This is a genomic window from Shinella sp. CPCC 101442, from assembly GCF_024704725.1.
Taxonomy (GTDB): Bacteria; Pseudomonadota; Alphaproteobacteria; order Rhizobiales; family Rhizobiaceae; genus Shinella.
Map to the genome: position 1 here is coordinate 906664 of NZ_JALIQS010000003.1, position 56533 is coordinate 963196.

The window sequence follows — 56533 nt, forward strand, 5'->3', positions numbered from 1 at the left end:
TCGAGCGGCCGACGACGAAGGACGCGCCCGTATCGGCGAAGTAACCGTCGAGTACGGCGGAGACATCGATATTGACGAGATCGCCGTCCCGAATCACCCGGTCGCCCGGAATGCCATGCGCGACTTCCTCGTTGACGGAAATGCAGGTCGCGCCCGGAAACCTGTAGCAGCTTTCCGGCGCCGACTGGGCGCCCGCGGCTTCCAGCATGCGCCGGCCGATCAGGTCGAGTTCGGCCGTCGTCATACCGGGGCGCACCGCCGTCTGCATGTGCTGCAGTACATTGGCGCAAATCCGGCCGATGGCCTTCAGCCCGTTGAGGTCGTCGTCGTTCTCTAAAGTCATCGCATCTCTCTTTCGCGGGGCGTCCTATCACGCCCGCGCGCCGCTGTCAGGCGGAAGCAGGTTCGGCCTTGACCGATTGCTCCGCCAGCATCTCGCGCACGAGCGGCGCGACCCGGGTGCCGTACAACTCGATTCCGCGCAAAATTTGATCATGCGGCATAAGCCCGATCGCCATCTGCAGCAGGAAGCGATCGTTCCTGAAGATCTTCTGGTGCGCGACGATCTTCTTCGCCACCGTCTCGGGGTCGCCGAGGAACAGATGGCCGTTCGGCCCGGTTGCCTGATCGAACTGCGCCCGGCTCGTCGGTCCCCAGCCGCGCTCGCCGCCGATGCGGTTCATCACCGCGGCCTGCGGGCCGTAGAAGGCATCGGCCGCCGCTTCCGTGGTGTCAGCGATGAAGCCATGCACGTTGATGCTGGTCTTCAGCTTCGCCTCGTCCTGACCGGCGCGACGCGCGGCCTCGCGGTAGAGATCGAAGAGCGGCGCATAACGCGACGGCGTGCCGCCGATGATGGCGAGCGCCAGCGGCAGGCCATAGGCGCCGGCCCGCGCGACCGATTGCGGCGTACCGCCGACGGCGATCCAGATCGGCATCCTGCCCTGCGCCGGACGCGGATAGACGCCGAGCCCCGACAGCGGCGCGCGCATCGTGCCGTTCCAGGAAACCTTTTCCTGGTCGTTGATAGCGAGCAGCAGATCGAGTTTCTCTTCGAAAAGCGTATCGTAATCGTCCAGCGCATAGCCGAAGAGCGGGAAGGATTCGATGAAAGAGCCACGCCCCGCCATGATCTCCGCCCGGCCGCCCGAGATGAGGTCGACCGTCGAGAATTGCTGGAAGACGCGCACCGGATCATCCGACGAGAGCACGGTCACCGCGCTCGAAAGCCGGATGTTCTTCGTTCGCGCGGCGGCGGCGGCAAGCACGACGGCGGGCGCGGAAGCCGCATAGTCGGGCCGGTGATGCTCGCCGAGCCCGAAGACGTCGAGCCCCACCTGATCGGCGAGCTCGATCTCTTCGAGCAGGTTCTTCAACCGCTTCTCCCCTTCCCGCCCCTTGTCGGCAGCGTTGGGATCGACATCGGCGAATGTATAGAGACCAAGTTCCATGGGATGTTCCGGATGAGAGGATTTTCCCTCACATATGGCCGGGCTAGGCGGCTTGAAAGGCCCCCTCGGGAAACAGTGTGTTCACAGGGGCGTCTGCGCGGAACAAAACGGGGCGGTTTCCCGCCCCACAATTCGTCTAGAGTTTCGAAGCCACCTCTTCAAGCTGGCTGGCCACCTGCCCCCATCCCTCATGGAACCCCATCTTCTCATGCGCTTCGCAATCCTCCACGCTCCAGTGGCGTGCGATCGCGGTGTAGCGGGTCTTACCGTCTCCAAGGTCGTCGAAGAGGATTTCGGCGCTGAAGAAGGCCTTTTCCGTCGGCTTCCAGTCGGGGCCGAAGGCATCTGTCGTGATGATGCGCTTGTCCTTCTCCACCTTCAGGAAGACGCCGGTGGAATCCATGTGGAAACCCTCGGGACCGGTCATGACCGTGCGAAACTTGCCGCCATCGCGCGGGTCCATGTCGACGAGTTCAAGCGCATAGGGCTTGGGCATGAACCACTCCTTCAGGATTTCCGGCGTCGTCCAGGCCTTGAAGAGCTGAGCGGGCGTGGCGTTCAAGACGCGGGTCAGCACCAGTTCACGATTGTTGGCGGGCTTGATTTCGGCGGTCTCGGTCATGGTGTTCCTCCTCGTTGGAACATGGGTCGGTTCGTGGCAAGGACGGCCGGCGGGTAGACGATCCGACATCGAAACCGATTATTTTTCGGCCGCCGCCATCTCCCGCTGCATGCTGTCGAGATGCTGGCGGATATGGGCGGCCTCGGCCGGCGTGGTGGCGAGCGCAATGGCGCGGTCGAAGGCCTCATGCGCCTCGCGATAGCGGCCGAGCTGCTTGAGAAGTCCGCCGCGCAACCCATGAAAATAGAAATAGCCGGAGAGTTTTTCCGCCAGTGGCTCCACGAGCGCCAGTGCCGCCTCCGGCCCTTCCCGTTTGGCAACGGCGACCGCCCGGTTGAGCCGCACCACGGGCGACGGCTGCAGACGCTCCAGCGTCTGATAGAGCAGGTCGATCTGCAACCAGTCCGCCTCCGCGGCCGTCGTGGCACGGGCATGCAAGGCGGCTATCGCCGCCTGGATCTGGAAGGCGCCGGGCGTGCGGTGACGGATCGCCTTGTCGATCAGCACCAGTGCCTCGTCGATCAGGGCGCGATCCCACAACGAACGGTTCTGATCATCCAACAACACGATCTGGCCCTCCGCATCGAAACGGGCATCGAGGCGTGAATGCTGGAGCAAAAGCAGCGCCGTCAGCCCCATGATTTCCGATTCTGATGGAAACAGCGTCAAGAGCAGCCGCGCCAGCCGGATCGCCTCCGCGCAGAAGGGCGTATCGGCTCGATCCGGCGCGCCGGCCGAATACCCCTCGTTGAAGACGAGATAGAGCATCGCGGCAACAACCCCGAGCCGTTCGGCACGCGCCACGGCATCCGGCGTCTCGAAGGCAATGCCCGCGGCTCCCACCTTCGCCTTGGCGCGCGTGATGCGCTGCTCCATCGCCGCTTCCGAAACGAGGAAGGCTTTCGCGATCTGCTTCACCGACAGGCCGGACACGATGCGCAATGCCAGCGCGATCTGCTGTGTCGCCGGCAGGTCCGGATGGCAGCAGACGAAGAGCAGCCGCAGGATGTCGTCGCGGTAATGCGCGCCGTCCAGCCGGTCCGCCAGGTCGCTTTCCGTATCCTCCAGATCGGAGAGCACCTCCTCGGGCGGAAGCGGCTGGTGTTTTGCGCGCTTGCGCACCTGGTCTATGCCGCTGTTGCGGCCGACGAAGATGAGCCAGGCTGCCGGATCGCGCGGCGGGCCCTTTTCGGGCCAGGTCTTCAGCGCGCGAAGGCAGGCCTCCTGAAAAGCCTCCTCCGCAAGGTCGAGGTTGCGGAAGTAGCGCAGGAGCGCGCCCATGGCCTGCGGCCGCGCCGATGTCAGCGCCAGATCGATCCAGGCAAGCTCCGTCATTTTATGGGTACTCCCGGATTGAAGAACTGCAGCGGCCGGATTTCATAGGTGCCGTTCGCCGGATTGGCGGCGGAAAGCTCGCGCGCGAAGGTGATCGCCTCGTCCAGCGTTTCCGCCTCGAGCACGAAGAAGCCGAGGAATTGCTCCTTGGTTTCAGCAAACGGACCATCCATGACGATATCGTCCGTCGCGCCCTTGCGCACCGTGACTGCCGCCGTCGTGGGCATCAGCCGCGCGACGGGACCGAGCTTGCCGGCTTCGGCATAACGCTGGTTGACGGCGCCAAGATCGGCCATGACCTTGTCGTCCATCTCCTTGCTCCAGGCAGAGACTTCGCTTTCGCTATCGTAACAAAGAACGGCATACAGCATGGTGAACTCCCGTTGGCTGAAAGACGTAGGAGTAGCGTCTCAACCGACAGGGCGCACCGGATTATTTTTGGATTTTGAGTGAGAGGCGCGGGTTAGGTCGAATTCGACTTACGCCCTTTGCGATTTTTTAAACCGGAACGTGAAATGAAACAACACCAGAAGTTGTTTCTATAATTTACGTAAGTAGCCGAAATGCCGTGGTGGATGCATGTCATTGGTTTTTTGTTGGGCGTTGCTGGCATAATCGCTGGCATCGTGTTTCGCCCATTCTGGCTATCCGATTGGGGAATGCCCACGCTTCTTCTGATCTTGTTCGTCGGAACAGCGGTGATCTGTGGATATGGTGGGCCTGGAAAGCCGCTCGACCCGCTCTTCGGGCTTGCATGCGGATGCCTGATGATGATCGGGACTGGGGTCGCGTTGTATTCCCATCCAATCATCGGCCTAGCAACCATTTTTGGACTAGGCTACCTCGGATCAAAAACGAAATTTGTCAAAAACAGACATAAAGAATGAAGCTGTAACGTCTGTGTGTCGCAGCAGATGAGAACACGGAAGGTGGTCACGAATGGCTCAGATCTTGAACACGTCGTCCTGCCAGAACACAATCACGTAACCACCATTGGGCTCGGCCTCATCCGCCCAGGCGCGTAATTGCGCATGATACGGCTCGCGCCGCCAGATATCGGGATGGTCGGGATCGACGAGAACGGTGATCTGCGGCCCCTGCCGGTAGATCATCATATGCGAGCGGGATGGCTCCCACTCCTGCCCGAGCGATTCATCGACCATCCAGAGACAGAGAAAATCCCGACAGACCGATGGCCGGTCCGCATAGATCGAACAGCCCTCGCCTTCGATGCAATGCCGGCACCAGGCATTGGCCGGCTTGTCGAACAGATCGATATCCGGCAGCCGGCAACAGAGGGTGCAGGTACCGCAGGATCGGCCGGCGACGATGGTCGGGGATGGGTGCATGGGCGACGCATAGCATCCGCAGGCGCTGCCTTGAAGGGGTAGGAAGCTACCCCGCGCTCAGCGTGCGCCGCACCGCATCCTTCCAGCCCTTGATCTTCACCGTGCGGGTCTTCTCGTCCATCTTCGGTTCGAAGCGCGTGTCGCGTGCCCAGGATTTGGCGAACCCCTTGCGATCCGGCCACACGCCCGCGCGCTGGCCGGCGAGCCAGGCGGCGCCCAGCGCCGTCGTCTCCAGAATGGTCGGGCGATCGACGGGCGCGTCCAAAATGTCGGAGAGGCGCTGCATGGTCCAGTCGGAAGCGACCATGCCGCCATCGACGCGCAACACCGTTTCCTTGCCGTTGGCCTTCCAGTCCCTGTGCATGGCGTCGAGCAGGTCGCGCGTCTGATAGCAGACGGCCTCAAGAGCAGCGCGGGCGAATTCCGCCGGTCCTGTGTTGCGCGTCATGCCGTAGATGGCAGCGCGGGCTTCCGGGTCCCAATGCGGCGCGCCAAGTCCGGTGAAGGCGGGCACGAGATAGACGTTCTGCGTCGGATCGGCCTTGGCTGCGAGATCGCCGGTATCGGGTGCCGCCTTGATGACCTTCAGCCCGTCGCGCAGCCACTGCACGGCCGCCCCCGCGATGAAGATCGATCCCTCCAGCGCATAGGTCGTCTCGCCGTCGAGACGGTAGGCGATGGTGGTGAGCAGGCGGTTCTTCGAACGCACCATGTCGGCGCCGGTGTTGAGCAGCGCAAAACAGCCGGTGCCGTAGGTGGATTTCATCATGCCCGGCTCGAAGCAGGCCTGGCCGATGGTCGCCGCCTGCTGGTCGCCGGCAACGCCGAGGATCGGGATTTCCGCACCGAACAGGCTTTTTTCCGTCACGCCGAAATCGGCCGCGCAATCGAGAACCTCGGGCAGCATGGTTTTCGGCACGCGCAGGATGTCGAGCAGTTCATCGTCCCAGTCATTCGTCGCGATGTTGTACATCAGCGTGCGGCTGGCATTGGTGGCATCCGTCACATGCGACTTACCGCCCGTCAGGCGCCAGATCAGGAACGTGTCGATCGTGCCAAAGCACAGGTCGGCCTTCGCGCCCCGTGCGCGTGCGCCCTTCACATTGGAGAGCATCCAGGAGAGCTTGGTGCCGGAGAAATAGGGGTCGAGCAGCAGACCCGTCTTCTTCGTGAAGGTCTTTTCGAGATCCTGCTTCTTCAGCTTGTCGCAGTAGGAGGCCGTGCGGCGGTCCTGCCAGACGATGGCGTTGTGGATCGCCTTGCCGCTCTCGCGTTCCCAGACGACGACCGTCTCGCGCTGGTTGGTGATGCCGATGGCGGAAATGTCGGCGGCCTTGACGTCGGCCTTCTTCAAAGCGGCCTTGACCGACCAGACAACGCTTTCCCAGATCTCTTCCGGATCATGTTCGACCCAGCCGGACTGCGGAAAGATCTGCGTGAATTCCTTCTGCCCGGATCCGACGACCTTCTGGTTGCCGTCGAAGACGATCGCCCGGCTCGATGTCGTGCCCTGATCGATCGCGAGAACATATCCGCTCATGCAGTCCTCCCATTGAGGGCCTCTCCCGGGCCCTTCGAAATCTTCAATACGATAGAAAAACGAATGTCAAAGGAAAATAAAACGCAACTCCGTTTCGCGCCCAGCGGGACTGTAACGCGTGGAAAACGCAATTGTCATCGCTTGAGTTTTAGGCGTAGGCTACCGCAAAGCAGCATGAACTGGAGATTGCAAGCATGAAAAGCGTCGTCGTCACCGGCTCCACCAGCGGCATCGGTCTCGCCATTGCCAGCGCCTTTGCGGAAACCGGCGCCAATGTCGTCATCAACGGCTTCGGCGATGCCGCTGAAATCGAGGCTATCAGGACAAAACTCGACGGCCTCGGCAAGGGCCGCGTCCTCTATCATCCCGCCGACATGACAAAGCCGCACGAAATCTCCGACCTCATCCAGACGGCGGTGGAGGAGTTCGATGGCGTCGACATCCTCGTCAACAATGCCGGCATCCAGCATGTGGAAAAGATCGAAGACTTTCCGCCGGAAAAGTGGGACCAGATCATCGCAATCAACCTGTCCAGTTCCTTTCACACCATCCGCGCCGCCGTGCCGCACATGAAGCGCAAGGGCTGGGGCCGCATCATCAACGTCGCCTCCGCGCACGGCCTCGTCGCCTCGCCCTTCAAGTCGGCCTATGTGGCGGCAAAGCACGGCGTCATGGGCCTGACGAAGACCGTGGCGCTGGAAGTGGCCGAAGACCGCATCACCGCCAATACGATCTGCCCCGGCTACGTGCTGACGCCGCTCGTCGAAAAGCAGATCCCCGATACGGCGAAGGCGCGCGGTATCAGCGAGGCGCAGGTGAAGTCCGACGTCATGCTGAAATTCCAGCCGACCAAGGAATTCGTCGGCACGGACGAGGTGGCGGCGATCGCACTTTTCCTCGCCTCGGATGCGGCAAAGTCGATCAACGGCACCCATATATCCGTCGATGGCGGCTGGACCGCCCAGTAAGGCACGCACATGAGCACGGACACCGGCAGCATCCGCTTCATCCTCAACGGCGAGGACATTTCGCTGCGCCATGTCCCGCCGACAGGCACCCTGCTCGACTGGCTGCGCCTACGCCGCCGCCTCACCGGCACCAAGGAGGGTTGCGCGGAGGGCGACTGCGGCGCCTGTACCGTGCTCGTCGGCCGCGTGGTCGAGGGGCGGCTTGCCTATGAGAGCGTCAATGCCTGCATCCGCCTGCTGGGCTCGATGAATGCCACCCACATCGTGACCGTCGAGTATCTGGCAGGCAGCGACGGTGTGTTGCATCCCGTGCAGCAGGCGATGGTCGACTATCACGGCTCGCAATGCGGCTTCTGTACGCCCGGCTTCGTCATGTCGCTCTACGGGCTCTGGCTTTCCGATCCGGCGCCGAACCGCGCCCGGATCGAAAAGGCGCTGCAAGGCAATCTCTGTCGCTGCACCGGCTACGAACCCATCATCCGCGCCGCTGAAGCGGTTGCCGAGGCGCGGCCGAGTGCCGTCTTCGATCCCATCGAGCGAACGCGAGCGGAAGTTCTCGCCAAGCTGACATCCATGGCCCCGCAGGACACCATCCGCGTCAGCGACGGCGATGGCCGCGTGATCGTGCCGGCCTCGCTTGACGACCTCGCCGCCGTGCTGGCGGAAGAGCCGAAAGCCACCGTCGTCGCCGGTAGCACCGATGTCGGCCTCTGGGTGACGAAACAGTTCCGCGATCTCAATCCGGTCGTCTTCATCAACCACCTCACCGAGTTGCAATCCCTCGAGGAAACGACGGAAGGTATCCGCATCGGTGCCGGCGTCACATATTCGCAGGCCTTCGCCACGCTCTGTCGCCGCTTCCCGGCGCTCAGCCCGCTGATCGACCGCATCGGCGGCGAGCAGGTGCGCAACATGGGCACGATAGGCGGCAACATCGCCAACGGTTCGCCCATCGGCGACACCCCGCCGGCCCTGATCGCGCTCGGCGCCACCCTCACCCTGCGCTCCAGGGAGGGCCCGCGCGAACTGCCGCTCGAACGCTACTTCATCGAGTACGGCAAGCAGGATCGCCGCCCGGGCGAATTCGTCGAAAGCCTCTTCGTGCCGGACCTGCCGGCCGACACCCACTTCGCCGTCTACAAGATTTCCAAGCGTCGCGACGAGGACATCTCCGCCCTTTGCGCCGCCTTCCGCGTCACGCTTGCGCCTGACGGCACCGTCGCCGACGTCCGCCTCTGCTTCGGCGGCATGGCCGGCACGCCGAAGCGCGCGGCAACCGTCGAGGCCGCCCTCCTCGGCAAACCGTGGACGGAAGCCACAATCGAGGCAGCCCGTCCGGCCTTCGAAACGGACTACAAGCCGCTCACCGACTGGCGCGCCACGGCGGAGTACCGCCTGCTGGCGGCAAAGAACCTGCTGATCCGCTTCTTCCTCGAAACGTCAGGCGAAATCGTACAGGTCCGCCGCTTCGAAGACGTGGCGTAAGGCGCGAAGGAGACCTGTGATGGACCAATCCACCTTCGAAGACCGCAAGGCGATTTCCGCGCCGATGCATGCATCGCTGCGCCACGATTCGGCGCACAAACACGTCTCCGGCACCGCCGACTACATCGATGACATGCCGGAGCCCGACGGTACGCTGCATGCCGCGCTCGGCATGGGCGACCGGGCGCATGCGGAAATTCTCTCCGTCGATCTCTCGGCCGTGAAGGCCTTTCCGGGCGTCGTTCTGGTCCTGACCGCAAAGGACATGCCGGGCGAAAACGACATCAGTCCCTCCCACCGTCATGACGAGCCGGTGCTGGCCGAAGACAAGGTGGAATTCCATGGCCAGGCGATCTTCTGCGTCATCGCCGAGACCCGCGACATCGCGCGCCGCGCCGCGCGCCTGGCAAAAATAGAATACCGCGACCTGCCGCACTGGACCGACGTTACCGATACGCTCGAAAACGGCGGCACGCTCGTCACCGAGCCGCTGACGCTGAAACGCGGCGATGCGGAAGGCGCGCTGGAAACAGCACCGAACCGCGTGAAAGGCCAGATGCGCGTCGGCGGGCAGGATCACTTCTATCTCGAAGGCCATATCGCGCTTGCCATTCCCGGTGAGGACGACGAGATCACCGTCTGGTCCTCCACGCAGCACCCAAGCGAGGTGCAGCACATGGTCGCCCATGTGTTGGGCGTGCCCTCCAATGCCGTCACCGTGCAGGTGCGCCGCATGGGCGGCGGTTTTGGCGGCAAGGAGACGCAGGGCAACCAGTTTGCGGCACTCGCCGCCGTCGCTGCCAAGCGGTTGAACCGCGCCGTCAAATTCCGCCTCGACCGCGACGAGGACATGACGGCGACCGGCAAGCGCCACGACTTCCTCGTCGATTACGAGGTCGGCTTCGATGGCGACGGCCGCATCGAGGCGGTGAAGGCGAACTATGCCGCCCGCTGCGGCTATTCCTCCGACCTCTCCGGTCCCGTCACCGACCGTGCGCTCTTTCATGCGGACAACGCCTATTTCTACCCGCATGTCCTGCTGACTTCGCAACCCTTGAAGACGCACACCGTCTCCAATACCGCCTTCCGCGGCTTCGGCGGGCCGCAGGGCCTTGTCGGTGGCGAGCGCATGATCGAGGAGATCGCCTACACGCTCGGCAAGGATCCGCTGGAGATCCGCAAGGCCAATTTCTACGGCCTGCCCGGTTCAGAGCGCGTGCTGACGCCCTATCACCAGACCGTCGAGGACAACATCATCCACCGTATCGTGGATGAGCTGGAGGCCTCATCCGACTATCAGGCCCGCCGCAAGGCCGTCCTCGCGTTCAATGAGACGAGCCGCGTCATCCGCAAGGGTATCGCGCTGACGCCGGTAAAATTCGGCATCTCCTTTACGGCCACCTGGTACAATCAGGCCGGTGCGCTGGTGCATGTCTATCAGGACGGCTCGATCCATCTGAACCATGGTGGAACGGAGATGGGCCAGGGCCTGTTCACCAAGGTGGCGCAGGTGCTGGCCGATGCCTTCCAGGTCGATGTTTCCCGCGTAAAAATCACCGCGACGACGACGGCGAAAGTGCCGAACACCTCGGCGACCGCCGCCTCCTCGGGTTCCGACCTGAACGGCATGGCGGCCTACGACGCCGCGCGCCAGATCAAGCAGCGCCTGGTCGCCTTCGCCGCGGAAAAGTGGGGCGTGAGCCCGGATGAGGTCGCCTTCGTGCCGCACCATGTGCGCGTTGGCGAGGCGCTGATCCCCTTCCCCGATTTCATCAGGCAGGCCTATATGGCCCGCGTGCAACTCTCCGCCGCCGGCTTCTACAAGACGCCGAAGATCCATTGGGACCGGGCGAAGGGCATGGGCACACCCTTCTACTACTTCGCCTACGGCGCCTCCGTCTCGGAAGTCTCGATCGATACGCTGACCGGCGAATATCATGTCGACCGCGTGGATATCCTGCATGATGTCGGCCACTCGCTGAACCCGGCCATCGACAGGGGCCAGGTCGAAGGCGCCTTCGTGCAGGGCATGGGCTGGCTGACGACGGAGGAACTATGGTGGGACGACAGGGGACGGCTTCGCACACACGCCCCTTCCACCTACAAGATCCCGCTCGCCTCTGACCGCCCGAAGATCTTCAACGTCGAGCTCGCCGAATGGGCTGAGGCCGCCGAACCCACGATCGGCCGCTCCAAGGCGGTCGGCGAACCGCCCTTCATGCTCGCGGTCTCCGTTCTGGAGGCCCTCTCCATGGCCGTCGCCAGCACGGCCGATTATCGCCTCTGCCCCAAACTCGATGCTCCCGCCACGCCCGAGCGCGTGCTGATGACCATCGAACGGCTGAAGGCACAAAAAGAAGAGTGAAATGAACTTTCTACAGGACAGTATCGAGGGCTTTCTCGCCCGCGAACATCGCGTCATCATCATCGAAATCACCACCACCAAAGGCTCGGCGCCGCGCGACGAAGGCACCTTCATGCTGGTCGCGCCGACCGAAATCCACGGCACCATCGGCGGCGGACAACTCGAATATATCGCCATCGAAAACGCGCGAAAGCTGCTGGCCGATGCCGGCGGCGAGGTGAAACTCGACATTCCCCTCGGCCCCGAGATCGGCCAATGCTGCGGCGGCCGCGTCGAGATGACCTTCATTGTCGCCGATGAAGAAGCCCGCCGCGCGCTCGAAAGGCGCCTCGCGGAAGAGGAGCGGCAGAAGCCGCAGGTCTGGATATTCGGCGCCGGCCATGTCGGCCGGGCGCTCGCGGAAACGCTGACCCTGCTGCCCCTCAAGGCCTTCGTCGTCGAAGCGCGCGAGACGGAACTCGCTCAATTGACCTCGGAGGTGCACCATCGCCTGGCCGCCATGCCGGAGGCGCTGATCGCGGATATACCGGCAGGCTCCGCCGTCGTGATCGTCACGCATGATCACGCACTCGATTTCCTGATCGGCAGGCAGGCGCTCGGCCGGAGCGATCTGGCCTATATCGGCATGGTCGGCTCGAAATCGAAACGCGGCACGTTCCTGCACTATCTCGAAGAACAGGGCGTCGAACGTGGCGAAGCCGACCGGCTGGTGTTGCCGATCGGCGGAAGCGCCGTCGACGACAAGCGCCCCGAGGTCATCGCCGCGATGACGGCCTCGGAAATGCTTCTCGCCTTCGCGCAATGGCGCAAGGCCACCTAGCCACGGCCATCGAGAAAACCGAGGTCCCGTTTCAGGTGGTCGGACAGTTCGTCCGCCGCCAGCCACGGCAGGCGGCGGCTGCGTCGGCGAAATGAAAAGGCGAGAGAGAGCTTATGCCACAAGCCGGCCAGCCGGTTGCGTTCGCGTCGCACCGGTACTGTCTCTACGATGCATGTCATGGTAAAACCTCGTAAATTCCATCTATTGCTTGCAGGATGCGCCCAGAAATGATGGAACTCCAATCGAACCTTCGTCTGCATTCATAAAGAGAACTTGGCCTTGAAGATGTCGCGCAATTTCCCGCTGAACGCGCTTCGTGTCTTCGAGGCGGCTGCGCGGCATGCCAGTTTTACCCGCGCGGGCGACGAACTCGGCATGACGCAGACGGCCGTCAGCTACCAGATCAAGCTTCTGGAGGAGACGCTGGGCGAAACGCTGTTCCTGCGCCAGCCGCGGCAGGTTCTGCTGAGCGAGGCGGGCGAACGTCTGGCGCCGAAAGTCGGGGAAGGCCTAGCGAAACTCGCCGAGGCCGTGGCGGACCTCAAGGGGGCGACGGAACACAAGCTGCACATCCACTCGACGCCGACCTTCGCCACGCAATGGTTAAGCCGGACGCTGGGCGATTTCCAGCTCAAGCATCCGAACATCGCCGTGCGGCTTTCCACGTCGCAGGACATCATCGACTTTTCCAAGGAAGAGGCGGATGTCTCGATCCGCTGGGGCAAGGGCGACTGGTCGGGCCTGACCAGCCACCGCATCATGCGCATGGACTTCACGCCCATGCTGAACCCGGCGCTGGCCGAATCGATCGGCGGTATCCGGGAGCCTTCCGACCTCCTGAAGTTGCCGATCATCAGCCCGCCGGATATCTGGTGGCGCACGTGGTTTTCCGCCGCCGGCATCGACAATCCGGGGCTCGAACGCTTCCCCCCGAACGAACTCGGCATCCAGACCATCGATGCGCAGGTGGCCATGAACGGTCAGGGCGTCGCAATCCTCAATCCCGGTCATTTCCGCATGGAGATCGCCGCCGGCCTGCTCTACCAGCCCTTCGATCTCACCTGCAACGACGGCCGCGACTACTGGCTCGCCTATCCGGAAAACCGTCGCAACATTTTGAAAATCCGCGCATTTCGCGATTGGATTCTGGCAACGATGCCGGAGGAGGCGTAAAGTGTTGCGGACTAAACCGGAGTTCAGATCTTGAGCGTTGCCTTCATGAAGGAAGAAAGTGCCGAAACAGCAGCGGAAACCCTGCTGCCCGAACGGCCGATTTCTCCCCATCCCAACCTTGTCACCGAGACAGGCCTGAAGGCGCTGGAAACGCAGCTCGCCGAGGCGCGCGCAGCCTTCGAAGCGGCAAACGCGATCGAGGACATCAATGAGAAACGTCGCCAGCTCGCCGGCCCCTCACGCGACCTGCGCTATCTGGTCGAGCGGCTGCGCACCGCGCAGGTAATGGCCGATCCGGTATCGACCGAAAACGTGGCCTTTGGCAGCACGGTGAAATTCAGCCGCGATGACGGGCGGGTGCAGACCTATCGCATCGTCGGCGAGGACGAGGCCGATCCCAAGGCTGGCACGATCTCCTATGTCTCGCCGGTGGCCCGCCTGCTCCTCGGCAAAGGCATCGGCGACGTCGTGACGCTGAATGGACAGGAACTGGAGATCGTCGCGATTTCCTGAGAGGACCGTGCGCCAGGCGCTATCGCCTGCCGTCCAGTTCGGGATAGTGACGGAACAGGTCGTGCTCGTTGCCGGGAAGACGGCGCTCGCTTGCGAGATAGGCGCTGACCTTCGGATGCTCGGCGACCGCCAAGCACAGAGCCCTGGCCTTGGGGTAGCGCTCATCCAGGCTGTTCATGAGCTTCGGGAAGGCATAGGTCAGGCCGTCCATGACCTGGAACAGCGAAAGATCCGCATAGCTAAGCCGGTTGCCGACGAGATACGCCGGGCCTTCGGGGTTGCGCGTCAGGATGCCCTCGAACCAATCGAGGAATTTCGGAACGCGCTCGTCGCGGAACTCGCGGGCGCGGCGCTGTGATTCGGGCTTCTGGTTCTCGTAATATTCGCCCGCGCCGATCGGATGGTGCACGTCATGACCTTCGAGAACGAAGTCGGCGATGGTCAATTGGATCTGGTGCGTCCAGAGTTTCTGCTGCGGCGCTTTTGGCGCAAGATCGAGCCTGTCGCCGAGATAGAGCAGAATGGCGGCAACCTGCCCGACCACCACCTCGCCGTCCCTCAGGAAGGGCGGTGCGAAGGATGGCGTGGCCACCTCGCCGCTCACCCGCGCGATGACGCCGTCGCCCTCCTCCCGCGCAACGTCGCGGTAGGGCGCGCCAGCCGCTTCCAGCGCAAGACGGATAAATTCGCCGCGCCCCTGAATACCTGTCCAGTAGTAGAGTTCGTAGGCCATGCCCCAGAATACACCTGACCGGGCAGAGGTTCCATCCCGCATTGCCGTCGCGGCGCGATCCGCCCTTCCCTCGCCCGCGAATCTTGCGCAATGTGCGTGGGCAAAGACGAGAGAAGGGAACGCCGCGCATGTATGAATATGCCATCGCCTGGGAATGGATGACCTTTGCCGTCCGCTGGCTGCATGTCATCACCGCCATCGCCTGGATCGGCTCGTCCTTCTATTTCATCGCGCTGGACCTCGGCCTCATGAAGCGTCCGCATCTGCCGGCGGGAGCCTATGGCGAGGAATGGCAGGTGCACGGCGGCGGCTTCTACCATATCCAGAAATACCTGGTGGCGCCGGCCTCCATGCCCGAGCACCTGACCTGGTTCAAATGGGAAAGCTACATGACCTGGCTTTCCGGCTTCGCGCTGCTCTGTCTGGTCTATTACGGCGGCGCCGATCTTTTCCTGATAGACCGCAGCGTGCTCGACGTATCGACGCCGGCTGCGATCGGGATCTCGCTCGCCTCGCTGGCGCTTGGCTGGATCCTCTACGACCTTCTCTGCAAATCGCCGCTCGGAAAAAACACCTGGGGACTGATGATCGTCCTCTATTTCATTCTCGTCGCCATGGCCTGGGGCTATACGCAGGTCTTCACCGGCCGCGCTGCCTTCCTGCATCTCGGCGCCTTTACCGCGACGATTATGTCGGCCAACGTGTTCTTCATCATCATGCCGAACCAGCGGGTGGTGGTGGCGGACCTCATTGCCGGCCGCACGCCCGATCCGAAATACGGCGTCATCGCCAAGCAGCGCTCGACCCACAACAACTACCTGACGCTGCCCGTCATCTTCTTCATGCTGTCGAACCACTATCCGCTCGCCTTTGCGACGGCCTTCAACTGGATCATCGCCGCCCTCGTCTTCCTGATGGGCGTGACGATCCGGCACTGGTTCAACACGACCCATGCCCGCAAGGGCAAGCCGACCTGGACCTGGCTCGTCACGGCCCTGCTCTTCCTCCTCATCATGTGGCTTTCCACCGTGCCGAAGGTGCTGAGCGGCGAGACGGCGGATGCCGGCCTTGCCCCTTCCGCGGAACGCTTTGCCGCCAACAGCCATTTCCCCGCCGTGCGCGATCTCGTCTCCACCCGCTGTTCGATGTGCCATGCGGCCGAACCCGCCTGGGAGGGCTTGCGCGCGGCACCGAAAGACGTCGTGTTCGAAAGCGAAACGGCAATTGCCCTGCACGCCCGCGAAATCTACCTGCAGGCGGGGCGCAGCCATGCCATGCCGCCGGGTAACGTCACCGGAATGACGAAGGAAGAACGCGCCCTCATCACCGCCTGGTTCGAAACGTCGGTAGAAGGAAGCTGAGCGCCATGACCAAGACCCTCATCCGCGGACGCCTTCTCTCCTTTCTCCGCCGCCCCGAGGCAATCGACGACACGGCAAGCTATCGCTACGAGGAGGACGGCGGCCTGCTGGTCGAGGACGGCAGGATCGTTACCGCCGGCGCCTACGAGACAGTGCGCCTTGAAGCACCCGAGGACGTGGAGGAGATCGACCATCGCCCGCATCTCATCCTGCCGGGCCTCATCGATACGCACGTGCATTTCCCGCAGATGCAGGTCATCGGCTCCTATGCCGCAAACCTGCTCGAATGGCTGAACACCTACACCTTCCCGGAGGAATGCCGCTTCGTCGAAAGCGAGCACGCCGCCCGCATCGCCCGGCATTTCTACGACGAGATGATCCGCCAGGGCACGACGACCGCCGTTGCCTACTGCTCCGTGCACAAGACCTCGGCCGACGCCTATTTCGCCGAGGCGCTGAAGCGCGGCATGCGCATGATCGGCGGCAAGGTGATGATGGACCGCAACGCCCCGCAGGGTCTGCTCGACACCCCGGAAATGGGGTACGACGAGACCCGCGCCGTCATCGCCGAATGGCATGGCAAGGGCCGCAACCACGTCGCCATCACGCCGCGCTTCGCCATCACCTCCACGCCGGCGCAGATGGAGATGGCTGCGGCGCTCGCCCGCGAATTCCCCGACCTGCACATCCAGACGCATCTGTCGGAAAACCACGACGAGATCCGCTTCACTAGCGAACTCTATCCCGAGGCCATCGACTACACGGATGTCTATGCGAAATACGGCCTGCTCGGCCCCAAAAGCCTGTTCGGCCATTGCATCCACCTGTCGGAGCGCGAGGCGGATGCGATGAGCGAGGCCGGTGCGGTGGCGGTGCACTGCCCCACCTCCAACCTCTTCCTCGGCTCCGGCCTCTTTCCGCTGAAGACGCTGTCACGGCGCGAAAAGCCGGTGCGCATCGCCGTCGCGACCGATGTCGGCGGCGGCACGAGCTATTCCATGCTGAAGACCATGGACGAGGCCTACAAGATCCAGCAATTGCTCGGCGAGCGGCTGAACCCCTTCGAGAGTTTCTACCACATGACGCTCGGCAATGCCGAGGCGCTCTCCCTTTCGGATCGCATCGGCACGCTGGAGGCCGGCACGGATGCCGACTTCGTGGTGTTCGATGCGGCCGCAACGCCCGCCATGGCACTGAAGATGGAAGTGGTGCGTTCGCTCGCGGACGAACTCTTCCTGCTCCAGACGCTCGGCGACGACCGCGCGGTGCGCGAGACCTACGTGGCCGGCAAGGCGATGAAGGCGCTGCTTTAAGCCGTTCCAGCAAAAGCGCGAAGCGGTTTTGCCTGCGCAATTGCGAAGAAACTAGCTGCCGCGATAGGTCGAATAGCTGTAGGCCGAGAGCAGCAGCGGCACGTGATAGTGGCTCGTCGGATCGGCAACGCCGAAGCGCAGCGGGATGCGGTCGAGGAAGGCGGGCTCGGTAACAGCCGCACCGCTCTCGCGCAGATAGTCGCCGGCATGGAAGACGAGTTCATAGGTGCCGGCCATGAAGCCGACACCTTCGACGAGCGGAGAATCGACGCGACCGTCCGCGTTCGTGATGGTGCTCACGATATGTTGGTGCTCACCGTTCTCGATCCAGTAGAGATCGACCTTCAGGCCCGCGGCGGGCCTGCCGAGCGCGGTGTCGAGAACATGGGTCGTGAGGCGGCCGATCTTGCTCATGCGTCCTCTCAGGGTTTCTCGATGACGAAGGGTTCCTCAAGGAAGAACTCTTCCAGGTTGACGCCGCCGCCGAGGCGGTCGACGACGAGGAAATCGCTGACGGCGCCGACCGCGATCAGCGGATGGTGCCAGACATTGCGGCGGTAGTTCACCCCCTGCCGCCCGCCGGCGCGAAACACCTGCGGCTTGCCGGGCCTGCCGTCCACGTCTTCCGCCACCACCACCAGCCACGGCCGGTCATCGAGCGGCGAAAAGCTCTGGCTGCCGAAGGGATGGCGCTCCATCATATCCACGGCATAGGGGAAGGATCGGGGCGCGCCGCGAAACAGGTTGATGATCACCTTCGCATCCTCGCCCACCGCCTCGGCCTCGGCAAGCGCGTGATAGCGCTCGGTCGTGCCGCCGTTGATATAGCGCATCGACGCGGGATCGGCCTCGATGACGGTGCCGAAGGGCGCAAACGCCTCTCGCGTCAGGGGTTGGATTTCGAGCTTCTCAGCCATCGGACAGCCCTCCCGGGGAGAGGAAGGGCAGTCGTAGGTCATCGGGCATTGTCAATCTCCGGGGAGCAGAGCAGTCAATCTCAGGAGCGCGATGCGCTCCACCTGGGTTTTCGCGGTTTCGAACTCGACCTCGGCCGAATTGCCGACGCGGGCTTCGAAGGCCTCGAGAATATCATCCTTGGTAAGCCCCTTCACGGCAATGATGAAGGGGAAACCGTACTTCTCCGTATAGGCCGTGTTGAGTTCCGTAAAGCGGGCATGTTCGGCCGGCGTCAAACGGTCGAGGCCCGCACCGGCCTGTTCCTTGCGGCTGTCCTCGGTGAGGCCGCCGGCAATCGCCAGCTTGCCGGCAAGGTCCGGGTGGGCAACGAGCACGCCGAGCTGCTCGGAATGGCTCGCCTTGCGGAAGGCATCGGTGAGTGCCGCATGCACGCCGCTTGCCGTCAGCGGCTCGGCGACGGCATCGGCGTCTAGCGCACGCTCGGCGATGAACGGGGAATGCTCGAAGACGCCGCCGAAGCGGTCGAGGAAGTCGGCCCGGTCGATCATGCGCCTTTCACCTTCGACGGATGATGGTTCTCGATCCAGTGGCGCGCGATATCGATGCGGCGCGGAATCCAGACCTTCTCATGACCGAGCACGTAGTCGACGAAGCGAGCGAGCGCTGCCGCGCGACCCGGACGACCGACGAGGCGGCAATGCAGACCGATGCTCAGCATCTTCGGACTGCCTTCCGCGCCCTCCTGGTAGAGCACGTCGAAGGCGTCCTTCAGATAGGTGAAGAACTGGTCGCCCGTGTTGAAGCCCTGCGGGGTCGCAAAACGCATGTCATTGGTTTCGAGCGTATAGGGGATGATGAGGAAGGGCTCGCCATCGAGGCCCGGCACCCAGAACGGCAGGTCGTCTGCGTAGGAATCCGAGGAATAGACGAAGCCGCCCTCTTCCATGACGAGGCGCAGCGTGTTGTCCGAAGGCTTGCCCTGATACATGCCGAGCGGGTGCGAACCGGTCAGCTCCTTGTGCAGGCGCACGGCCTCGCGAATATGCTCGCGTTCCTTCTCCTCGGAAAAGTCCTTGTATTCCAGCCAGCGGTAACCGTGGCTGGCGATTTCCCAGCCGGCTTCCTTCATGGCGGCGACGGCCTCCGGATTGCGCGCCATGGCAAGCGTCACGCCATAGACGGTCGTGGTGACGTTGCGGCTGGTGAACAGCCGGTGCAGGCGCCAGAAACCGGCGCGCGAACCGTATTCGTAGATCGATTCCATGTTGAGGTTGCGCTGGCCCGGCCAGGGCTGCGCACCGACGATCTCCGACAGAAGGTTTTCCGACGCCGCATCGCCATCGAGGATGCAGCTCTCAGCGCCCTCTTCGTAGTTCACGACGAACTGGACGGCGATGTTGGCGTCGCCAGGCCAGCGAACTTGCGGCGGATTGCGGCCGTAGCCGATCAGGTCGCGCGGATAGGTCTTTTCTGTCATTCGGTCACCTTCGCAAGGGGGACGGTCGAAACGGAATCTGATGTTCACCCCCGTAAAGAGGAACCATTACCGCCTTGCGCCGTTTTCTGTCCATTACATGCAAGGAGAAACACCTATGGTCATGCAGGATGCAAACATTCGCGAAACCCAGGATCTCATCGCCAGCGACAAGGTGGAGGGCACAAGCGTCTACGGCGCCGATGGCAAACACATTGGCTCGGTGGAACGCCTGATCCTCGACAAGCGCAGCGGCCATGTCTCCTACGCGGTCTTGAGCTTCGGCGGCTTCCTCGGCATCGGTCACGATCATTATCCGCTGCCGTGGGGCAAGCTCGCCTATGACGAAGGTCTTGGCGGCTACCGTGTCGATCTGACGAAGGAACAGGTCGAAGCCGCACCGCACTATGAAAGCGATGCGGAATACGACTGGAACCGCCGCAACGGCAAGGTGATCCACGATTATTACGGCGTTCCGCCCTACTGGATGTAAGGCGGCGTCAGATCCGGCCCGCTTGCTCGATATGAGCAGTCACGGTGAATGAGGGTGGTACGTCAAGCGTGCCGCCCTCGATCTCATCAAGCACAGTGCGGGCAAGCGCGTGCGCAAGACCGAAACTCACCTTGAAGCCACCCGTCATCAGGCTGAGATTGGCGTGATCCGGATGCCGCCCCACCATCGGCTCGCGGCCGATTGCCTTGGGGCGCAGGCCCGCCCAGCGCTGTACTACCGGTGCATTCGCCAGAACAGGTGCCATGTGCCGCGCGTTCTCGACAAGCGCTTCGAGCATGTGATCCGTGCTTTCCGCATCTTCAAAACTGTTTTCGCTCGTGCTGCCGATGGCGACGAGACCATTTTCGTGCGGCACGATGTAAAGCCCGTCGGCGAAGATGACCGGCTGGGCAGGGTCGACGGATGCCTTCAGGAGCGCCGCCTGCCCTTTGACGCCCATTCCGGCCGGCTTGGCGAGCGGGGTCAGGAGCTGAAGAAGCGGGAACGTTTCCACCCCGGCGGCGAGTACGCAATGGCCGAACGAGAGAACCGTGCCGTCATCGAGGCGGCCAAGGCCCGCGGCAGGATCGAGCGCCGCCAGACCCGTGCCTTCCGTAATCTCCACATTCGCGCGGTGCCTGAGCGCAGCCTTCAGGGCCGCGACGAGGCCGCGCGGGGAAAGACGGGCGGCGAGATGGTCGTGGACGAGGCCGTAGGGCATGGCGTCACGCGCCGGCCAGCCGGCAATGGGCGCGGTGTCCAGGAGCTCGAACGCGAAGGCGCGATCGGGTGTCGTCCAGACGGCGCGCGCATCACGCACCTGGCCGATGGCGTTGTCACGGTTCTGTGGCTTTGCCAGCGGAATGAAGCGCCCCGAGCGGCGGTAGCCGGTGGAAAGACCCGTCTCGGCCTCGAGGGCTGCGATTTCCCCTTCCAGAGACACCAACGCAGCGAATTGGAACGCCTTCTTGGCGTTCCACCGATCCGGCAGGTGCGGCATCAATGCACCGAGCACGCCGCCGCTGGCGCCGGATCCTATATACCTGCGATCGACGAGGCGGATGGAAAGGCCTTTTTGCGCGGCGAAAAGCGCCGTCCACAGGCCCATGACCCCGCCGCCGGCCACGAGCAGGTCCACGGGCGATTGACCGGAGGCCTTCACGGGACTATCGGCATTCGGCATGGCAGACCACGATCCCTACAACGCGCCGGAAACCCAAGCGGTCCTCGACTGGCACGAGGGCGATATGCCCTATTCCCGCGCCTTTGACGACCACTTTTATTGCCGCAGCGACGGCCGGCTCGAATGCGGGCACGTCTTCCTCGCCGGCAACGGCCTGCCGCAGCGCTGGCAGCGGGAAGAGACCTTCCGCATCGCCGAACTCGGTTTCGGCACCGGCCTCAATCTCTGCGAAACGTGGCGGCAGTGGCAGGACACCGCCCCGGAGGGCGCACGCCTTCACTTCACATCCTTCGAACGCTTTCCGATGGCACGCGCCGATATCGACCGGGCGCTTGCCCACTGGCCGGAGATCGACCGGCAGCGCGCGGCCCTCACCGAAAACTGGCCGGACGCACCCGAGGGGCGCGTCGAGATCGACCTTGCCCCCCGCGTCCGCCTCACCGTCGTGTGCGGCGCAGCGCTCGAAAGCCTTGCCCGGGAAAAAATACCCTTCGACGCCTGGTATCTCGACGGGTTTGCCCCGTCACGCAATCCGGACATGTGGTCGGTGGAATTGATGGTCGAGGTTTTCCGCCTGACGGTTCCCGGCGGGCGCTTCGGCACCTATGCCGCTGCCGGTTTCGTGCGGCGCAACCTTGCTTCGTCCGGCTTCGCCGTGGAGCGGCGGCCGGGATTTGCGGGCAAGCGCGAAATGCTCTGCGGGGAAAAACCTTCGGCCTGAGGGTCAGCGCAGCATGCCGTTGGCCGCATGTTGCTTGCCACGCTTCAGCCAGCGGTCGATCTGCTCTTCCAGTTTTTCGATACTGATCGGCTTCGCCAGATAATCGTCCATACCGGCGGAAAGGCATTCCTCGCGGTCGCCGTCCAGCACATGGGCGGTCACGGCAACGATCGGCACGCGGTGCCCGGTGCCGCTTTCGAGTTCGCGGATCGCCCGGCTTGCCTGCAGGCCGTTCATCACCGGCATGGAGATATCCATCAGGATCATGCCCGGTCGACTGGCGCGGAACACGTCCACCGCTTCCTCGCCATTGCCGACAAGGCGGAAGCGCAGGCCCGCCGCCATCAGCATCTGGGTGAAGAGGATCTGGTTGACCTCGTTGTCCTCGGCAACCAGCACGTCCAGCACCTCCCCTTCCGCCACGGCAGCACCCGCCGCGTGCGGGCGCAGCGCCAGGATCTTGCCCTCGGCCGTGGGGACAGCGGCGGGCATTGGTCTACCAGCACGTGTCGCCCGCAGAACCTCACCGACCGTTTCGCGCAGGAGATCGGCCCGCACGGGTTTCATCAGATGCGCCTGGATGTCCTGCGAGGAGAGCAGCTTGTCTTCGGACGGAAGGTTCATGGAGGTGAGCACGATGAGCGCGCTTCCGGCCGTCGCCGCGCTGTCGCGCAATGTGCGCACGAAGGCCGGCGAACGATCCGGCTGGTAGTCGAGAAGGATCGCATCGACACGCACACCCATGTCGGCCGCGGCCGTCAGCACCGCGAGCGCTTCGCCTTCCGAGCCGACCGCCGTCGTGTCTAAACCCCAGCCGAGCAGCATATCGTGCGAGGCCTTGCGCGAGAGATCATGGGCATCGACGACCAGGATGCGCGCGCCTGATGTCTTGGCCGGCATGATGCGCGCCGGCAGAGCGGCAACAGCTGGCATCATCGGCAGGCGCACGGTGAAGACCGACCCCCTGCCCACCGCGCTGTCGGCGACAAGCGTACCGCCGAAAAGGCGGGTCAGTCCGTCGGTTATGGCAAGACCGAGACCCGTACCCTCGTGGCGACGTGTCGAGGAGGCATCGACCTGCGAGAATTTCTCGAAGATCGAGGCCATCTTCTCGGTCGGAATACCCGTGCCGGTATCCTCGACGCGAATTTCGATTTCCACCGCGCCGTCCGGTCGCGGACTGGAGGCAAGATCGATCAGCACATGGCCACGGTCGGTGAATTTGACGGCATTGCCGACCAAATTGGTGACGATCTGGCGGAAGCGCCCCGCATCGCCCATCACCGCCGCCGGCATGTGCGCGGCACCGCGTACGACAAGCTCGATATCCTTCTCGGCAGCCTTGGCGGAAAGCAGCGTCGCGACGTCCTCGATCGCCTCCACCGGATTGAAGGCCGTGTCGCGCAGCGTCATCTGGCCGGCGTCGATCTTCGAGAAGTCGAGGATATCGTTGATGATCGTCAACAGCGCATTGCCCGACTTCACCATGATGTCGATGAAGGTCTTCTGCCGCGTATCGAGGTTCGACTTGGCGAGCAGTTCCGCCATGCCGAGCACGCCGTTCATCGGCGTGCGGATCTCGTGGCTCATGTTGGCGAGGAATTCCGACTTCGCCTTGTCGGCCGTCTCGGCGCGCAGCACGAGCCGGCGCAACTCGTCCTCGCGGCCCTTGAGGTCGGTGATGTCGGAGAAGACGATGACGCTGCGGCCACGGCTCGTCGGCGTCACATCGAGCCGCAGCCAGCGCTCGTAGCCGCTCAACACCGTCAACGAGGCCGGCTTGCCGGTGAAGAGAATGGCGCCGAACCGGCTGGCATCCACGGGGTCCTCGCCGACGAAACCGGGGATCTTACGGTCGATGCAGCTCTGCAGCACGTCCTTGACCAGCGCGCCGGGCTGTAGCAGCCGAGGCGGCATCGCGATCATGGTCGAAAGCGCCTCATTGGACAGCACCACCTTCTCGCCCTCGACGATGAGCAGGCCCTGGCTCATGGAGGAGACCGCATCCTCCATCAAGGTGCCGACCTCTTCGAGCGCGCTGCGCGTCTCCAGCACCTCGCGCTCGCGCTCGCGACGCTCGGTGATGTCGATATAGGTGAGAAGGCAGCGCCCGCCCGAAATGGAACGGCCCGCCTCGATCAGCGTGCGGCCGTTCGCATAGGCGACTTCGCGTGCGGCGAAGGTGTCGGAGCGAATGCTGTGCAACGCCTGCTCGTGGCTTTCCGGCGCAGTCGCGCAACCGTCCTCGCATGTCCCGCCCTGCGCCTCCTGGAAGCGCAGCAGCAGGCCGAGCGGCTTGCCCCTGAGATCCGGCAGCGCGTCGTCCCACAGCGTCTCGAAGGCACCGTTGATCAGCTCGATATCGCCGGTCTCGTCGACGACGACGATGCCGACGGGAAGCGACTCCACCACGCTCGCAAGGTCCGCGCGTGCCGCCTCGGCCTCACGCTGCGCTTCGATCAACTGTCCTTCGCGCTTTTTCAGAACCATCGTGTCGGTGATCGAACCGATCAGATAACTCTTTTCGTCAAGCGTCGTGACGCGGTAGAGCCGGGTAATCGTCGGCAGCACGAAACCGTCGGAACGGACATAGTCGATCTCGGTCTCGAACAGTTCGCCGGTGTCCAGCACGAACTGGTTCTGCGCGTGAAACGCCTCGCCCTGCTCCGGATACATGTCGAGCGTGGTGAGACCAAGCAGCTCCTCCGGCTGCTTGCCCGTCAGCTCCACATAGGCCCGGTTGGCGAAGATCATGCGCTGGCTCTCGTCACGCATGAAGCTTGCCACGGGGAGCTCGTCGAGCAGCGCGCGATAGAGACTGATTTCCTGTGAATGCTGGTTGAGCCGTGCCTCGCTCTCTTTCAGCGCCGTCACGTCCAGCCGGAAGGCGATGAGCCTTCCATCCGGGCGGCGCTGGGTGACGAGGCGCATCCAGCCGCCGGCAAGCCGGGCGACCGTCTCGTAGAGCGGCAGGCCGTAGTTTGCCAGGCGCGCGGCAACCCATTGCTCCCGCTCGGCCGGCGTCGTGCGCCCGACCTCCATGTCATGCAGGGCCTCGGTAATGGAGGCCAGGCTGATCGGGCCGTCTGCGAGGTCGCCGACAAGCGTGCGATAGAATTCCCGCATGCAGCGATTGGCGTAACTCAACCGGTTGTCGGCGCCGAAGATCGCAATGCCGGCACCAAAAGCGTCCAACGCGCTTTCGACAGGATCGGCCTCGTCTGCCGGGGTCCCCGCCGCAGACGTCCCTGTCGGCTTGATATCCGTGTTGGCAACAGCGCGAACGGCCGAGGCCAGCGCCTCGATGGAGGGCGTGAAGAGGCCGACGAGGATGGAAAGCGCCGGTGACACGCGTTCGCGCTTCAGCGCGATATCGAAACTTCCACGGCCGAAAGGATGCGCGAAGCGGGCCCTTTCGGGATTGCCGAAGATCAGGCAGCGGCGTTCGGGATCGTCCCGTTCGCCATGCCCGGGCAATTCGCCGATTTCATCGCTGCGCAGGCCGATCATATCGGCGGGGCTATGGCCGAAAAGGGCTGCGTAAGGCTCGTTCACCGCGAGATAACGCAGTTCGCTGCTCTTGACGTAGGCCGGATACGGATGCGCGCGAACGCGCGCCATGGCCGCTACCAGCAATTCGTCTTGAGATTCAGTCACGCATGCGCTCCCCGAAGCGGGACGGAAGAGAAATTTATACCTCTTGGGGAGTATCACCAATCCTTGAACGGATGGTTAACCGATCGTTGCCAAAGCCGCCCTTATCCATGGCGGCATTTCCCTGTCGCAAATGACGGGCCATCGCGTCGCAGGATATGCGATACCGAAAAAAGGCAAACCAGACCGGGGCTGTGCTGCATGGGTGACGTGATCAAACTCGAAAATCACCTCGAACAACCGGAGGCCGAAGATGCCCCCGTCGAGCGTCGCCGACGGGGCGGCGGGCGCGGTGCCGAACGCACGCGGCGCGCACCGGCCACCTCGAAATATCTCAATCTCGTCAACACCACGGCAAAGTCCACGGTGCTTTCGGAAGACGCGCTGGAGGCCATCCATCAGGCCTCGCTGACGATCCTCGAAGAGATCGGCATGGACGTCATCCTGCCGGAAGCCCGCGAACGCATGAAGGCGGCCGGCGCCGACGTGACGCCGGGCACGGACCGCGTGCGGTTCGACCGCGGCCTCATCCTGGACATGCTGGCCTCGGTGCCGTCAGGTTTCACCCTGCATGCCCGCAATCCAATACGCAACGTGGAGATCGGCGGCAACAACCTCGTCTTTGCGCAGATCGCCTCCGCCCCCTTCGTGGCCGACCGCGACGGCGGCCGGCGTGCGGGCAACCAGGACGATTTCCGCAAGCTGGTAAAGCTTGCCCAGTCCTATGACATCATTCATACGACAGGCGGATATCCGGTCGAACCGATCGATATCCACGCTTCCATCCGCCATCTCGATTGCCTGTCGGACATGGTGAAGCTGACGGACAAGGTCTTTCACGTCTATTCCCTCGGAAAGCAGCGCAATCTCGACGGTATCGAGATCGCCCGCATCGGCCGTGGCATTTCCATGGAGCAGATGGAGCGGGAGCCCTCGCTCTTCACCATCATCAACACATCCTCGCCGCTGCGCCTGGACGGACCGATGCTGCAGGGCATCATCGAAATGTCCTCGCGCAATCAGGTCGTCGTCGTGACACCTTTCACGCTGGCGGGTGCCATGGCGCCGGTGACGATCGCCGGCGCCGTCGTGCAGCAGAATGCCGAGGCGCTTGCCGGCATCGCCTTCACGCAAATGGTGCGCAAGGGCGCTCCAGTCATGTATGGCGGCTTCACCTCCAATGTCGACATGAAGACGGGCGCGCCCGCCTTCGGCACGCCGGAATACATGAAGGCGGTGGTCGCGGGCGGCCAGCTCGCCCGCAAATACAACATCCCTTACCGCACCTCCAACACCAACGCCTCCAACACGCTGGACGCGCAGGCGGCCTATGAATCGGCTTTTTCGCTCTGGGCGCTGACGCAGGGCGGCGGCAATTTCATCATGCATTCGGCCGGCTGGAGCGAAGGCGGCCTGACGGCGTCCTTCGAAAAATTCATCCTCGATGTCGACATGCTGCAGATGGTGGCGGAATACCTGACGCCGCTCGATGTCAGCACCGATGCACTCGGCCTCGATGCCGTGCGCGACGTCGGCCCGGGCGGCCATTTCTTCGGCACGCCGCACACGCTGGCGCGCTATGAAACCGCGTTCTATTCGCCGATCCTGTCGGATTGGCGCAACTTCGAGACGTGGACGGAAGCCGGCCGGCCGACGACCTACGATCACGCCAACCGGGTCTTCAAGGAAAAGCTCAATACTTATGAGAAGCCGCCGCTCGACCCGGCTATCGAGGACGAACTGGATGCGTTCGTCGCCAGGCGCAAGGAAGAGGGCGGCGTTCCCACGGATTTCTAAAAGGCGTTACGCATCGAACATGATCGAGCGGACGGACGAGATCAGCTTGTCCGTCGGCAGGTTGGAAAAATTCTTGTCGATTTCAGCCATGGTCAGAGTGCGGGACCTGTTCGAAAGCTTGTTGCGCAGGTCGCCGAGCGTCTGAGGTGCCGCGCAGACGACGAGCCGGTCGAAGGCGCCTTCGGCCGCGTAGCCGTCGATCAGGCCGGCGACTTCGGCGGTGAATTTCTGCTGCTCCTCCCGAACCGGATCGCTCGAATATTCCATGGCGGAACGACCATGCCCGACGGAGGAATGACTGCGGCCGGGCTTGTCGGCCATGATGTCCTGCGCCTTTTTCGGCTCCCAGCGAAAGACCTCCTGCTCCGGGCTCTGCTGGCCGTCCTTCAACAGGTTCACCCCCTTGAGCAGGCGGGCCTGATTGCCGTCGGCGGCGAGAATCCAAGTCGTAGCGGTCATGTTTCACTCCCGTAGCGAGATTTGCGGACTGGCAGCGGATCTGCCTCGAAACGCATCCTGCCCGATTGCGGCAGGGTACGCGCTTACTCAAACGCCCCGCCCCGGCGCATGTTCCGGGTGGTTTTGAAAATGAAGCTGTTGGAAAGCGTGCCGCACCCTATCCCCGCGCCGAAGCGGCCCGTTAGGGTGCCACCGACGACAGGAGCCCCCATGGCAGAACCGCTGAAAAACCTGCTGCATCCCGGACTGGTGACGGACATGGCCAGCCACGTCTCCCGCGTCGCGCCCGGTTTCGACGCTGAGCGCTTCAGCGCATTGGCGACTGACGGCATGGACACGCTGGAACTGATGCAGCGCGCCGAGCGCATCAAGGACGCGCTGGCGCAAACGCTGCCCGCCGACTTTGCCGCGGCAGCAGACATCCTGCGCAAGGCCCTGCCTGATGACACCAGGCCGGGCCTCTCCGGTTGGGCGCTGCTGCCGGTCAACCAGTTCGTCTCCGAATACGGCCTCGGCCATTTCGACCTGTCGCTGGCACTCCTCAAGGCGCTGACGCCGCATTTCACCGCCGAGTTCGGCATCCGCCGCTTCATCCACGCCGAGCAGGACCGCGCGCTCGCCGAAATCTCCGGCTGGGTCACGGACATCAACCATCACGTCCGCCGTCTTGCCTCCGAAGGCACCCGTCCCCGCCTGCCCTGGGCGATGCGTCTTCCGGCGCTGGTAAAACAGCCCGCCCCCATCCTGCCGATCCTTGTCGCCCTCATCGACGATCCCGAGGATTATGTGCGCCGTTCCGTTGCCAACAGTCTCAACGACATCGCCAAGGACCACCCTGCCCTTGTCGCCGATTTCGTGGAACGCCACATCGACGATGCCTCGATCGCGCGGCGACAGTTGCTGCGCCATGCCTCGCGCACGCTGCTGAAGAAGGGCAATGCCAAGGCGCTCGCCAATTTCGGTTTTGCGGCCGCGCGCGGCATCGACACAAGCCTGACGCTCGCAACGCCCGTCGTCGTCTTCGGCGACACGCTTGGCTTTTCCATCACTGTCGGCAATGAAGACACAATGCCGCAACGGCTGATGATCGACTATGCCATCCACCACGTGAAGGCGAATGGCACGCTGGCGCCGAAGGTGTTCAAGTGGAAGACGCTCGACCTTCCCGCCGGCGGCCGGCAGTCGATCGACAAGGCCCACGCCATCCGCGCGATCACCACGCGCGTCTACTACCCCGGCAGGCACCGTATCGAAATTCTCATCAACGGCACGGTTTCCGCCGCTGCGGACTTCGATCTGCGCATGGATTGAGCGACTGCTTTCTCGCAACTGCGAAAGTAGCACTTGACTTTTTGCCGCAAAACAACGACATGAGCCGCAGCGTCGCCCTTCGGCCGCCGCGTGAGCGAGCCTGCGATTTCCCGTTACGGGATGCTAAGAAGGACAAGCGCAAGAGAACGATCCGCCTCCCATTTGCGGATGACTGCGCAGACGATAGCCAACCAACCCACAAGTTCCCAATTCACGCGGGGTTCTTGACGCTGAACGAAACCGGAAACGCATGGTGCGTTCCGGCGATTTGCGTTTGGCGCCCCGAAAGGTATTCAATTGACCACTTTCCACGACCTCGGCCTCTCGCAGACCATCGTCGCCACCCTCACCACGCTCGGCTTTGAAAAAGCGACGCCGATCCAGGAAAAGGCCATCCCGCTCGTCATGGAAGGCTCCGACCTGATCGGCCTGGCCCAGACCGGCACCGGCAAGACGGCCGCTTTCGGCCTGCCGATGATCGAAAAGCTCCTTGCGGACGCCCGCCGTCCCGACCCGCGCAATATCCGCGCCCTCATCCTCGCGCCGACCCGCGAACTGGTGAACCAGATCGCCGATAACCTGCGCGACTTCGTCAAGAAGACGCCGCTGCGCGTCGTGACCGTCGTTGGCGGCGCCTCCATCAACAAGCAGTCTGAAATGCTCTCGCGCGGCACCGACATTCTCGTCGCCACGCCCGGCCGCCTGCTCGATCTCGTCGCCCGCAAGGCCGTGACGCTGACGCAGGCCCGCTATCTCGTGCTCGACGAAGCCGACCAGATGCTCGACCTCGGCTTCATCCACGATCTGCGCAAGATCTCCAAGATGGTGCCGAAAAACCGCCAGACGCTGCTCTTCTCGGCCACCATGCCGAAGCTGATCGGCGAACTTGCCGGCGAATATCTCGTCAACCCGAAGAAGGTTGAAGTGACGCCTCCCGGCAAGGCTGCCGACAAGGTGGAGCAGTATGTCCACCACGTTCCCGGCAAGGACCAGAAGGCGCAGATCCTGCGCAAGACGCTGACCGACAACCCGGATGGCCTGTCGCTCGTCTTTTCGCGCACCAAGCATGGCGCCGAGAAGCTGATGAAGCATCTCGAGCATATCGGCTTCAAGGCCGCCTCCATCCACGGCAACAAGAGCCAGGGCCAGCGCGAGCGCGCCCTCAAGGCCTTCCGTGACGGCGAGATCCGCGTGCTGGTCGCCACCGACGTCGCCGCCCGCGGCATCGACATTCCCGGTGTCACGCACGTCTACAACTACGACCTGCCCGAAGTGGCGGACGCCTATGTCCACCGCATCGGCCGCACGGCCCGCAACGGCCGCGACGGCATCGCGATTGCTTTCTGCACGCCGGACGAAGCGCATCTGCTGCGCGACATCGAGAAGCTGATGGGCATCCAGATCACCGTCGCCAGCGGTGAAGCGCCGGCATTCGTTTCCGCCGGCCCCGGCGGCAAGTCGCGCAAGCCGCGCAGCGGTAGCGGCCATCGCGCCAGCCAGGGTCGCGCAGGTCAGCGCCCGCCGCGCAAGCCATTCAGCGAGGGCGGCCAGGCAGCCGCCGACGGTGGCGCACCCGCAGCCGGCAAGCGCGCCCATGGCGGCCGCCCGCCGCAGAAGCAGGGCGAGCGCCAGAACCGCAACCACGGCGGCGGCAACGGCCAGGGCCGCCCGCAGAACCACGGCAAGCCGCGCCGGCCGGAAGGCCAGCGCCGCGAACAGGCATAAGCGGGTAAACACCGAATAGAAAAACGGCGGGCTTCGGCCCGCCGTTTTTGTTTGCTCAATCCGCCGGCGCCGGCGTCTTGCGGTTCGTGAGGTAGACCCCGACCACCACGATCAGCGTTCCGACGATCATCGGGATCGTCAGTTCCTCGCCGAAGGCGACCGCCGCCTGCAGGGCGGCAATGGGCGGCACGAGATAGATGAGCGAGGCTGCGCGGGAAACCTGGCCGCGGCGCAGCAGATAGAGCAGCAGCAGGATCGCGCCCATCGAAATGCCAAGCACGGACCAGGCGAGAAGCGCGACGAAGGCGAAGCCGAAATCGACATGCAGGCTTTCCAGCCCCAAGGCGAACGGGAAGGTGACGACGAGCGCACCGGCATATTGCAGGGTGGCGATAGTGCGGATGTCGCCGGTCTGCAGATATTGCTTCTGGTAGATCGTGCCATGGGTGACGGCGATCATGCCAAGCATGTTGACGATGATGGCAAAGGCCGGGATTTCCGCCGCGCCATGTCCGAAGAATTTCGGCAGGACAGCGAGCAGCACGCCGAGAAAGCCAAGGCCGAGCCCCATCTTCTGCGTTCCGCTGAGCCGTTCGCCGATGAAGAAGGGTGCGGCCAGCGCCGTCATCAGCGGCTGGAGGGCGGCGATGATCGAGGACAGCGCCGCGGGCACGCCCTCGCCGATCGCCCACCAGACCGCACCCAGATAGAGGCCATGCAGGAAAGCACCGGAGACGACGGCATGCACGATGGTGCGCGTATCACGCGGCCAGGAGGCGCGGGTAACGAGACAGAAGCCGGTGAACAGGATCGCAGCCGTCGCGTAGCGGATGCTGAGAAAGGTCAGCGGCTCGGAAACGAAGGTGGCGTATTTGGCGACGACCCAGCCGGTCGACCAGAGCAGGACGAAAACGGCTGGCGCCAGGCGATCGAGGGACATGGGACTTCCGGCGGGATGACAAGGAATGCGCGAGCGATAGGCGCTGCCCCTGTGATGGTCAAAGGAATTTCCTTGATGCTTAGGTTCAGCGAAAGGTGCAGGTCGCGTATTCGGCATCTGCCCATCTTTTCGGCACAGGCTGGTCCGGCGGTCGACCGACCGATGCATGCCTGCCCCAAAAAACCGTCGCGACGGCCGGTTTGATCGCGCTCAAAGCGGTATGAGAATTCTTTCCCGCTAATTGAGCATGGTTCTTGCATTGCCCCGGATGTTGTACTCAAATGGCGAAAAATGGGGAACACGCCTTTGGCATTTGATGAAATGATAAACGCGGACTCAAACCCGCGGCAGCCCTATGACAACTACCATGACTGGTATGAAGGACAGGATCGGGCCCGCCTGATCGCCAAATCGAGAGACGCGGAAAACCTCTTTCGAAAGACCGGCATCACCTTCGCGGTCTACGGACACGAAGACAGTTCAGAAAAGCTCATTCCCTTCGACATCATCCCCCGCATCATTTCAGGCCGAGAGTGGCGCAAGCTCGCCCAGGGCATTGAACAGCGGGTCATCGCCCTCAACGCCTTCCTCGACGACATCTACCACAAGCAGGAAATCATCAAGGCCGGCCGCGTGCCGCGCGAGCTGATCGAGCGCAACGTCGCCTTCCTGCCGCAGATGATCGGCTTCAAGCCGCCGGGCGGCGTCTATACCCACATCGTCGGCACGGATATCGTGCGCACCGGCGAAGACCAGTTCTACGTGCTGGAAGACAATGCCCGCACCCCGTCCGGTGTCAGCTACATGCTGGAAAACCGGGAAACCATGATGCAGATGTTCCCGGAGCTGTTCCACCTGAACAAGGTGCGCCCGGTCGAGGACTATCCGAAGCTGCTGCGCCAGAGCCTCGCTTCGCTCGCCCCGCCCGGCTGTTCCGGCAAACCACGTGTCGCGGTGCTGACCCCCGGCATCTTCAACTCCGCCTATTACGAACACTCGTTCCTGGCCGACATGATGGGCGTGGAACTGGTCGAGGGCTCGGACCTGCGCGTCGTCGACGGCAAGGTCAAGATGCGCACGACCCGCGGCTATGAGGCGATCGACGTGCTCTACCGCCGCGTCGATGACGATTTCCTCGATCCGCTGACCTTCCGGCCCGATTCAGCGCTCGGCATTCCCGGTATCATGGACGTCTACAAGGCCGGCAACATCACTATCGCCAATGCGCCGGGCACCGGCATTTCCGACGACAAGGCGATCTATTCCTACATGCCCGAGATCGTCGAATTCTACACCGGCCGCAAGGCGCTTCTCGAAAACGTCCCGACATGGCGCTGCTCGGAGGAGGACAGCCTGAAATACGTGCTCGAACATCTCGACGAGCTGGTGGTGAAGGAAGTGCATGGCTCGGGGGGCTACGGCATGCTGGTCGGCCCGACCGCCTCGAAGAAGGAATGCGCGGCTTTTGCCGAAAAGCTCAAGGCCCGGCCGTCGAACTACATCGCGCAGCCGACGCTGTCGCTCTCCACAGTCCCCATTCTCGTCAACAAGGGCATCGCGCCCCGGCACGTCGACCTTCGGCCCTACGTGCTCGTTTCCGACAAGGTGCAGATCATTCCGGGCGGGTTGACCCGCGTGGCGCTCAAGGAAGGCTCGCTGGTGGTGAACTCCAGCCAGGGCGGCGGCACGAAGGACACCTGGGTACTGGAGGACTGATGCCGATGCTCGGAAGAACCGCAAACGGCCTATATTGGATGTTCCGCTATATCGAGCGGGCAGAAAACATCGCCCGCCTCATCGATGCGGGCCTGCGCATGGCGCTGACGCGCAGCGGCTCCACCGACGAGGACTGGGACGGCGTGCTGCAAAGCGCCGGCGTGCGCGAGGACTTCGACACCGTGCACGGCAAGCTGACGAGCGCCGATGCCATCGACTACCTGCTGCGCGACCGGGCCAACCCGTCGAGCGTGATGTCCTGCATCGACGCCGCCCGCAACAATGCCCGCATGGTGCGCACCGCGCTGACACGGGAGACCTGGGAAGCGACGAACGAATGCTGGATCGAATTCAAGGAGATGCTTTCCAAGCGCGTCCGCCCGGCGGAAATGCCTGAGGTGATCGATGCGATCAAGCGGCGCACCGGCCTCATCCGCGGCGCCTTCCACGGAACCATGCTGCGCGACGATATCTACAACTTCTCACGCATCGGCACCTTCATCGAGCGCGCGGACAACACGACGCGCATCCTCGACGTAAAGTACTACGTGCTGCTGCCGGCAATCGCCACGGTGGGCTCGTCACTCGACAACAAGCAGTGGGAATCGATCCTGCGTTCGGTCTCGGCGCACCGCTCCTACAGCTGGGTCTATGACGGCGACTACTCGCCCGCCAACATCGCGGATTTCCTGATCCTCAACGACCGCATGCCACGCTCGCTTGCCTACAGCTACGACAAGATCGTCAGCAATCTAGGTTATCTCGCAAAGCTCTATGGCGACAACCACGCGGCGCACGAGACGGCCTCCGCCACGCTGATGCTGCTCAGGAGCCGTACCATGGACGATATCATGGAACAGGGTCTTCACGAGTTCATCGAGGAGTTCATCTCGCACAACAACCGCCTCGGAGAGGAAATCTCCGAGGGCTACCGCTTCTATCGCTAGGGCTGAGGACGTGCAATGCGACTGAAAATCAGCCACACGACCGAGTACCACTACGACGACCCGGTGCAGTATTCGCTGCAAAGGCTGCGGCTGACGCCGAAAAACCAGCCGGGCCAGATCGTGCGCGAGTGGAAGACCACCGTACACGGCGCCCGCCTGGAAGCGGGTTACACGGACCATTTCGGCAACCATGTCGATCTCGTCAGCACCAATGCCGAACAGGTGACGATCCGTATCGTCGCCGAGGGCGAGGTGGAAACGCAGGATCGGGCTGGTGTCTTCGGCCCGCATCAGGGGTTCGTGCCGCTCTGGCTCTATCTGCGCGAGACGCCGCTGACCACGCCCGGCACGCTTGTCCGCGGCCTCGCCAAAGCCGCGACCGGCGACAATGAGCTGGCACGCATGCACGCCCTGATGGCCGCCATTCACGAAGGCGTCGAATACAAGCCGGGCGAAACGGCCTCCGACACCACCGCCGAACAGGCGCTGGAAAAGAAGCAGGGCGTCTGCCAGGACCACGCCCATATCTTCCTTTCGGTTGCCCGCCATCTCGGCATCCCCGCCCGCTACGTCTCCGGCTATCTTCTGATGGACGCACCGGACCAGACGGCGAGCCATGCCTGGGCGGAGGTGCACCTGCAGGGCCTCGGCTGGGTCGGCTTCGATGCCGCCAACAAGATCTGCCCCGATGCGCGCTATGTCCGTCTCTCGACCGGCCTCGACTACACCGACGCCGCTCCCATCTCCGGCATGGTCATGGGCAGCGCCTCGGAAACGATGAGCGTCGCCATCAAGGTGGAAGCGGCCGGCCAGAGCCAATCGCAAAGCCAGAGCTGACGGTCGAATTCGACCAGCGCCGCATCATAGTCGCCGAAGTCACGGATCGCATCACGGTCTGGGCGCGAGCCTGTGTCTCCACCACCGGAATTGTTGCCACCATCGACATCGGCCAGGCCTCGCGATCCGCCGACATCGGCATTTGCGAGACCCTTGCCGGCACGTCCGCGCTGGACAGGCACGGCAAGAACGACCGCGGCCAGAAGGGCCGCAGAAGCTTCGGGATCGATACATCCGCGTGATGCGACGGTCGGCAACAGGGAAAAAGGAAAAGTTGCGCTCGCCCTTGAGAACGCCGCGATCTGTTTCGCGACGATACAAATCGGGCGCGGTTTTCAAGACCGCGCCCGAAAAACCTCAGTGGCTGTCCTTACCGACGGCACTGCCGCGACATCCCTTGAGGAAGTCGAGATCGGCGCCGGTATCGGCCCCCTGAACGTGCTGCTGGTGCAGCCAGGCGTAACCCGACGCGGGCAGTTCGTGGTTGGGCTGCCATGCGGCAAGCCGGCTTGCCAGTTCCTCGTCGGAAATGTCGAGATGCAGGCGACGGTTCGGCACGTCGAGCTCGATCATGTCACCGTTCTTGACGACCGCCAGCGGGCCGCCGACGGCGGCTTCCGGCGAGGTGTGCAGGACGACGGTGCCATAGGCCGTGCCGGACATGCGGGCATCCGAGATGCGAACCATGTCGGTGATGCCCTTCTTGAGCACTTTCGGAGGAAGCCCCATATTGCCGACCTCGGCCATGCCGGGATAACCCTTGGGACCACAGTTCTTCATGACCATGATGCAGGTCTCGTCGATATCGAGAGCATCGTCGTTGATCTTCGCCTTGTAGTCGTCGATATCCTCGAACACCACGGCGCGGCCGCGATGCGTCAAGAGATGCGGCGAGGCTGCCGACGGCTTCAGCACGGCACCCTTCGGCGCCAGATTGCCGCGCACGACGACGATGCCGCCCGACTGCGTCAGCGCCTTTTCGGCTGGCAGGATGACGTCCTCGTTCCAGTTGACAACGTCCTTGACCTCGTCCCAGACGGTTTCGCCCGAGACAGTGATCGCATCCTTGTGCAGAAGTCCGGCTTCGCCGAGGCGCTTTAGCACGACCGGCAGACCACCGGCATAGAAGAACTCTTCCATCAGGTACTTGCCCGACGGCATCAGGTTGACGATGGTCGGAACGTCGCGGCCACAGCGGTCCCAATCGTCCAGCGTCAGGTCGATGCCGACACGGCCGGCCATGGCGAGCAGGTGGATGACGGCATTGGTCGAGCCGCCGATGGCCGCATTGGTGCGGATGGCGTTCTCGAAGGCCTGCTTGGTCATGATGTCTGACGGCTTCAGGTCGTCCTTGACCATCTGCACGATGCGGCGGCCGGTAAGCTGCGCCATGACCTTGCGGCGCGAATCGACGCCGGGGATGGCGGCATTGCCGGACAGCGCCATGCCGAGCGCTTCGGCCATGGAGGCCATGGTAGAGGCCGTGCCCATCGTGTTGCAGGTGCCCGACGAGCGGCTCATCGAGGCTTCCGCCTCGAGGAATTCCTCCTGCGTCATCTCGCCGGCCTTCACCATCTCGGAGAACTTCCAGAGGTGCGTGCCGGAGCCAACGCGCTCACCGCGGAAATAGCCGTTCAGCATCGGGCCGCCGGTGACGACGATCGACGGCAGGTCGACGGAGGCCGCCGCCATGATCAGCGACGGCGTGGTCTTGTCGCAGCCGACCATCAACACGCAACCGTCCATCGGCTGGCCGCGGATGGTTTCCTCGATCGCGAGGGCCGCAAGGTTGCGGTACATCATCGCTGTCGGGCGGAAGGTGTTTTCCGAAGCCGAGAAGACCGGCACTTCCATCGGGAAGCCGCCGGCCTCCCAGATACCCGCCTTCACCTTTTCGGCAAGCTCGCGCAGATGGCCGTTGCACGGGGTCATGTCCGACCAGGTGTTGAGAATGCCGATAACAGGGCGTCCGTCGAACAGGTCGTGCGGATATCCCTGGTTCTTCATCCAGCCACGGTGATAGATCACGTCACGGCTGGTGCCGCCGTACCATTCCTGTGAGCGCAGCCTGCGCGGCCATTCCGCTTTCTTCGTCATCTTTCCAGTCCTCGAAGGGGCCACCCGCAAGACCGGGCGGCCTTTGTCTCACGCCAGGGTGTAGGCGGTCTTGACGGTTGTGTAGAATTCGTTGGCGTATTTGCCCTGCTCGCGCGAGCCGTGCGACGAGCCCTTGCGCCCGCCGAAGGGCACATGGAAATCGACGCCCGCCGTCGGCAGGTTGACCATCACCATGCCGGCTTCGGCATTGCGCTTGAAATGCGTCGCGTGCTTGAGGCTGGTCGTCGCGATGCCCGAGGAAAGGCCGAAGGGCGTGTCGTTGGCGACAGCCAGCGCTTCCTCGTAGTCCTTGACGCGGATGACCGCCGCGACGGGGCCAAAAATTTCCTCGCGCGAGATGCGCATGTCGTTCGTCGCTTCGGTGAAGAGTGCCGGCGCCAGATAAAAACCGGGTGTGTCGCGCTTCAGAATCTCGCCACCGAAGGCGAGCTTGGCGCCCTCTTGTCTGCCGATCTCGATATAGTCCGTATCCTGCTTCAACTGGCTCTGATCGACGACAGGGCCGATATGCGTGCCGGCCTTCAGCGCATCGTCAACGACGACGCTCTTCAGGCGCTCGCCGACGGCCGCGACGAACCGATCGTGAATGCCTTCCGTCACGATGACGCGCGAGGAGGCCGTGCAGCGCTGGCCGGTCGAGAAGAAGGCCGAATTGACGGCGGCTTCCACGGCGACGGTGAGGTCCGCATCGTCGAGCACGACGAAGGGGTTCTTGCCGCCCATTTCGAGCTGGTATTTTCTGTTATGCTCGACCGAGGCCAAAGCAACGCGCTTACCGGTGCCAGTGGAGCCCGTAAACGTGACGGCGTTGACATCGGGGCTGTCGAGCATGGTCTGGCCGACGACGGAGCCCTTACCCATGACAAGATTCAAGACGCCCTTCGGCAGGCCGGCGCGCACCAGGATATCGACGATGGCCCAGGAACAGCCGGGCACCAGTTCGGCAGGCTTGAAGACGACCGTGTTGCCATAGCAGAGCGCCGGCGCGATCTTCCAGGCGGGAATGGCGATCGGGAAATTCCACGGCGTGATGATGCCGACGACGCCGGCCGGTTCGCGGGTGATCTCGACACCGATATTCGGCCGCACCGACGGCAGCGTCTCGCCGGCAAGGCGCAAACACTCGCCCGCGAAGAAATCGAAGATCTGTCCGGCGCGCACGGTCTCGCCGATGCCTTCGGCCAGCGTCTTGCCCTCTTCGCGCGACAACAGGCGGCCGAGTTCGTCCTTGCGGGCAAGGATCTCGTCGGCGGTCTTGCGCAGAATGGCGTGGCGCTCGAGGATGCCGGAACGCGACCAGGCCGGGAATGCGGCCTTCGCCGCAGCGATCGCCGTCCTGGTGTCCTCGACGGAGGCGCGCGCATAGATGCCGACGACATCGCCCGTGTTCGACGGGTTGATGTTCTCGATGGCATCGGAGCCGACCCATTCGCCGGCGATCAGGTTCTGGTGGATGGTCATGGCCTCAGCCTCCTGTCCGTCGCCTACAATTGGCGGATTTCGATTTCTTCTTCCTTGGCAATCGCCAGGGGATTGCGCAGCGGCAGACCGAAACCGTCTGCGCCGATCTCGAACACGTCGCCTTCCTCGGTGCGGATGCCGTCGCCGAAGGACAACGTCGCCGTGCCGAACATGTGGACGTGGATATCGCCCGGCGCGCGGAACAGACCGTATTTGAAATGATGGTATTCCAGGTTGGCGAAGGTATGGGACATGTTCGCTTCACCGGAGACGAACGGCTTTTCCCAGAGAACCTCGCCGCCACGCACGATGCGCGAGAAGCCTCGGATATCATCGGGGGCCGCACCCACGCGGATTTCCGGGCCGAAGCTCGCCTGGCGCAGCTTGGAATGCGCGAGATAGAGATAGTTGATGCGCTCCGTCACATGGTCGGAGAACTCGTTCGACACGGCAAAGCCGATGCGAAACGGCGAACCATCGGCGGCGATGATATAGATGCCCGCCATTTCGGGCTCCTCGCCGCCATCGAGCGCGAAGGAGGGAGACGTCAGCGCGGAACCCGGTGCGACGGCCTGGCTGCCATTGCCCTTGTAGAACCATTCCGGCTGCACGCCTTTTTCACCGGCCTTCGGCTTGCCGTTCTCGAGACCCATGCGGAACATCTTCATGGAGTCCGTCAGCGTCTCTTCGGCGGCTTCAGAGGTCTTCTTGTGCATGGAATCGCGTGTGGCGGCTGAGCCGAGATGCGTCAGGCCCGTGCCGGTCAGGTGCAGATGCGCAGCGTCCGGATGGGTGATCGGCGACAGCAGCCGGCCATCGGCATAGGCCTCTTCCAGATCGACCTCGTCGCCAAGACCCTTGGCATCGATGACGGCCTTCAGCGACTGGCCGTTATTGGCGGCTTCCAGCGCCAGCGCATAGACGCTAACGGCATCCTTGACGGCACGACCCGCGCCGCCCTCTTCCCGCACCACCACGGTGATGGAACCGTCGGCATTTGCTACCTGCGAAATCAGCATTTCCGTTTCCTTCCTAAGGCCCATTCCGGCCAAAGCTCCGCACCTGCGGCGGACAAATGTCACCACACTGGCCGCACCGGCGGCCGGTCGAAGTATCCAGCAATCGGGTGGGCGACCGGTTCTCCGGTCAACCCTTGTTCTTGTTGTAGACGTCGAAGAACACGGCGGCGAGCAGCACCAGGCCCTTGATGAGCTGCTGGTAATCGATGCCGATGCCCATGATCGACATGCCGTTGTTCATGACGCCCATGATGAACGCGCCAATGACCGCGCCGGTGATCTTGCCGACGCCGCCCGAAGCCGATGCGCCGCCGATGAAGCAGGCCGCGATGACGTCGAGCTCGAAGCCGACGCCGGCCTTCGGCGTCGCCGAATTGAGACGGGCCGCGATGATCATGCCGGCGAGCGCCGCAAGCGCACCCATGTTGACGAAGGTATAGAAGGTCAGCCGCTCGGTATTGATGCCCGAAAGCTTCGCCGCCTTCTCGTTGCCGCCCATCGCATAGATGCGGCGACCGATTGTCGTGCGGGTCGTCACGAAAGCGTAGAGCGCGATCAGGATGCCCATGATGACGAGAACGTTCGGCAGGCCGCGATAGGTCGAAAGCTGGAAACCGATGAAGATCGCGACGACACCGATGATCGCCATCTGCACGGCAAAGAAGCCGAAGGGCTCGTTTTCCGTCTCGTTGACGGCATTGAGGCGACGCTCACGCAGGCCGGCATAGAAGGCGTAACCAACGAGCAGCAGCACGGCGACGAGCGCGACATAGTTCTTGATGAGGCTGGTCGAGGGATCGGTGATGGACAGGAAGTCCGGCACGAAGCCCGTGGAGAGGACCTGGAATTCCTTCGGGAACGGACCGACCGGACGACCCGACAGCACGACATAGGTCATGCCGCGGAAGACCAGCATGCCGGCAAGCGTCACGATGAAGGACGGGATCTTCTGATAGGCGACCCAATAGCCCTGTGCCGCACCCATGATGGCACCCATGAGGATCGCGAGTGGCACGACGGCAATGGCCGGAAGGCCCCATTTCACCAGCATGATCGCCGACATGGCGCCCGTGAAGGCGACGATGGAGCCGACCGACAGGTCGATATGCCCCGCCACGATGATCAGCAGCATGCCCAGCGCCATGATGACGATGAACGAGTTCTGCAACACCAGGTTGGTGATGTTGACCGGGCGGAACAGCACACCGTTGGTCAGGATCTGGAAGAAGATCATGATCACGACGAGCGCGACCAGGAGGCCGTATTCGCGGATGTTCTTCTTGAGATATTCCCCCACCGAAGGCTGGGTCGTCTTGGTCGCGGTATCGGTGGACATTAGTGTTTCTCCCCGGAGCGCATGATGGCGCGCATGATGGATTCCTGGCTTGCTTCCGCCTTCGAAAGCTCGGCCACGATGCGTCCTTCGTTCATGACATAGATGCGATCGCAGGTCCCGAGCAGTTCCGGCATCTCCGACGAGATCATGAGGATGCCCTTGCCCTCGGCGGCAAGCTGGTTGATGATGGAATAGATTTCGAACTTGGCGCCGACATCGATACCGCGCGTGGGTTCATCGAGGATCAGCACCTCGGGATTGGTGAAGAGCCACTTCGACAACACGACCTTCTGCTGGTTGCCGCCGGAAAGATTGACCGTTTCCTGATAGATCGAATGCGAGCGGATGCGCAGCTTCGAGCGATAGTCCGAGGCGACCTTGGCTTCCTGCCGGTCGTTGATGATGGTGTTCGACGAGACGCCCTCGAGATTGGCCAGCGTCGTGTTGTGCATGATGTTGTTGATCAGCACGAGGCCGAGATGCTTGCGGTCCTCGGTGACATAGGCAAGGCCGGCATCGATCGCCTTGGGGATCGTGCTGACATCCACCGGCTTGCCGCGCATGGAGACGTCGCCGGTGATCTTGTGGCCCCAGCTCTTGCCGAAGATGCTCATCGCCGTTTCGGTACGGCCGGCGCCCATCAGACCGGCAATGCCGACCACTTCGCCGGCACGGACCGTGAAGCTCACATCGTGCAGGAACTGGCGGTCACGGTGATGCTGGTGGAAGACGTTCCAGTTCTTCACCTCCAGCAGCGTTTCGCCGATCTTGGGCTCGCGCGCGGGGTAGCGGTCTTCCATCTCGCGGCCGACCATGCCCTTGATGATGCGGTCTTCCGAGATATCCTCGTGATGACAGTCCAGCGTTTCCACCGTGCCGCCATCGCGCAGGATGGTGATCTGGTCCGCGACCTTTTTGATCTCGTTCAGCTTGTGCGAAATGATGATCGAGGTCATGCCCTGCGTGCGGAACTCCATGAGCAGCTTCAGGAGCGCGTCGGAGTCCTTCTCGTTGAGCGAGGCGGTCGGCTCGTCGAGGATGAGCAGGCGCACCTTCTTGGACAGTGCCTTGGCGATTTCCACGAGCTGCTGCTTGCCGACGCCGATATCGGTGATCAGCGTGCTCGGAGAATCCTTGAGGCCCACCTTGTCGAGCAGTTCTTGCGTGCGGCGGAACGTCTGCTTCCAGTCGATGACGCCGTTCGTCGCGACCTCGTTGCCGAGGAAGATGTTTTCGGCAATCGACAGGAGCGGCACCAGCGCCAGCTCCTGGTGGATGATGATGATGCCCAGATGCTCGCTGTCGGAGATCGTGGAGAAGTGACGGACTTGGCCGTCGAAATGGATTTCGCCCTCGTAGGAGCCGGCCGGATAGACGCCGCTCAACACTTTCATGAGGGTGGATTTGCCGGCGCCGTTTTCGCCGACAAGGGCGTGAATCTCGCCTTCGCGGACCTTCAGATTGACGTTGTCGAGCGCCTTCACGCCCGGGAACGTCTTCGTGATGCCACGCATTTCGAGAAGGGTCTTGCTCATGTACCAGTTTCCAGCGGCCAGTGATCGCCCTTCAGCAGGGAGACCGAGCCTATTCGCTCTGCGATCCGGAGAAAAGAGGGTTCGCGCTGGAACGCGCGAACCCCGGAGAGATTTGAGAACGATTAGTTCTTCAGCTGATCAGCCGTGTAGTAGGCCGAGTCCGTGACGAGGATCTTCTCGGCGTTGGACTTGTCGACGGCAACCGGCTTCAGGAGGTAGGACGGGATGACCTTGACGCCGTTGTCATAGGTCTTCGTGTCGTTGACCTCAGGTTCCTTGCCTTCGAGGATCGAGTTGACCATGCTGACGGTGACCTTGGCGAGTTCGCGCGTGTCCTTGAAGACCGTCGAATACTGTTCGTCGGCGAGGATCGACTTGACGGACGGCAGTTCGGCGTCCTGGCCGGTGACGATCGCCATGGCCTGGTCGCCCGAGCCGTAGCCGACGCCCTTCAGGGCCGACAGGATACCGATGGAGAGGCCGTCATAGGGCGACAGAACGCCATCGACGCGGCCGTCGGTGTAGGTCGAGGAGAGCAGGTTTTCCATGCGAGCCTGGGCAACGGCACCGTCCCAACGCAGCGTGCCGACGGTTTCCATGCCGGTCTGGCCCGACTTGACGACGATCGCGCCACTGTCGATCAGCGGCTGGAGGACCGACATCGCGCCATCGTAGAAGAAGAAGGCGTTGTTATCGTCAGGCGAACCGCCGAAGAGTTCGACGTTCCACGGCTTGGTGTCCGGGAACTTCGCCTTCAGGCCGTCGACGAGGCTGGTGGCCTGGAGAACGCCGACCTGGAAGTTGTCGAAGGTGGCGTAGTAGCTGACATTGCCCGAGTCGCGGATGAGGCGGTCGTAAGCGATGACCTTAACGCCGGCGTCCGCTGCCTTCTGCAGGATGTCGGAGAGCGTCGTGCCGTCGATGGCGCCGATGACGAGAACCTTGGCACCCTTGGTGACCATGTTTTCGATCTGGGCCAGCTGGTTCGGAATGTCGTCGTCAGCAAACTGCAGGTCCGGCGTGTAGCCGGCGTCCTTGAACAGCTTTTCCATCGTCTCGCCGTCGGAAATCCAGCGGGTCGAGGTCTTGGTGGGCATGGAAATGCCGACCATGCCCTTGTCCTGGGCAAAAGCCGGGGCAACGAACGACGCGACGCTGATGGCAGCCGCCGCGAGAAGCGAGGTGATCATTTTCATTGAAAGGTCTCTCCCTTGTGCGCACTGGCCAATTAAGCCAGGCATTGTTCTGTGCACGGGCGGGGTCGCTTTCAGGCGACGGCCTGGACTGGTGAGCATAGAGCCCGCCGGTCCCCACTCCCAAGGACCCCAGCGCACATTGGCGAAACCTCGTACGAATTGCCATAACTGTCAAATGCAATAAGCTTCTAATTCGATATCAAAATTGATATACAATGACGGAAATATAATATTTTTACCGATCGAGGTAACCATGCGTTTGGAAGACGACATCGACGAACCGCTTTTTCCGGATGAAGGCGGCGACAATTTGCACGGCGTCGGCCTTCTGCGCAGCGGCCTGAAACTTAGCCACCTGCGCATGATCGTGGCGATCGAGGAGCACAAACAGGTGAGCGCCGCGGCCGACATGCTCAACATCTCCCAGCCCGCCGCATCCCGCATGCTGACGGAAATGGAGACGATCCTCAAGGCGCAATTGTGCGAGCGGGTCTCGCGCGGTGTGGCGCTGACGGCCTTCGGCCGAGCCTTCGCGCGGCGGGCACGCACGATCCTGCTTGAACTGCGCGAAGTGGACCGCGAGCTTTCCGCGTTGAAATCCGGCACCGGCGGTTCGGTCTATCTGGGTTCCGTCACCGCGCCGGCGATCAGCCTCGCCGTGCCGGCGATCCAGCAGGTCAGCGCCGCCTATCCCGGCATCGAGGTGAATGTACGCGTGGAAACAAGCAACGTGCTCGCCCGCGAACTGCTCGCCGCCCAGCAGGATTTCATCATCGCCCGCGTACCCGACGACCTCAACCCCCGCCTCTTCAACGTCACCGAGATCGGCATCGAAAAGGCCTGTCTCATCGTGCGGAAAGGCCATCCGCTGACGGAAAAACCCGTCGTCGGTCTTGCCGACCTGCCGCATTTCGACTGGGTGTTCCAGCCTGCCGGCACGCTGCTGCGGCGGCGCATCGAAGAGCTTTTCATCGCCGCCGGCGTGGCGCTGCCCTCCACCGTCGTCAATACGTCGTCGATCCTGCTGACGACGGCCATCGTCTGCGGCTCGAATGCCATTGCGCCCGTCGCTCGCGACATGGCCGTCTTCATCGCCGATGTCGGCGCGCAGGCGGGCGAGATCAGCATCCTCAACACGGATTTCGACATCGACATCAAACCCTACAGCCTGATTTCCGTGAAAGGCCGGGCGCTCCCCCCAAGCGCCAAACTGCTCTATGATCTCATCCTGCAACGCAGCCGGATGCTTTCACCGGACTGAACGGAGAAAGACACCATGTTCGGCCTGACCGTTTTCGAATCCGTGCTGGAAAGGCTGAAGGCCGAGGCGCGCCAGGCGGAGGAAGACGCTGCCGACGACGCCATGGAAGACGACGGCCCGGGTGAGATTCGCGGATTGACCTCGGGTTTTGCGGGCATCGGCACCGGCAGCATCTTCGTCTCCGGCTCGCAAGCCGCTGCCGCCTATCTCGATCTCTACGAGGAGCCCCGCCCTGCTCCGCCGGAGCCGCAACCGGCGCCCGAACCGCCCCCTGCCCCGCCGCCGCATCTCCTGCGCGTCGCGCCGGACGAAATTGCGGAAGATCTGTCACTGAACGGCAAGGAAAGCGTGGACGAGCTTCTCGCCCGCCGCCGCAGCTTTGCGCGTGAAAACCATCCCGACCGCGCACCGGAAGATATGCGCGCCAATGCGACGCTGCGCATGAAGATCGCCAACATGCTGATCGACGAGACGATACGGAGACTTAAAGTGGAAGAGAGTTTTGGGCTTTCGCGCTAGCTCTTGGTTTCCTCCGGCGGCTTGGCGGCCGGGTCGGAAGGCTTGAAGAACAGGATGAGGTTGGCGAAGACATAGGCGGTGACGACGAGGAAGATCGTGCCCCAGGTCTGTTCGCCGTTATAGAATTCCACGCCCGTCCACGCCGCGCAGGACCCGACCAGCAACACCCGTCGCCAGAGCGGACGGTAGAACGGATGGTCGGGGTCGATGAATTTCATGAATGTCTCCTCACGTCTTCCGGCCTACATAGGCGGTTTTCCAGCGTGAGGAAACCGGGTTCATGAACCGAGGCGTTCAAGGAAGGCTGCAAGCTCCGACGGCTCGATGCCGACGAGATGGCCGTTTTCCGGATAGGCGCCGGAGCGCACGTCCTCGGCATATTCGCGGAAGGCCGCGATGCGCTCCTGCTGCAGGCGATCATATTCCGCCGCGAAATTGCGGTAGACCTTTGCATGGCGCGGATAATGGCCGCGATTCTGGCCGAGCACGTCGTCGGCAAAGAGATATTGCGCATCGCAGCCCGTGCCAGCCCCCATGGAGAGCATGACGAGCGCGGTTTTTGCGCTGATCGCCGCAGCGATCTCACCCGGCACGACCTCGATTTCGGCGGCAAAGGCGCCCGCCTCCTCCAGCGCCTTCACCTGTCTGAAAATCTCCAGCGCGCTGTCCGCCGTTTTGCCGACGGCGCGGAAACCGCCCGTCCAGGTGGCCTTGGAGGGAATGAGGCCGACATGGCCACAGACCGGAATCCCCTCTTCACGCAGGCGCCGCACCGTGGAAAGGCCGGCCGCGCAATAGACGGCATCGCCGCCCGCCCGCATCGCCTGGAATGCGCCGCGGAGATAGTCGTCCGCCGTGACGAAATCGCCGTATTCGAGGCCGGGAAAAGCAAACACGGTGGGCGCCGCTTCGCGAAAAGCCGGGCCCAGCAGGGCCGGCGGCACGGAAACGAGGTCGATGCCCGCCTGTTCGGCGGCGGCAGCTTCTTCCAGCGTCACGACGCGCAGCATGGTGAGTTGGCGCTTACCCTTCATCGCCCGGATGTCGGCGACGGTCGGTCTCTTGGTCTTCACTATGGTCTCCCTCAGGCGGCGAGCAGTTTCTTGAGCTTGGTGTCCGGCGAAGCAAGTTCGGCCGGATCGGGGTGGATGCGGGCGGCGATCAGCATTTCGGCGAGACGGATGTCGCGAGCGACCGCATTGCCCGGCCCGATGCCGCTGGCCGCGATCAGACGCCCCCCGGCATCGAGGTGAAAGAGGATGAACGCGCCCTCGCCCATATCGCGACGCACCGTGCGAACCGCGCCATCGGCAAGGCCGGCGATCTGCAGCGTCATGTCGTACTGATCCGACCAGAACCACGGCACGGCGGCATGCGCCTCGGTGCCACCCAGCATGTTTGCTGCGGCAAGCTGGCCCTGCTCCTGTGCATTGCGCCAGGATTCGAGCCGGATACGGCGGTCGCCATAGAGCGGCAGCGGATAAGAGGTGCAATCGCCCGCTGCAAAGATATCGGGATCGGAGGTGCACAGCAGGCCATCCACGGCAATGCCGTTTTCGACGGCCAGACCGGCGGCTTCCGCCAGCTCCGTATTCGGCACCGCACCGATGCCGACGACGAGCAGGCTGGCGCTGACAACGCGCCCGTCTTCCAGCGTGATGCGCACGTCACCCGGGCCGTTCTCGACGCCCGACACCTTCGCGCCGCAGAGAATGTTCACACCCTCCGCCGCGTGGCGGCTTGCGACGATTTCAGCGATCTCCGCCGGTACGCCACGGCTCAGGACGCGCGGCAGGCCTTCGACAAGCGTAACGCTCGCGCCGAGCTTTCGAGCACTGGCGGCAAGCTCGAGACCGATGAAGCCACCGCCGAGAATGGCGATAGGACTACCCTCGACCAGATGTTCTCGGATACGCGTCGCATCGTCATGGCTGCGCAGCGCAAGGATACGTCCGCCGTGGGTCGCCCCCGGCAATGCCCGTGGGCGCGCGCCGGTTGCCAGAAGCAGCTTGTCGTAGGGAACGACCGCGCCATCCCCCAGCACGACACGCTTTGCGGCACGGTCGATCCCGGACACCGTGCGGCCCAGCAGCAGGTCGATCCCGGCTTCGACATAGCGCCCCGGCTCGGCGACGAATTTCGGACCGGCGCCAGCGACCAACGCCTCCTTGGAAAGCGGCGGGCGCTCATAGGGCGGATGCGTTTCGCTGCCGATCAGGGTCAACGTGCCGTCAAAGCCCTTTTCGCGGAGCGCGAAGGCTGCGCGTGCGCCGCATTCGCCGGCGCCGACGATCACGAAATTCGCCATGGCGGTTCCCTCAGATCCCGATGAAGACCGTGCCGCCCTCGACCTTGACCGGATAGGTCTTGAGGTCGACGCAGACGGGCGCACCCTTGGCCTCGCCGGTCTTGTAGTTGAAGCGGCCATTGTGCTTGGGACATTCGATGATGTGGTCCATCACAAGCCCATCCGCGAGGTGGATCTTTTCGTGGGTGCAGAGCCCGTCCGTCGCGTGATAGGTGTCCTCCGGGCTGCGGTAGACCGCAAAAGTGCGGCCCGCATGATCGAAGCGGATGACATCCTCCTCGTCGATATCATCGGCTGCGCAGACTTCGATCCAGGTGTCGCTCATGGGTCTCTCCTCCAAAGACGTAGGGTGTTATTCGGCGGCGGCGAAAGCCGGTTCGGCGTGGAATTCTTCCTTGTAGGGCCGTGCGGTTTCGGGCAGCGCGCGCTTGAGGAAGTAGTCTTCGTTGCGCAACTGGCGCAGGAAGGCCGGCAGCATTTCCCGGTAGCCGTGCCACATGGACGGGTTCGGCGTGGGAAGGTCGTGCCTGATCATGGCGTGCAGCCGCGGCAGGGCATGATAGGGCACCATCGGGAACATGTGGTGCTCCACGTGATAGTTCATGTTCCAATAGATGAAGCGGCTGATCGGGTTCATATAGACCGTGCGGCTGTTCAAGCGGTGGTCGACAACGTTGTCGGCCAGGCCGCCATGCTGCAACAGACCGGTGAGCACATGGTGCCAGGCGCCGTAGAGCCTGGGCAAACCGATGAACATGGCCGGCAGGATGGAGCCGAAATAGAGGCAGGTGGCGATCGTCGCGAGATAGATGGCGAGCCAGATGCGGGCGATGCGGATCGCCTTCGGCTGTTCCGTTTCCGGAACGAAGGTCTTTTCCGCCTCGCTCATGACGCCGGCCGCGTTGCGCACCATGTCGACGACAGCGTGCCAGGCATCGAGAATACCGAAGAAGTTCAGCACGAGGCGAACGAGATCCGGCGGGCGCATGACGGCGATTTCCGGATCGCGGCCAACGATGACCGTGTCCGTGTGATGGCGCGTATGGCTCCAGCGCCAGGTGACCGGGTTGCGCATGATCATGAAGCAGGCGATCTGGTAGACGGCATCGTTCATCCACATCGTCTTGAAGGCCGTGCCGTGGCCGCATTCGTGCCAGCGGCTATCTGACGCCGAGCCGTAAAGCACGCCGTAGATCAGAAAGAAGGGTACGGCAGCCCAGCTTCCCCAGAACCAGGCGCCGAGCGCACCGGAGAGGACCATCGCGCCGAGCCAGATCGCCGTGTCGCGAATGGCGGGAGCATCGCTGCGCTGCATCAGCGCCTTCATCTCTTTGCGGGCGACATCGGTGTGATACCACTCGGCCGCGGCCAGACCGTTGGCAACGGCCGCTTCGGCATCCCGGCCAAGAAGACTATAGTCCCGCTTCGTCGGCTTCATCGCTTTTCCTCCCTGCAAGGCGCTTTCCGGCGACCCGCCTCATCTGATGGACAAACGATAACGCCGCCGCTTGCATCTCTCAATCCCGCCATGATAGAATGCGTCAAAATCCATCATTAGCTATCATTCAATATTGATGGAAAGATTTCAGGGAGAGCCACATGGCATCGAGACCCACCATCTCTGACCTTGCGCAGGCGGCCGGCGTCAGCGTGGCAACGGTCGATCGCGTGCTGAACGGCCGTCACAAGGTGCGGGAGGAAACGGCGCGCCGGGTCTATGATGCCGCCAACGCGATCGGCTATCACGCCATCGGCCTCATCCGGCAGCGCGTCTTCGAGGACCTGCCGCAATATCGCCTGGGCTTCAGTTTCCAGCGCCCGAACCAGGCCTTCTACCAGAATTTCGCCCGCGAGATCGAAATCGCATGCAACGCCTGCACGGTCGCGCGCATCGTGCCGCAAATCGAATTCATCAATGCGCAGACGCCGGCTGCGATGACCGAAATGCTGCGCCAGCTATCGACGCGCAACCAGGCGCTTGCCGTCGTGGCACCCGACTATCCCGCAACGACGACAATGGCGGAAGACCTGAAAAATCGGGGCATCCCGCTGTTCTGCCTGCTGTCCGATTTCGCCATGGACGTGCGTCAGGGCTATATCGGCCTCAACAATATGAAGGTCGGCCGCACCGCCGCCTGGATGATCGCGCACGGCGCCAAACGGCCGGGCAAGGTGGCGATCTTCGTCGGCAGTCACCGCTTTCATGGCCATGAACTGCGCGAGATCGGCTTCCGCTCCTTCTTCCGCGAGAAGGGCCAGGGGTTCGAGGTCCTGGATACGCTCGTCAATCTCGACACCAGCGAGATCACCCACGAGGCGACCGCCAACCTGCTTGCCCAGCATCCCGATCTTGTCGGCCTCTACGTGGCAGGCGGCGGCATGGAGGGTGCGATTTCGGCCGTGCGCGAAGAGGGTTACGCCGGCAAGATCCAGCTCATCGTCAACGAGCTGACGCCGGAATCGAAGGCCGGGCTTGCCGACGATATCGTAACGATGGCGATCCATACGCCGCTTGCAGCACTTTGCCGGGAGCTCGTCTCGCTGATGGTGACGGCGATCGAAAAGGGGGAGAATGCCGTGCCGGGCCAGACCTTCCTGCCGTTCGAGCTCTTCACGCCGGAAAACATCTGACGTCGCCTTGATAGTTTTCTCTCACGTGAAGCCCTTAATCTTTCAACAATGAGGGCGCCGACAGCACCTCGGACTTTGACGCCCGTCAAGGGCTCCCCGATCCTCATGCGTGCATGCGAGGCGGCCCTGTCGGTGGCCTCGACTACCGGAGGACACCCATTTCATGCCGACTTTCGCCATCAACCACATGACCGCGCCCGCGCTGAAACTCGACGCCTTCTTCGCGCTTGCCGTCTCCCTCGGCACCAGCGCTGTCGAAATCCGCAACGATCTTGATGGCAACGCCATTCTCGACGGCACCACGCCGGCCGAGGTGAAGGCACTCGCCGAGCGCCACGGCGTGACGATCATCTCCATCAATGCCCTGCAGCGTTTCAACGAATGGACGCCCGCCCGCGCCGCCGAGGCAAGGGACCTGATCGACTATGCAAGCGCCTGTGGCGCAAAGGCCCTCGTGCTCGTACCGCAGAACGACGGCACCGGCCAGGCCGACGGCGAGCGGCAGGCCAATCTTCAGCAGTCACTGACCGCTCTCAAGCCGCTGCTTGACGCCGCCGGCATCCTTGGCCTCGTCGAGCCGCTCGGCTTCGAGATCTGCTCGCTGCGCTCCAAACGTGAGGCCGTCGAAGCAATCAAGACCGTCGCCGGAGAACAGACATTCCGCCTGGTACATGACACGTTCCACCATCATCTGGCAGGCGAGCCGGACATCTTTGCCGATTTTACCGGCCTGGTTCATATCTCGGGTGTGGAGGACGCCGATATCGCCATCTCCGATATGCGCGATGGCCATCGCGTGCTCGTCGGCCCGGCAGACAGGCTGGCAAATACCAGCCAGATCAGGGCCTTGATCGCTGCCGGCTATGCCGGGCCGCTGTCCTTCGAGCCCTTCTCGCCGGCCGTGCACGGCGTCGCCGATCCAAAGACCGCGATTGCCGAAAGCATCGCCTTCCTTCGCGCAAACATCTGAGAAATCCGGTGGCAACAGCCTGCCACCGCCACTTTTCCCCAGCCCGACCAAAATCCCCTTCCGCCAAAATGGAACGGGCTTGACGCCATAAACAGAAAATGGAATAAACATTCCGCAATACGGAATTCGCGGTTTGTTTATTCTGTTTTGGCCTTTGCCTCCCGGGAGGAGCGACGGCCGGGGCGCCCGCAGGGGAAGCCATCCGGATTAAGTCAGTGGTGCTGCCGGACACCACGTTGAGGAGGAGAACGAACATGAAAAAATTCATCCTGAGCTCGGCACTTGCCGTAATGATGTCGACGGCTGCCCACGCTGAGACGATCGGCGTTTCCATGGCGCTGTTCGACGACAACTTCCTGACCGTTCTGCGCAACGGCATGACCGACTACGCCAAGACGCTCGACGGCGTCGACCTGCAGGTCGAAGACGCCCAGAACGATGTCGCCAAGCAGCAGAGCCAGATCCAGAACTTCATCGCCTCCGGCGTCAGCGCCATCATCGTCAACCCGGTCGATACCGATGCGACGGCGGCTCTCTCGAAGGCTGCCGCAGACGCCGGCATTCCGCTCGTCTACGTCAACCGCGAACCGGCAAACATCAACGAACTGCCGGAAAAGCAGGCGTTCGTCGCCTCCAACGAGCAGGAATCCGGTACGCTGGAAACCAAGGAAGTCTGCCGCCTCCTGAACGGCAAAGGCAAGGTCGTCGTCATGATGGGCGAACTGTCCAACCAGGCCGCGCGCATGCGCACGCAGGATATCAAGGACGTCATCGCGACCGACGAGTGCAAGGGCCTGACCATCGTCGAAGAGCAGACGGCCAACTGGTCGCGCACGCAGGGCGCCGACCTGATGACCAACTGGCTCTCCGCCGGCCTGGAATTCGACGCCGTCATCTCCAACAATGACGAAATGGCGATCGGCGCCATTCAGGCCCTGAAGGCCGCCGGCCGCTCGATGGACAGCGTCGTCGTTGCAGGCATCGACGCCACGCAGGACGCCCTTGCCGCCATGGCTGCCGGCGACCTCGACGTGACGGTCTTCCAGGACGCCGCCGGCCAGGGCAAGGGATCGGTCGATGCCGCGCTCAAGCTCGCCAAGGGCGAAAAGGTCGAGACGAAGGTTTACATCCCCTTCCAGCTCGTCACGCCGGCAAACATCGCTGACTTCCAGGCGAAGAACTGATCGGCTCACCGGTCTCGTGAATATCCGCTAGACTATGAAGGACGCGCGCACGCGGGCGTGCGCGCGTCCAACCTGTTTCAGGTTGCTCCGGGAGGGAGGGGACGATGGTCAGTCCAACCACCATGGCCGCGGTTCGCGCAAGCGGCGCCATTCCGAATGCCGAATATCTCTTGTCTGCGGAAGGCGTCCGCAAGGAATTCCCGGGCGTCGTCGCGCTCGATGATGTCCAGTTCAAGCTGAGACGCGGTTCCGTGCATGCCTTGATGGGCGAGAACGGCGCCGGAAAGTCCACGCTGATGAAGATCCTTGCCGGCATCTACACGCCCGACCAGGGCGAGGTGCTGCTGAAGGGGCAGAAGATCCGCCTGAAATCACCGCTCGACGCGCTGGAGAACGGCATCGCCATGATCCATCAGGAACTGAACCTGATGCCTTTCATGACGGTTGCGGAAAATATCTGGATCCGCCGCGAACCGAAGAACCGCTTCGGCTTCGTCGATCACGGCGAGATGCACCGTAAGACCGCCGAACTCTTCAAGCGCCTCAACATCGTGATGGACCCGGAAGTGCAGGTGCGCGACCTCTCCGTCGCCAACCGCCAGATGGTCGAGATCGCCAAGGCCGTTTCCTATGAGAGCGATGTGCTCATCATGGACGAGCCGACCTCGGCGCTGACCGAGCGCGAGGTGGACCACCTCTTCACGATCATCCGCGACCTGCGTTCGCAGGGCATCGGCATCGTCTACATCACCCACAAGATGAACGAGCTGTTCGAGATCGCCGACGAATTCTCGGTGTTCCGCGACGGCAAATATATCGGCACGCATGCCTCTACCGACGTGACCCGCGACGACATCATCCGCATGATGGTCGGCCGCGAGATCACCCAGATGTTCCCGAAAGAGGACGTGCCGATCGGAGACGTCGTTCTGTCGGTCAGGAACCTCAACCTCAAGGGCGTCTTTCACGACATCTCCTTCGACGTGCGCGCCGGGGAAATCCTGGGTATCGCCGGCCTCGTCGGCTCGGGCCGCTCGAATGTCGCCGAGACGATCTTCGGCGTGACGCCTGCGACGTCAGGCACGATCTCGATCAACGGCAAGCAAGTCAACATCGACAGCCCGAACACCGCAATCAAGCACCGCATGGCGTTCCTGACGGAAGACCGCAAGGACACGGGCTGTCTGCTGATCCTCGACATCCTGGAAAACATGCAGATCGCCGTGTTGCAGGACAAGTTCGTCAAGAACGGCTTCGTTTCCGAGGGCGCGCTGACGAAGGTCTGCGAGGAGATGAGCAAGAAGCTCAGGGTCAAGACGCCCAACCTGTCGGAGCGCATCGAGAACCTGTCGGGCGGCAACCAGCAGAAGGTGCTGATCGGCCGCTGGCTGCTCACCAATCCGCGCATCCTCATCCTCGACGAGCCGACCCGCGGCATCGATGTCGGCGCCAAGGCGGAAATCCACCGCTTCGTCACCGAACTCGCCAAGGACGGCGTCGCCGTCATCATGATCTCGTCGGAAATGCCGGAAGTGCTCGGCATGAGCGATCGCGTCATGGTCATGCACGAGGGCCGCGTCACCGGCATTCTCGACCGCGCCGAGGCAACGCAGGTCAAGGTCATGGAACTGGCGGCCCAGTAAGAGCGGGTCCCAAGGTTGGGCCAGTGAGATTTAAGGCCGCCGAGCGGCCATCAGGGAGGTAATCATGAGCACGAATTCCGCCGCGCAGGCTCAAAGCCCCGCGCAGAAATCTGCCCGCCGGCTCCCGCCGGAACTCAACATCTTTCTCGTCCTCGTCGGCATTGCGCTGGTCTACGAAGTCCTTGGCTGGATTTTCGTCGGCCAGAGCTTCCTGATGAACCCGCAGCGCCTGACGATCATCATCCTGCAGGTTTCCGTCATCGGCATCATCGCCGTGGGTGTGACGCAGGTCATCATTACCGGGGGCATCGACCTGTCGTCCGGCTCCGTCGTCGGCATGACGGCGATGTTCACGGCCTCGCTGGCGCAAGCCTCGACCTGGCCGCGCGCGCTCTATCCCTCGCTGACGGACATGCCGGTCATCGTGCCGGTGGTGGTCGGCATCGGCGTCGGCCTGCTCGCCGGCTTCATCAACGGCCAGCTCATCGCCAAGACCAAGATCCCGCCCTTCATCGCCACGCTCGGCATGATGGTGTCGGCACGCGGCATCTCCAAGTGGTACACGAAGGGCCAGCCGGTCTCGGGCCTCACGGAACAGTTCAACTTCATCGGCACCGGCATCTGGCCCGTCGTGATCTTCCTCGTCGTCGCCGTGATCTTCCACATCGCGCTACGCTACACCCGCTACGGCAAGTTCACCTATGCGATCGGCGCCAATGTGCAGGCCGCCCGCGTCTCCGGCATCAATGTCGAATCCCATCTCGTGAAGGTCTATGCGATTGCCGGTGCGCTCGCTGGCCTCGCCGGTGTCGTCACTGCCGCCCGCGCCCAGACCGCGCAGGCCGGCATGGGCGTGATGTACGAACTCGATGCCATCGCCGCGACCGTCATCGGCGGCACCTCGCTTGCCGGCGGTGTGGGCCGCATCACCGGCACGGTCATCGGCACCGTCATCCTCGGCGTCATGACCTCGGGCTTTACCTTCCTGCGCGTCGATGCTTTCTACCAGGAGATCGTCAAGGGCGTGATCATCGTGGCCGCCGTCGTCGTCGACGTCTACCGCCAGAAGAAGCGCAAGACGTAACCGAAATCCTCGCGGTTCGCCGCGACGCTTTTGCGGGGCGAGCGTATCGCCCCGCCCCTCCTCCCGCATGATCCCCAAGCATGCGGCTTACTTGAGAGAATGAAGATGACTGTGAGATTTGGTCTTCTCGGCGCAGGCCGCATCGGCAAGGTGCATGCCAAGGCCCTGACAGGCAATCCCGATGCCGTGCTCGTCGCCGTCGCCGATGCCTTCCCGGCGGCCGCCGACGCCATCGCCAAGCAGTATGGCTGCGATGTGCGCACGATCGAGGCGATCGAAGCCGCCAAGGACATCGATGCCGTCGTGATCTGCACGCCGACCGACACCCATGCCGACCTCATCGAACGCTTTTCCCGCGCCGGCAAGGCGATCTTCTGCGAAAAGCCGATCGACCTCGACGTCGACCGCGTGCGCGCCTGCATGAAGGTGGTGGAAGAAACCAAGGGCAAGCTGATGGTCGGCTTCAACCGCCGCTTCGACCCCCATTTCATGGCCGTGCGCAAGGCGATCGACGACGGCAAGATCGGCGACGTCGAGATAGTCACCATCACGTCGCGCGATCCCGGCGCCCCGCCGGTCGACTACATCAAACGTTCCGGCGGCATCTTCCGCGACATGACGATCCACGACTTCGACATGGCCCGCTTCCTGCTGGGCGAAGAGGTCGCCTCGGTCTCGGCGACCGCCGCCGTTCTGGTCGACCCGGAAATCGGCAAGGCCGGTGACTATGACAGCGTCTCGGTCATCCTCCAGACCAAGTCCGGCAAGCAGGCGATCATCTCCAACTCCCGCCGCGCCACCTACGGCTACGACCAGCGTATCGAGGTACACGGCTCTAAGGGCGTCGTCTCCGCCGAAAACCAGCGCCCCGTCTCCATCGAAATCGCCAATGGAGACGGCTACACCCGCCCACCGCTGCACGACTTCTTCATGACCCGCTATACGGAAGCCTACGCCAACGAGATCGCGGCCTTCATCGCCGCCATCGAAAAGGGCGCCACCATCACCCCCTCCGGCGCCGACGGCCTCGCCGCCCTGGCACTCGCCGATGCGGCCGTAAGGTCT

Annotated in this window: 53 protein-coding genes (2 of these 53 running past the window's edge); 25 read left to right on the top strand and 28 right to left on the bottom strand. The window is 63.1% G+C overall.

What is annotated here, in order from left to right:
- From map to MUO32_RS14890, 5 genes are all read right to left on the bottom strand, one after another.
- Window positions 1–343 carry the 5' portion of a type I methionyl aminopeptidase gene (gene map / locus MUO32_RS14870; RefSeq protein ID WP_257949102.1) on the bottom strand. Its footprint begins 410 nt before the window's first position, so the window shows 343 of its 753 coding nt (coding positions 1–343); it begins with the start codon at window positions 341–343; the stop codon falls past the left edge of the window.
- A 46-nt stretch (window positions 344–389) separates the two neighbouring features.
- A complete protein-coding gene (locus tag MUO32_RS14875) occupies window positions 390–1451 on the bottom strand; it encodes an LLM class flavin-dependent oxidoreductase (protein ID WP_257949104.1) in 1062 nt (353 codons plus the stop codon).
- A gap of 136 nt (window positions 1452–1587) precedes the next feature.
- Window positions 1588–2073 (bottom strand): SRPBCC family protein, encoded by a 486-nt coding sequence (locus MUO32_RS14880; RefSeq protein WP_257949106.1) that lies wholly within the window; start codon window positions 2071–2073, stop codon window positions 1588–1590.
- Between the two features lie 78 nt (window positions 2074–2151).
- Entirely contained in the window at window positions 2152–3408 is a 1257-nt protein-coding gene (locus MUO32_RS14885) for an RNA polymerase sigma factor (protein ID WP_257949107.1), read from the bottom strand.
- The gene (locus tag MUO32_RS14890) at window positions 3405–3779 is read right to left on the bottom strand and encodes a YciI family protein (RefSeq protein ID WP_257949108.1); all 375 of its coding nucleotides are present in this window, start codon (window positions 3777–3779) and stop codon (window positions 3405–3407) included. The genes MUO32_RS14885 and MUO32_RS14890 overlap by 4 nt, the downstream gene beginning before the upstream one ends.
- 192 nt (window positions 3780–3971) lie before the next feature.
- Between MUO32_RS14890 and MUO32_RS14895 the strand changes: the two genes are divergently transcribed.
- Window positions 3972–4295: a hypothetical protein gene (locus MUO32_RS14895; RefSeq protein WP_257949109.1), complete on the top strand. Its 324-nt coding sequence runs from the start codon at window positions 3972–3974 to the stop codon at window positions 4293–4295.
- Window positions 4296–4352: 57 nt separating this feature from the next.
- On the opposite strand, the gene MUO32_RS14900 is transcribed toward MUO32_RS14895, so the two are convergent.
- Both MUO32_RS14900 and glpK read right to left on the bottom strand, forming a co-directional pair.
- A complete protein-coding gene (locus MUO32_RS14900) occupies window positions 4353–4757 on the bottom strand; it encodes a YkgJ family cysteine cluster protein (protein WP_257949110.1) in 405 nt (134 codons plus the stop codon).
- A 46-nt stretch (window positions 4758–4803) separates the two neighbouring features.
- Entirely contained in the window at window positions 4804–6297 is a 1494-nt protein-coding gene (glpK, locus tag MUO32_RS14905; protein WP_257949111.1) for a glycerol kinase GlpK, read from the bottom strand.
- A gap of 194 nt (window positions 6298–6491) precedes the next feature.
- Here glpK and MUO32_RS14910 point away from each other — a divergent pair, with 194 nt between their 5' ends.
- Genes MUO32_RS14910 through xdhC form a run of 4 tightly spaced genes read left to right on the top strand, consistent with a single transcriptional unit; the run spans window position 6492 to window position 11935 of the window.
- Window positions 6492–7265, top strand: coding sequence for a 3-hydroxybutyrate dehydrogenase (locus tag MUO32_RS14910; RefSeq protein ID WP_257949112.1), 774 nt, complete (start codon window positions 6492–6494; stop codon window positions 7263–7265).
- 9 nt (window positions 7266–7274) lie between these two features.
- A complete protein-coding gene (gene xdhA, locus MUO32_RS14915) occupies window positions 7275–8750 on the top strand; it encodes a xanthine dehydrogenase small subunit (RefSeq protein ID WP_257949113.1) in 1476 nt (491 codons plus the stop codon).
- A gap of 19 nt (window positions 8751–8769) precedes the next feature.
- Complete coding sequence (gene xdhB / locus MUO32_RS14920) at window positions 8770–11115, top strand: xanthine dehydrogenase molybdopterin binding subunit (protein ID WP_257949115.1); 2346 nt, start codon at window positions 8770–8772, stop codon at window positions 11113–11115.
- A 1-nt stretch (window position 11116) separates the two neighbouring features.
- Entirely contained in the window at window positions 11117–11935 is an 819-nt protein-coding gene (gene xdhC, locus MUO32_RS14925) for a xanthine dehydrogenase accessory protein XdhC (protein ID WP_257949116.1), read from the top strand.
- Here xdhC and MUO32_RS14930 read toward each other — a convergent pair.
- On the bottom strand, window positions 11932–12114 hold the full coding sequence (locus tag MUO32_RS14930; RefSeq protein WP_257949117.1) for a hypothetical protein: 183 nt from the start codon (window positions 12112–12114) through the stop codon (window positions 11932–11934). The genes xdhC and MUO32_RS14930 overlap by 4 nt on opposite strands.
- A gap of 106 nt (window positions 12115–12220) precedes the next feature.
- Here MUO32_RS14930 and MUO32_RS14935 point away from each other — a divergent pair, with 106 nt between their 5' ends.
- On the top strand, window positions 12221–13108 hold the full coding sequence (locus MUO32_RS14935) for a LysR substrate-binding domain-containing protein (protein WP_257949234.1): 888 nt from the start codon (window positions 12221–12223) through the stop codon (window positions 13106–13108).
- Between the two features lie 30 nt (window positions 13109–13138).
- On the top strand, window positions 13139–13621 hold the full coding sequence (gene greA / locus MUO32_RS14940; protein ID WP_257949118.1) for a transcription elongation factor GreA: 483 nt from the start codon (window positions 13139–13141) through the stop codon (window positions 13619–13621).
- A 19-nt stretch (window positions 13622–13640) separates the two neighbouring features.
- Here the strand turns inward: greA and MUO32_RS14945 are convergent, their stop codons facing one another.
- Entirely contained in the window at window positions 13641–14354 is a 714-nt protein-coding gene (locus MUO32_RS14945; protein WP_257949119.1) for a glutathione S-transferase, read from the bottom strand.
- A 128-nt stretch (window positions 14355–14482) separates the two neighbouring features.
- Between MUO32_RS14945 and MUO32_RS14950 the strand changes: the two genes are divergently transcribed.
- On the top strand, window positions 14483–15715 hold the full coding sequence (locus MUO32_RS14950; protein WP_257949120.1) for a urate hydroxylase PuuD: 1233 nt from the start codon (window positions 14483–14485) through the stop codon (window positions 15713–15715).
- Between the two features lie 5 nt (window positions 15716–15720).
- Window positions 15721–17028, top strand: a complete 1308-nt coding sequence (gene guaD, locus MUO32_RS14955) for a guanine deaminase (RefSeq protein ID WP_257949121.1) — start codon at window positions 15721–15723, stop codon at window positions 17026–17028.
- 51 nt (window positions 17029–17079) lie between these two features.
- Here the strand turns inward: guaD and uraH are convergent, their stop codons facing one another.
- Genes uraH through puuE form a run of 4 tightly spaced genes read right to left on the bottom strand, consistent with a single transcriptional unit; the run spans window position 17080 to window position 19423 of the window.
- On the bottom strand, window positions 17080–17442 hold the full coding sequence (gene uraH, locus MUO32_RS14960) for a hydroxyisourate hydrolase (protein ID WP_257949122.1): 363 nt from the start codon (window positions 17440–17442) through the stop codon (window positions 17080–17082).
- Window positions 17443–17450: 8 nt separating this feature from the next.
- Window positions 17451–17945 carry an ureidoglycolate lyase gene (locus tag MUO32_RS14965; protein WP_257949123.1) on the bottom strand — a complete coding sequence of 165 codons (495 nt, stop codon included), beginning with the start codon at window positions 17943–17945 and terminating at the stop codon, window positions 17451–17453.
- 51 nt (window positions 17946–17996) lie between these two features.
- Entirely contained in the window at window positions 17997–18494 is a 498-nt protein-coding gene (gene uraD / locus MUO32_RS14970) for a 2-oxo-4-hydroxy-4-carboxy-5-ureidoimidazoline decarboxylase (protein WP_257949124.1), read from the bottom strand.
- Window positions 18491–19423: an allantoinase PuuE gene (puuE, locus tag MUO32_RS14975; protein ID WP_257949125.1), complete on the bottom strand. Its 933-nt coding sequence runs from the start codon at window positions 19421–19423 to the stop codon at window positions 18491–18493. Before puuE ends, uraD begins: the two co-directional genes overlap by 4 nt.
- Window positions 19424–19520: 97 nt before the next feature.
- On the opposite strand from puuE, the gene MUO32_RS14980 reads away from it, so the two are divergent.
- On the top strand, window positions 19521–19913 hold the full coding sequence (locus MUO32_RS14980; RefSeq protein ID WP_374708653.1) for a PRC-barrel domain-containing protein: 393 nt from the start codon (window positions 19521–19523) through the stop codon (window positions 19911–19913).
- Window positions 19914–19920: 7 nt separating this feature from the next.
- Here the strand turns inward: MUO32_RS14980 and MUO32_RS14985 are convergent, their stop codons facing one another.
- A complete protein-coding gene (locus MUO32_RS14985) occupies window positions 19921–21096 on the bottom strand; it encodes an FAD-binding oxidoreductase (RefSeq protein ID WP_257949127.1) in 1176 nt (391 codons plus the stop codon).
- Between MUO32_RS14985 and mnmD the strand changes: the two genes are divergently transcribed.
- Window positions 21095–21817, top strand: coding sequence for a tRNA (5-methylaminomethyl-2-thiouridine)(34)-methyltransferase MnmD (mnmD, locus tag MUO32_RS14990; protein ID WP_257949128.1), 723 nt, complete (start codon window positions 21095–21097; stop codon window positions 21815–21817). The genes MUO32_RS14985 and mnmD overlap by 2 nt on opposite strands.
- 3 nt (window positions 21818–21820) lie before the next feature.
- On the opposite strand, the gene MUO32_RS14995 is transcribed toward mnmD, so the two are convergent.
- Window positions 21821–25474, bottom strand: coding sequence for a PAS-domain containing protein (locus MUO32_RS14995; protein ID WP_257949129.1), 3654 nt, complete (start codon window positions 25472–25474; stop codon window positions 21821–21823).
- Window positions 25475–25672: 198 nt separating this feature from the next.
- On the opposite strand from MUO32_RS14995, the gene MUO32_RS15000 reads away from it, so the two are divergent.
- Window positions 25673–27268 carry a trimethylamine methyltransferase family protein gene (locus MUO32_RS15000; RefSeq protein WP_257949130.1) on the top strand — a complete coding sequence of 532 codons (1596 nt, stop codon included), beginning with the start codon at window positions 25673–25675 and terminating at the stop codon, window positions 27266–27268.
- A 6-nt stretch (window positions 27269–27274) separates the two neighbouring features.
- Here MUO32_RS15000 and MUO32_RS15005 read toward each other — a convergent pair whose 3' ends face one another.
- On the bottom strand, window positions 27275–27727 hold the full coding sequence (locus MUO32_RS15005) for a host attachment protein (protein ID WP_257949131.1): 453 nt from the start codon (window positions 27725–27727) through the stop codon (window positions 27275–27277).
- A gap of 210 nt (window positions 27728–27937) precedes the next feature.
- Here MUO32_RS15005 and MUO32_RS15010 point away from each other — a divergent pair, with 210 nt between their 5' ends.
- Both MUO32_RS15010 and MUO32_RS15015 read left to right on the top strand, forming a co-directional pair.
- The gene (locus tag MUO32_RS15010; RefSeq protein ID WP_257949132.1) at window positions 27938–29038 is read left to right on the top strand and encodes a DNA alkylation repair protein; all 1101 of its coding nucleotides are present in this window, start codon (window positions 27938–27940) and stop codon (window positions 29036–29038) included.
- 297 nt (window positions 29039–29335) lie between these two features.
- Window positions 29336–30763 carry a DEAD/DEAH box helicase gene (locus MUO32_RS15015; protein ID WP_257949133.1) on the top strand — a complete coding sequence of 476 codons (1428 nt, stop codon included), beginning with the start codon at window positions 29336–29338 and terminating at the stop codon, window positions 30761–30763.
- A gap of 55 nt (window positions 30764–30818) precedes the next feature.
- Here MUO32_RS15015 and MUO32_RS15020 read toward each other — a convergent pair whose 3' ends face one another.
- Window positions 30819–31703 carry a DMT family transporter gene (locus MUO32_RS15020; RefSeq protein ID WP_257949134.1) on the bottom strand — a complete coding sequence of 295 codons (885 nt, stop codon included), beginning with the start codon at window positions 31701–31703 and terminating at the stop codon, window positions 30819–30821.
- Window positions 31704–31994: 291 nt separating this feature from the next.
- Here MUO32_RS15020 and MUO32_RS15025 point away from each other — a divergent pair, with 291 nt between their 5' ends.
- From MUO32_RS15025 to MUO32_RS15035, 3 genes are read left to right on the top strand one after another with little or no spacing between them, the layout of a single operon-like run.
- On the top strand, window positions 31995–33419 hold the full coding sequence (locus tag MUO32_RS15025) for a circularly permuted type 2 ATP-grasp protein (protein WP_257949135.1): 1425 nt from the start codon (window positions 31995–31997) through the stop codon (window positions 33417–33419).
- Window positions 33420–33424: 5 nt separating this feature from the next.
- A complete protein-coding gene (locus tag MUO32_RS15030) occupies window positions 33425–34366 on the top strand; it encodes an alpha-E domain-containing protein (protein ID WP_257949136.1) in 942 nt (313 codons plus the stop codon).
- 15 nt (window positions 34367–34381) lie between these two features.
- Window positions 34382–35203 (top strand): transglutaminase family protein, encoded by an 822-nt coding sequence (locus MUO32_RS15035; RefSeq protein WP_257949137.1) that lies wholly within the window; start codon window positions 34382–34384, stop codon window positions 35201–35203.
- A gap of 357 nt (window positions 35204–35560) precedes the next feature.
- Here the strand turns inward: MUO32_RS15035 and araD are convergent, their stop codons facing one another.
- The 6 genes from araD to chvE form a co-directional block, all read right to left on the bottom strand.
- Entirely contained in the window at window positions 35561–37300 is a 1740-nt protein-coding gene (gene araD, locus MUO32_RS15040; protein WP_257949138.1) for an L-arabinonate dehydratase, read from the bottom strand.
- A gap of 48 nt (window positions 37301–37348) precedes the next feature.
- Window positions 37349–38782: an aldehyde dehydrogenase family protein gene (locus tag MUO32_RS15045; protein ID WP_257949139.1), complete on the bottom strand. Its 1434-nt coding sequence runs from the start codon at window positions 38780–38782 to the stop codon at window positions 37349–37351.
- A 23-nt stretch (window positions 38783–38805) separates the two neighbouring features.
- Complete coding sequence (gene araD1 / locus MUO32_RS15050) at window positions 38806–39801, bottom strand: AraD1 family protein (protein ID WP_257949140.1); 996 nt, start codon at window positions 39799–39801, stop codon at window positions 38806–38808.
- Between the two features lie 127 nt (window positions 39802–39928).
- The gene (gene mmsB, locus MUO32_RS15055; protein ID WP_257949141.1) at window positions 39929–41137 is read right to left on the bottom strand and encodes a multiple monosaccharide ABC transporter permease; all 1209 of its coding nucleotides are present in this window, start codon (window positions 41135–41137) and stop codon (window positions 39929–39931) included.
- Complete coding sequence (gene mmsA, locus MUO32_RS15060) at window positions 41137–42672, bottom strand: multiple monosaccharide ABC transporter ATP-binding protein (protein WP_257949142.1); 1536 nt, start codon at window positions 42670–42672, stop codon at window positions 41137–41139. The genes mmsB and mmsA overlap by 1 nt, the downstream gene beginning before the upstream one ends.
- A gap of 122 nt (window positions 42673–42794) precedes the next feature.
- Window positions 42795–43868 (bottom strand): multiple monosaccharide ABC transporter substrate-binding protein, encoded by a 1074-nt coding sequence (gene chvE / locus MUO32_RS15065; RefSeq protein WP_257949143.1) that lies wholly within the window; start codon window positions 43866–43868, stop codon window positions 42795–42797.
- Between the two features lie 253 nt (window positions 43869–44121).
- Between chvE and MUO32_RS15070 the strand changes: the two genes are divergently transcribed.
- Window positions 44122–45129, top strand: coding sequence for a LysR family transcriptional regulator (locus MUO32_RS15070; RefSeq protein WP_257949144.1), 1008 nt, complete (start codon window positions 44122–44124; stop codon window positions 45127–45129).
- A 15-nt stretch (window positions 45130–45144) separates the two neighbouring features.
- Complete coding sequence (locus tag MUO32_RS15075) at window positions 45145–45648, top strand: hypothetical protein (RefSeq protein ID WP_257949145.1); 504 nt, start codon at window positions 45145–45147, stop codon at window positions 45646–45648.
- Here MUO32_RS15075 and MUO32_RS15080 read toward each other — a convergent pair.
- Genes MUO32_RS15080 through MUO32_RS15100 form a run of 5 tightly spaced genes read right to left on the bottom strand, consistent with a single transcriptional unit; the run spans window position 45645 to window position 49394 of the window.
- The gene (locus MUO32_RS15080; protein WP_257949146.1) at window positions 45645–45866 is read right to left on the bottom strand and encodes a hypothetical protein; all 222 of its coding nucleotides are present in this window, start codon (window positions 45864–45866) and stop codon (window positions 45645–45647) included. The two genes, MUO32_RS15075 and MUO32_RS15080, sit on opposite strands and share 4 nt — an antisense overlap.
- A 60-nt stretch (window positions 45867–45926) precedes the next feature.
- The gene (locus MUO32_RS15085; RefSeq protein ID WP_257949147.1) at window positions 45927–46721 is read right to left on the bottom strand and encodes a 3-methyl-2-oxobutanoate hydroxymethyltransferase; all 795 of its coding nucleotides are present in this window, start codon (window positions 46719–46721) and stop codon (window positions 45927–45929) included.
- A gap of 11 nt (window positions 46722–46732) precedes the next feature.
- Window positions 46733–47956 carry an NAD(P)/FAD-dependent oxidoreductase gene (locus tag MUO32_RS15090; RefSeq protein ID WP_257949148.1) on the bottom strand — a complete coding sequence of 408 codons (1224 nt, stop codon included), beginning with the start codon at window positions 47954–47956 and terminating at the stop codon, window positions 46733–46735.
- A gap of 10 nt (window positions 47957–47966) precedes the next feature.
- Window positions 47967–48281 carry a MocE family 2Fe-2S type ferredoxin gene (locus tag MUO32_RS15095; protein ID WP_257949149.1) on the bottom strand — a complete coding sequence of 105 codons (315 nt, stop codon included), beginning with the start codon at window positions 48279–48281 and terminating at the stop codon, window positions 47967–47969.
- Between the two features lie 27 nt (window positions 48282–48308).
- A complete protein-coding gene (locus MUO32_RS15100) occupies window positions 48309–49394 on the bottom strand; it encodes a fatty acid desaturase family protein (protein ID WP_257949150.1) in 1086 nt (361 codons plus the stop codon).
- A 161-nt stretch (window positions 49395–49555) separates the two neighbouring features.
- Between MUO32_RS15100 and MUO32_RS15105 the strand changes: the two genes are divergently transcribed.
- From MUO32_RS15105 to iolG, 6 genes are all read left to right on the top strand, one after another.
- Window positions 49556–50587 (top strand): LacI family DNA-binding transcriptional regulator, encoded by a 1032-nt coding sequence (locus MUO32_RS15105; RefSeq protein WP_257949151.1) that lies wholly within the window; start codon window positions 49556–49558, stop codon window positions 50585–50587.
- Between the two features lie 163 nt (window positions 50588–50750).
- A complete protein-coding gene (locus MUO32_RS15110; RefSeq protein WP_257949152.1) occupies window positions 50751–51557 on the top strand; it encodes a TIM barrel protein in 807 nt (268 codons plus the stop codon).
- A gap of 254 nt (window positions 51558–51811) precedes the next feature.
- A complete protein-coding gene (locus tag MUO32_RS15115; RefSeq protein ID WP_257949153.1) occupies window positions 51812–52741 on the top strand; it encodes a sugar ABC transporter substrate-binding protein in 930 nt (309 codons plus the stop codon).
- A 104-nt stretch (window positions 52742–52845) separates the two neighbouring features.
- Window positions 52846–54384 carry a sugar ABC transporter ATP-binding protein gene (locus MUO32_RS15120; protein WP_257949154.1) on the top strand — a complete coding sequence of 513 codons (1539 nt, stop codon included), beginning with the start codon at window positions 52846–52848 and terminating at the stop codon, window positions 54382–54384.
- Window positions 54385–54448: 64 nt separating this feature from the next.
- Entirely contained in the window at window positions 54449–55468 is a 1020-nt protein-coding gene (locus tag MUO32_RS15125; RefSeq protein WP_257949155.1) for an ABC transporter permease, read from the top strand.
- Window positions 55469–55573: 105 nt separating this feature from the next.
- Window positions 55574–56533, top strand: the 5' portion of a protein-coding gene (iolG, locus tag MUO32_RS15130) for an inositol 2-dehydrogenase (RefSeq protein ID WP_257949156.1). It continues 33 nt past the right edge of the window; the window shows 960 of its 993 coding nt (coding positions 1–960); it begins with the start codon at window positions 55574–55576; its stop codon lies beyond the right edge, outside the window.

Bases quoted from the DNA above. Each gene is read 5' to 3' on its own strand.
- MUO32_RS15025 (WP_257949135.1), top strand. From the start codon at position 31,995: ATGGGGAACACGCCTTTGGCATTTGATGAAATGATAAACGCGGACTCA.
- mnmD (WP_257949128.1), top strand. From the start codon at position 21,095: ATGGCAGACCACGATCCCTACAACGCGCCGGAAACCCAAGCGGTCCTC.
- MUO32_RS15080 (WP_257949146.1), bottom strand. From the start codon at position 45,866: ATGAAATTCATCGACCCCGACCATCCGTTCTACCGTCCGCTCTGGCGA.
- MUO32_RS14910 (WP_257949112.1), top strand. From the start codon at position 6,492: ATGAAAAGCGTCGTCGTCACCGGCTCCACCAGCGGCATCGGTCTCGCC.
- uraH (WP_257949122.1), bottom strand. From the start codon at position 17,442: ATGAGCAAGATCGGCCGCCTCACGACCCATGTTCTCGACACCGCGCTC.
- mmsA (WP_257949142.1), bottom strand. From the start codon at position 42,672: ATGAGCAAGACCCTTCTCGAAATGCGTGGCATCACGAAGACGTTCCCG.
- araD1 (WP_257949140.1), bottom strand. From the start codon at position 39,801: ATGCTGATTTCGCAGGTAGCAAATGCCGACGGTTCCATCACCGTGGTG.
- MUO32_RS14950 (WP_257949120.1), top strand. From the start codon at position 14,483: ATGTATGAATATGCCATCGCCTGGGAATGGATGACCTTTGCCGTCCGC.
- uraD (WP_257949124.1), bottom strand. From the start codon at position 18,494: ATGATCGACCGGGCCGACTTCCTCGACCGCTTCGGCGGCGTCTTCGAG.
- puuE (WP_257949125.1), bottom strand. From the start codon at position 19,423: ATGACAGAAAAGACCTATCCGCGCGACCTGATCGGCTACGGCCGCAAT.
- MUO32_RS14985 (WP_257949127.1), bottom strand. From the start codon at position 21,096: ATGCCGAATGCCGATAGTCCCGTGAAGGCCTCCGGTCAATCGCCCGTG.
- MUO32_RS15010 (WP_257949132.1), top strand. From the start codon at position 27,938: ATGGCAGAACCGCTGAAAAACCTGCTGCATCCCGGACTGGTGACGGAC.
- MUO32_RS14935 (WP_257949234.1), top strand. From the start codon at position 12,221: ATGTCGCGCAATTTCCCGCTGAACGCGCTTCGTGTCTTCGAGGCGGCT.
- xdhA (WP_257949113.1), top strand. From the start codon at position 7,275: ATGAGCACGGACACCGGCAGCATCCGCTTCATCCTCAACGGCGAGGAC.
- guaD (WP_257949121.1), top strand. From the start codon at position 15,721: ATGACCAAGACCCTCATCCGCGGACGCCTTCTCTCCTTTCTCCGCCGC.
- MUO32_RS14965 (WP_257949123.1), bottom strand. From the start codon at position 17,945: ATGGCTGAGAAGCTCGAAATCCAACCCCTGACGCGAGAGGCGTTTGCG.
- xdhB (WP_257949115.1), top strand. From the start codon at position 8,770: ATGGACCAATCCACCTTCGAAGACCGCAAGGCGATTTCCGCGCCGATG.
- MUO32_RS14895 (WP_257949109.1), top strand. From the start codon at position 3,972: ATGCCGTGGTGGATGCATGTCATTGGTTTTTTGTTGGGCGTTGCTGGC.
- glpK (WP_257949111.1), bottom strand. From the start codon at position 6,297: ATGAGCGGATATGTTCTCGCGATCGATCAGGGCACGACATCGAGCCGG.
- MUO32_RS15115 (WP_257949153.1), top strand. From the start codon at position 51,812: ATGAAAAAATTCATCCTGAGCTCGGCACTTGCCGTAATGATGTCGACG.
- MUO32_RS15110 (WP_257949152.1), top strand. From the start codon at position 50,751: ATGCCGACTTTCGCCATCAACCACATGACCGCGCCCGCGCTGAAACTC.
- MUO32_RS15090 (WP_257949148.1), bottom strand. From the start codon at position 47,956: ATGGCGAATTTCGTGATCGTCGGCGCCGGCGAATGCGGCGCACGCGCA.
- MUO32_RS15095 (WP_257949149.1), bottom strand. From the start codon at position 48,281: ATGAGCGACACCTGGATCGAAGTCTGCGCAGCCGATGATATCGACGAG.
- mmsB (WP_257949141.1), bottom strand. From the start codon at position 41,137: ATGTCCACCGATACCGCGACCAAGACGACCCAGCCTTCGGTGGGGGAA.
- MUO32_RS14930 (WP_257949117.1), bottom strand. From the start codon at position 12,114: ATGACATGCATCGTAGAGACAGTACCGGTGCGACGCGAACGCAACCGG.
- MUO32_RS15125 (WP_257949155.1), top strand. From the start codon at position 54,449: ATGAGCACGAATTCCGCCGCGCAGGCTCAAAGCCCCGCGCAGAAATCT.
- MUO32_RS15075 (WP_257949145.1), top strand. From the start codon at position 45,145: ATGTTCGGCCTGACCGTTTTCGAATCCGTGCTGGAAAGGCTGAAGGCC.
- MUO32_RS14890 (WP_257949108.1), bottom strand. From the start codon at position 3,779: ATGCTGTATGCCGTTCTTTGTTACGATAGCGAAAGCGAAGTCTCTGCC.
- MUO32_RS15105 (WP_257949151.1), top strand. From the start codon at position 49,556: ATGGCATCGAGACCCACCATCTCTGACCTTGCGCAGGCGGCCGGCGTC.
- MUO32_RS15005 (WP_257949131.1), bottom strand. From the start codon at position 27,727: ATGACCGCTACGACTTGGATTCTCGCCGCCGACGGCAATCAGGCCCGC.
- MUO32_RS15020 (WP_257949134.1), bottom strand. From the start codon at position 31,703: ATGTCCCTCGATCGCCTGGCGCCAGCCGTTTTCGTCCTGCTCTGGTCG.
- xdhC (WP_257949116.1), top strand. From the start codon at position 11,117: ATGAACTTTCTACAGGACAGTATCGAGGGCTTTCTCGCCCGCGAACAT.
- MUO32_RS15000 (WP_257949130.1), top strand. From the start codon at position 25,673: ATGGGTGACGTGATCAAACTCGAAAATCACCTCGAACAACCGGAGGCC.
- MUO32_RS15045 (WP_257949139.1), bottom strand. From the start codon at position 38,782: ATGACCATCCACCAGAACCTGATCGCCGGCGAATGGGTCGGCTCCGAT.
- MUO32_RS15100 (WP_257949150.1), bottom strand. From the start codon at position 49,394: ATGAAGCCGACGAAGCGGGACTATAGTCTTCTTGGCCGGGATGCCGAA.
- MUO32_RS14875 (WP_257949104.1), bottom strand. From the start codon at position 1,451: ATGGAACTTGGTCTCTATACATTCGCCGATGTCGATCCCAACGCTGCC.
- MUO32_RS15120 (WP_257949154.1), top strand. From the start codon at position 52,846: ATGGTCAGTCCAACCACCATGGCCGCGGTTCGCGCAAGCGGCGCCATT.
- chvE (WP_257949143.1), bottom strand. From the start codon at position 43,868: ATGAAAATGATCACCTCGCTTCTCGCGGCGGCTGCCATCAGCGTCGCG.
- araD (WP_257949138.1), bottom strand. From the start codon at position 37,300: ATGACGAAGAAAGCGGAATGGCCGCGCAGGCTGCGCTCACAGGAATGG.
- MUO32_RS14980 (WP_374708653.1), top strand. From the start codon at position 19,521: ATGCAAGGAGAAACACCTATGGTCATGCAGGATGCAAACATTCGCGAA.
- MUO32_RS15035 (WP_257949137.1), top strand. From the start codon at position 34,382: ATGCGACTGAAAATCAGCCACACGACCGAGTACCACTACGACGACCCG.
- MUO32_RS15070 (WP_257949144.1), top strand. From the start codon at position 44,122: ATGCGTTTGGAAGACGACATCGACGAACCGCTTTTTCCGGATGAAGGC.
- MUO32_RS14900 (WP_257949110.1), bottom strand. From the start codon at position 4,757: ATGCACCCATCCCCGACCATCGTCGCCGGCCGATCCTGCGGTACCTGC.
- MUO32_RS14945 (WP_257949119.1), bottom strand. From the start codon at position 14,354: ATGGCCTACGAACTCTACTACTGGACAGGTATTCAGGGGCGCGGCGAA.
- MUO32_RS14880 (WP_257949106.1), bottom strand. From the start codon at position 2,073: ATGACCGAGACCGCCGAAATCAAGCCCGCCAACAATCGTGAACTGGTG.
- MUO32_RS15030 (WP_257949136.1), top strand. From the start codon at position 33,425: ATGCTCGGAAGAACCGCAAACGGCCTATATTGGATGTTCCGCTATATC.
- MUO32_RS14885 (WP_257949107.1), bottom strand. From the start codon at position 3,408: ATGACGGAGCTTGCCTGGATCGATCTGGCGCTGACATCGGCGCGGCCG.